Below are 55,800 nucleotides of genomic sequence, written 5' to 3'. Positions count from 1 at the left end.
CTACCAATCGGTTGGAAAAATCTCGTTCTTGTTTCAGCATAGTTTCAATCAGTACACGTTCGGTTATATCTCGGTCTATCCCTCGGTAGCCTGCAAAATCCCCTTTTTTGTCGAAAAATGGGACTCCGTTCGTCTCCAAAATTTTCAGACTGCCGTCCTTGCAGATATTGGTATTTCTAAGGGCAATAATCGGCAAACGATTTTCAATGCATTTTTTGAATTTGCTGCCGACGTGCTGAATCTCTTCCGAGGGAATGAAGTTAAACGGTGATTTACCCACGACTTCCGCAGGAGAGTACCCCAACAGCATTTCGACTTGCGGGCTGACATAGCTATAGTTTCCTTGCGCGTCAACTTCCCATATCCAGTCACTTGTCGATTCAACAAGAAGACGAAATTTTTCTTCGTTCTCACGCAGCTTTGTTTCGATTCGCTGATACTTAGAAAGCTCTATTTCAAGAGTTGCTATCCGCTCTAACGCATTTTTCAAATCCACATCATTCATGAACGTTTCTCCAAGATTTGTTATATGCTGCACCCATCAAAAAGCTAAAATATAAATTGATAGATTATACATATAAATATCGGTAAAAGGGAAAGCCATTAAGAATTTATGTTAAAATTAGGATAAAGACTCTAGTACGCAAGGTTCATTATGCTATTTAATCCTACTCCGTTGGAAAAATTGACTACACTTATTACCGATTTAATTGAAAAACAATCTGCTCTCCAAGCGGAAATCGAAACGCTTCGCTCTGAGAGTGCTTCGATTCGCGGTAATGAGCAAAACAAAGATGCTGAGATTCAACGTCTGCAGGGGGCACTTGCTTCGAAAGATGAAGAGATTAAAATGTACAGTGATGAACTCTCCGCCAAAGATGCCGAGATTGAGACGATTGTTTCCAAAATCGAAAGCTTGCTTGGATGAAAATGAAAGTATCCCTCACTCTCAATGCCAAACGCTACGACATTGATGTAGAGGAAGATTTTGCCCAATTTTTAACCCTGCAGATGAAACAGGACTTTAACTTCGAGGGGAATAACGATATCAAACTTCTCCTTCAAGCCTATGTCCGTAAAAACTTCGCTCTCTACGAACAAGAGAAGCAAACACTCAAACTGATCGAGCAGATTCAAATCCCCTAATCCCCTTTCACGATCACTTCACAATAACTTTTTATACTGCTCTCATAAAAAGGAGTTTAAGATGAAAAAGTTACTTTCAATCTTGTTAATTGCAGCACTCAGTGCTACCGTTGCTTCAGCAGATGCTAAAGCGGGTCAAAAAGTCTATTTGAAAACGCTCAAAGCGAAATTTAATATGAACGGTACCAAATTTGCCGCTGAACATACGGTAGCGGAATGGGAAGAGCTTTTTGCGGATGATGCAAAAGGGTTTGTTAAAGAGTACGGGGAGCGCTTTCCCTCTTCGGTTCCGGTTCTTACGAATCCGAGTATGAAAGAGAAGCTTCAAGATATCGGAGACTTTGCTAAAGAATACGGTTCTGATAGCGGCAATGTGCCAAGTTGCGGATAATTTCCGCTCGAATACGATAAAAAAATAAAAAGGATTTACTATGAAAACGTTAATTGCGATTCTTGGACTTACAGCAATGCTCGGTGCCGCTGATGGAGCGGCTCTGTATCAAAAATGTGCGGCGTGTCACGGTCTTAAAGGTGAAAAAGCGGCACTCGGAAAATCGGAAGTAATTGCAGGATGGAATTCGGCTAAAACACTTGAAGCACTAAAAGGGTATAAAGCGGGAACCCGTAATACCAAAGGGATGGGTGCTTTGATGAAAGGGCAAACCGCCGCGTTAAGCGACACCGATATGAAAGTTATTGCAGATCATATCGCTGGACTTAAGTAAAAGATAGCGGGGATTATTCCCACGCTACACAAATCTTCGTCCCCACTTTTTCTTCCGACTCTATCGTGATTTTCAGATGATACTCGCGTGCGATCATAGCGACAATATTCAGACCGATTCCAAACCCTCCCACACTCTTATCGGCACGGGTATAACGCTCAAATACCCGATCGATCATACCATCGGGTATCCCGATGCCGTTATCTTCGATACATAACGTCCCATCTGTAAGGGTAATGGTAATCTCCCCCTCCATTTTATTGTATTTGATGGCATTGGAGAGGAGATTGTCGATGAGACGGGTCGCTTTGGTGTGATCGATCGTGAGTGTAATGTTAGGTTTGATTGTAAGGGAGAGGGTAATCTTTTTTTGCTCAATGCGGTGGCGGAAATACTCAAGCCGTTCATGTAAAAGATTACTCAGATTAAGCTCTTTATTCTCTACTGCCAAATCGTGGTTGAGAATGAGGTAGGTGAGATCATCATAGAGTGTCGAGATGGTACGGGAAGCGATTTCAATCCGTCGAAGTTTTTTTTCAACCAAAGGGGGGAGGGGTATCTCCTGTAACGCTTCAATATTGGTGAGGATCGCGCTAACGGGGGTATTGAGTTCATGGGTAGTGTCTTTGATAAAATCATCGAGTAGAGCAATCGCTTCGTTCATCGGACGTAAAAACATTCGTGAGAGGCTAAACCCGATGAGTCCGAGGATGAAGAAGAGGGCAGACCCGAAGATCAGAGAGTTGATGAGGGCTTGGTGGCGCCATAGCTCATCGTCTTGGGTTTCGAAAACCAGATAGTATTCCCCTAAACCGTAAGGTGAGAGGGGGACAATAAGGTGGATATAGCCATTATGAAGGGCGATATTTTCGCTGAAATTATGATGTTTTTGTTCCAGATTGCCGACGAGAAGATCTTTGTCGTATCCGTAAAGGGCTGTTTTATAGGCGAGATCGGTGGGAAACGTAGCAAGGTTATGACCGCTTTCCAGCCATGTTTTTAGACGGGGGACATAGTTCTCGCTTTGCAACTGCATAGCAAGACGATGAGAGGAGAGCATTTGGGCTTTCAGGGATTCATAATAGAGGGTTGCCATAAGTGCCAAGATGAGGATGCTCATTACGGCATAGAGGGCTAAAAAACCTCTAAGAGTACGATATTTAGCGAAACTGATACCCGAGGCGCTTGTGGCTGACAATGGAATCCTTTCCGAGAAGTTTACGGAGTGTTTTGATATAGGTACGCAAACTTCCATCGCTTGGTGTTTCATCATAATCCCACAGATGCTCCAAAATCATTTCATGGGAGAGGAGCTCATGGCGGTGTTGGATAAAGAGTTTGAGGAGCTTATGTTCTTTAAGTTGGAGATTTTGAGTTGCTCCGTTTATGAGGAGCACCTGATTATCACTATCATAGGTAATCCCCTCTGCGAGCTTCAAAACATCGGTAGGATTGTGATAAAAATTTCGTTTTAGAATGGTTTGAATCCGCAGAAGCAGTTCTTTGAGTGCGAAGGGTTTACGGATATAATCATCCCCGCCGCTCTCAAACCCCTCTTCGACATCCTTCATCGAATTGCGTGAGGTAATAAAAATAGCGGGGGTGACATTTCCCTCTTTTCGGCTTGCTTTGAGGAGGGAGAACCCGTCTCCTCCTGGGACATTGACATCCAGAAGCAGTAGATCAAATTTCCGCTCGTAGAGGGTATCTTCAGCCGCTGAGACATCATAGACACAGGTAACGCTGTAGCCGCAGTTTTCAAGGTATTCGCTGACACTTTCTGAGAGATTCGGATCGTCTTCGAGGAGGAGAAGGGAAGCTTTTGTCATGTTAGGACGATTCCAAAAATAATGAAGAGTATAAAGGCGAAGCCTGCAGAGATCAGGGCATAAGGGAGTTGGGTTTTGGTATGTTCTTGGACACTGCATCCGCTTGCCATAGCAGAGATGATCGTCGTATCGGAGATGGGTGAACAGTGATCTCCGAAGACCCCGCCTGATATCGCCGCTCCCATAGCGAGAGCTATCGGAGCATCAAGACCGACGGCGAGAGGAATGGCGATGGGGAGCATAATACTAAATGTACCCCAGCTCGTCCCTGTCGCAAAGGCGATAATCGCCGCCAGAACAAAAATAGCACCTGCTAGATACTCTGATGGAAGGTAATCTCCGATAAACGAAGCTAAGTATTGTCCCACTTGCATATCTGAACTCACCCCGCCGATTGCAAAAGCAAAAAGGAGAATAAGGGCAATGGGCGTCATAGAACGTGCACCACTCCATGCCGCATCAAAAAAATCAGAGATGGTGAGGACATTTTTGAGTCGATAATATACCAACATCAAACCTAAGGTAATGAGAAGGGTATAAAAAATAGAGGTGGAACCGGAGCCTTTAAAGATATTGCCATTTCCGGTAATAACCATAAACGCGATAACTCCCCCGATCATCCATACCATCGGCCATAAAAAGAGCCCAATACCCCCTTTGGCATCTTCGCATTCGATGTCGGGAGGTGTAATGGCAGCATGGCGCATAGGACCTATATCAATCTCATACCATATTGCGATAAAGGTGACGAGCAGGGCCATAAATGCGTAAAAGTTAAATGCGATTGATTGAAGTAGCCACGTCGCACTCTCACCCGCAATCAATCCTGCCGTGATTTGTCCACCGATAAGCCCCAGTAACAGCGCTCCCCAACCGTTCAGCGGAATAAGGGAGCAGACGGGAGCGGAAGTGGAATCGCATACAAAGGCAAGTTTGGCACGACTGATACCGTATCGATCACAAAAAGGGCGTCCGATAGCTCCTGCAACGAGTGATGTGATGGACGATTCGATAAAGACAATAATTCCCGCGATAAAGCTGGGCATCAGGGCGCCCCGTTTGCTTTTAACGAGAGAGCGTTTGACGCTCAGTTCGTGTACCAGACCGTTTACTCCTCCACTTCGTTCGATGAGGGTCATAACCGAACCGACCATAATGGCAAACGCGAGGGTTTTGAGTACCCATCCTTCACTTAAGAGGGAAATAAAACGTTCTATCATGAGCATTAGTGCACTAAGGGGGCTGAAATCGGCAATAATAAATTCACCGACAACGACGGCCATGGCTAACGCAATAAAGACGGAACGGCTAAAAAAAGCGAGAAGAATAGCAATGAGGGGCGGGAGTAACCCTAATAGACCGTATTCGATAGCAGATCCTTATAAAATCATTTGAAGGCGCATAATTCCGGAACGATCGAATTGTTCTTTGTAATATTCGCTCCGTTTTTCGTCAATTACTTCAAATCCTAGTTTTTTGTATATGAGCTCATTCTCTACTGAACCTATTTCGACGGGCGTTTGGACTTTACGATACCCTTTAAGACGTGCAGTGAGCATACTTTTTCCGATCAGCTCTTTGTAGACATCGATACTTTTAAACTCCGGCTTGACCAACATAAAATCCAAAACAAATGTTTTATTGTCAACATCACCCTCACACAGCAGATATGCGGCGATCCGTTCGTGGTAGGTTTCATCAAATCCGATCTCTTCGAGTGCTTTGGAAAAAATTTCATGGGTTGCTATACGGGGTTCATAGCCGCAGATCGTTCCGAGTGTTGTTCCATTCTCGACGGCAACAAAGAAATTGGAAAAATGGCAATAGCTCTTGGTGCTTGTGAGGGCTAAACGTTTGAGGAGAGAGAGTAACACCTCATTTTCGGAGGTATTGAACACAAGATCAAACAATCCTATTCTTTTACCTCCTCTCGAACTCTCCAGCAATGCTTGGGCAATGATGTCAATATCTCCCTCGGATGCTTTACGAACCGCTATTGCCATTATTGCCTCACTTGCCAAATTTTCTATATGCTATACTACCTAACTTTAAAATAAACTAAGAAAAATGAGATGTTGAAAATAACTTTAGCCCTTTCTCTTTCCTGTCTCCTTTCCTCGGCCCTTGCAGCACAGCAACTTATAGTAGTGATTTCTCCGGAGCTAAACGCGACCAAAGTGTCGATGCAGCGGTATGAACAACACGATCAATGGGTAAAAATAGGGGATAAAATCCCCGTTACCTTGGGTCGTAACGGCTTGGGATATGCCGCGTTTAAAGAGCCTCTGAAAAATGAGGGTGACGGACGTTCACCATCAGGACTTTTTCCGATAACGTCAACTTTCGGTTACGATAACAACCTAACATTCAAACTTCCTTATTGGCATGCGGATGAAAATTTGTACTGTATTGATGATAGGAATGATTCGCGCTATAACAAAATTCTTCGCATATATGAAAAAAGTTCTCTCCCCTCAAGTTATGAAGTGATGCGACGCCCTGATGGAGTCTATCGCTACGGAGCGGTAATAGGGTACAATGATTCGGGAGTAAAAGGACGCGGTTCATGTATCTTTATCCATCTCAATCAGAGTGACAAGCGTCCTACGTCGGGATGTACCGCAATGGATGAAGCCCCGTTAATCGAACTTCTAAAATGGTTTGACCCCGTGAAAAAGCCGCAGATACTACAGATAATGAAAAGTGAGTGTGGAAAATACCGAGAAGAGTTTCCCGGTATTGTATGTGAGTAGGTTTTTAGTTATTAACAACATCTACTTTAGGTGTTTTAGCGGTAGAAGCCGGCAACATCGGATAGATAACCGTCGGTTTTTTACCTTCTAACGCTTTTAGGAACGTTTCAATCTCTTCCGTCTCTTTGTCATTCAAATCAACACCGAGTTGAATACGACCCATCTCTTTAATCGCTTCGCTCAGCGTTGCGATTTGGCCGTTGTGGAAATACGGAGCGGTTTCGGTGACGTTACGCAATGTCGGTACGCGTACCATTCCGTTTTTGTCCCCTTTAAAATCACCCACATTCATATATTTATACGGAGCAACCGCACCGAATGCCTGCATCGTTCCACCGAGTGCGATATCGTTATGACACGTTGCACACCCTTTGTCGATAAAGGTTTTAAGCCCTTTTTGCTCTGCGGAGGTAAGCGCTTTTTTATTCCCGTTCAAGAATGCATCGTAGCGTGATGGGGTAACGAGAGTACGCTCGAATACGGCAATGGTATCGGCAACTTTCTCAAAAGTTACTTTGACGTCTTTGCCGTATGCTTTTTTGAAGGCGTTGACGTAAGTGGGGATAGAGTTGACAACATCTGTCACGAACTCTTTAGGAGCTGCCATTTCAGGTCCCGCTTGGATAGGCCCTTGGGCTTGGTCTTCGAGGTGAGGAGAGCGTCCGTCCCAAAACTGTTGGCTATAGAATACGGCGTTGTAAACGCTCGGAGAGCTCAAATGGTGAGGATTGGCCGTCCATTTGTGTCCGATAGCGGCAGACATACCATCCGTTCCCCCGAGTGAGAGGTTGTGACAGGTATTACAACTGATTAAACCGCTTTTTGAGAGGCGTGGCTCAAAGTAAAGCATTTTTCCGAGTTCTACTTTAGCCGCAGTAGTCGGATTTTTAGGGTTGGAGGTAAGCTTTTCGAGTGCTTTTGCGTTAGATGGAATCGGTTTTAAACCGGCTATTTTCGCTTCATCTGCAAGTGAAGCCCCCATAACGCTTGAAGCGAGAAGTGCGGAGATCATTAGTGTTTTCATTGTGAATCCTTGTTGTTTATGGATTAGAAGTGAAATTGTAGCACAAGTTAACTAAAGGAAAATTTTTATCATTTAGTTAACTCAAGCTCTTGCATAACGGTGAAACGTCTGGAGTGTTCCAATCGCCTGCACGCCGACTCAAATGCCCCCGGTTCTCCTACTACGATACAATGTTTTTTTGCCCGTGTGAGAGCCGTATAGAGGAGTTTGGTATTGAGCATTATATGGTGTGAAAAACTCATGATCATTACAACCCGCTCATACTCCATCCCTTGAACTTTATGAACGCTCAGTGCATAAGAGAGGCTGAGATAATCGCTAATTTGATCATATTTATAGTGGACAATGAGCTCTTCATTCGGGTAATAGACATAACAGAGTTCCTCCTCTTCATCAAGGCGAAAAATGAGTCCGCACATCCCGTTGAAAATTCGCCGTTCACTCGGCTCACACGATTCTTTAAACTCTTCGGGGGTGGTAGAGGGGAGGTTTTCATTTTTAGTGTGAACCACTTTATCCATCAGACGAAACTCCCCCTTAAACGTTTTAAGTGTTTTTTTCGGGTTGGGATTGAAATAGCTTTGCAAGAGAATATTGAGATTATCGACACCCAAAGCATTGGCGCGCATCGGGGAGATGACCTGAAAGGCACTGAGATATTCTCGGATTTGCTTGGAATGAAGCTTTTCACGAGATTCGGGGAGATATTCCAGTGTGACGGAAGCAACGGCGGCGAGGGTATTGTGGGCATGGGTTTTAAGTACCTCTTCGAACTCACTCGCACTAAGGGAGTTTTTCAGAGCGTGTCGATTGAGAATCTCCACCGCATGAAAAGTGAAATCTTCATAGCTTTCTTGATACTGAGGGATGATTCCTCGGCGAATATCGTTAGCGATCAAGGCGATAGCCTGATCGGGACTTTGACGATAAATCTGGGTTAGCATAATCGTCGGAGCAAGGTTTAGGGCAATCGCATCACTCAGAGGGCTTCCCGCACCGATAGGGGGGAGCTGGGCGTCATCTCCGACGATAATAACCGTGGCATCGCGCTCGATTTTTGCCATCAATCTGGCAAAGAGGAGAGAGTTGATCATAGAGGCTTCATCGATCAAGATCACCTTATAGGGCATAGTGTCATGTGATTCGAACCGCACCAGCAAGCTTTGGATCGTGGCACTTTGATAGCCGCTGCGCTCGCGTATCCGTTGAGACGCAATCCCGCTCAGAGCACAGGTCATAATAAGGCTTGGCTCATGTCGGGATGATAGAAGATCGAGGAGTGCTTTGGCTGTAGTACTTTTCCCTGTACCGGCATACCCCACGAGAAGAATAAGGCCGCATCCTTTGTTGATCAGCTCCAGCGCAGAATATTGCTGTTCTCCCAATTTCAGCGAATGGGTCTCACAAAAAGCTTCCAGATTATCGGTGAGAGGTTCATGGGACCTTTTTCCCCGACGTTTGAATTCGTTAATCAGCAGTGTTTCGGCTTCATAAATACGGGTCGGTGAGAGTTTGGTACTGGGGAGAAGGGTAATACTCCCTTCCCTTAGACGATCTTCAAGTGCTTCATCATATCGATCGTGTGCTCCCAGAGCCAAGAGTTGATCAAGTTTATCAAACAAAGCATTTCGGTCGATACAGCTGTTCCCCTCGGAATCGCAATATTCGCTCAAGGTGTACTCCATCGCCGCTTGGATACGACGGTCATCGTCACGTCGGATTCCCATATTCAGAGCGATTTCATCGGCCTTTTTAAATCCGATTCCGTTAATCCGCATCAAGCCGTAGGGATTATGTTTGATTGTTTCAATGGGATCTTTGACCTCCCTCAAAGCCCCTGCAATGAGGCGTAACAAAGCGGGGGTAACCCCTAACGGAGCTAAAAACTCCCCTAAAAGACGCATCGAACGAAACTGTTTCCACCCATTTGAGAGTTTGAGGAGACGTTTTTCATTCATCCCTTTGATTTCCATCAGACGTTCGATATCGTTATCCAAAATATCGATGAGACCGTCGGTGCCGTATTTCTCGATCAGATCTGCGGTGAGTTTTTTGGTAAACCCTTTAACGACACGGTTGAGAAAAAAGAAAAGTTCGTTTTGATTGACGATGAGAGCGTGGGCTTTAAAGGTTCGCCCGTGTTGGCGGTGTTCTTCCCATGAGCCTTTGAGTGTGATTGCTGCGTCTTTGAGATGATCAACGTCGCTTTCGTAATAGTGGGCGCTTATTTTATCACCGCTTTTCAAAGCGGCGATAAAGAAACCGTTGTTTTGGTAGATAATCCGATCGATTTGACCGATAAGGGTTTGCATTAGGCTTTTACGCGGAGGTTTCTTTCCTCTTCTTGTGATTTATACAATTCCGCGCACCCTTTGGCTAATTCGCGGATTTTGAGGATGTAGTTTGCCCGTTCGGTAACGGAGATCGCTTTACGCGCATCGAGGGTATTAAATGTATGAGACGCCATCATACACAGATCATACGCAGGGAGGGGAAGCTCTGCATCAAGACACCGTTTGCACTCGGTAGCTTTGGCTTCGAATTCGGCGAAGAGCATTGCCGTATCGGCGATTTCAAAGTTGTATTTGCTAAATTCAATTTCACCCTCTTTGTGGATGTCACGGTAGAGAGTCTTGCCGAATTTATTCTCACTCCACACGATATCAAATACTGTATCGACCCCTTGCAAATACATCGCAAGACGCTCTGTTCCATAGGTGATTTCAACAGCGACGGGATCACAGCTCACGCCGCCCACTTGCTGAAAATAGGTGAATTGGGTCACTTCCATACCATTAAGCCATACTTCCCAACCTAAACCCCACGCACCGAGTGTCGGTGATTCCCAGTTGTCCTCAACGAAACGGATATCGTGATCTTTGAGGTTAAGCCCGAGGTACTCCAAACTTTTAAGATAGAGTTCTTGGATATTTTCAGGAGAAGGTTTTATAAGGACTTGAAACTGGTAGTAGCTTCCCAAACGGTTCGGGTTTTCACCGTATCGTCCGTCTGTCGGTCGGCGGCTTGGGGCGACATAGGCTACCGACCACGGCTGTGAGTCGAGTGAGCGTAAAAAGGTGGCAGGATGAAATGTCCCGGCACCTGCGGCAATGTCATAGGGCTGAACAATCGCACACCCTTGCTCATTCCAAAATTGTTGAAGTTTTAAAAGCATATCCCCGAACGTAATCATAACAATCCCATTAAATAAATTGCGTCATTATACCAAAAACCCATCCTCAAAGGGTTTTTTAAAGGAATTCACCCTATTATGAGAACAAGAAATAGAGGGATATAATGAAACAGTATTTATTTTTGTTTTTTTTCTGCTTTGCATCCCTTTATGCACAGCCGCCTAGTGAAAAAGTTTCCGTTCAGTTGCAGTGGGCGGATCAGTTTCAATTTGCGGGATATTATGTGGCAAAAGAAAGAGGATTTTACCGTGATGCCGGATTGGAGGTAACTCTCCAAAAATTTGATCCGAAAAAACTCTCGGTCGACGAAGTGATGGCAGGGCGTAGCACGTACGGAATCGGGAGATCCTCCTTGCTGAATGATCGAATGGCGGGGAAAAATGTTGTTGCTTTGTCCGCAATTTTTCAAAGTTCCCCTTTTGTTCTCCTATCCCAAAAATCGGCAGATATCAAAACACCGCGGGATTTGAAGGGGAAGCGGGTGATGATGACCTCAGATTTCCAAGATACGATTTCGGTTCGTGCAATGCTGAATTCGCAAGATATTCGACTGGATCAACTGAAAATCATAGAGCACAGCTTTAATCCGATCGATATTATTAACGGAAAAACTGATGTTATGGCATGCTATATCTCCAATGAGCCGTTTGTTCTCAAAGAAAAAGGGATTGAGACCAATGCTATCAGTCCTGAAGCGTACGGTTTTGATTTTTACAGTGATATTCTTTTTACGTCTGAAGCTGAAGTGCGAAATCACCCTAAGAGGGTACGCGCTTTTGTCGATGCTACCCTTAAGGGGTGGGAGTATGCATTTGAGCATATTCCTGAAACGGCACAGCTTATACGAGAGCGTTACAACACTCAAAATAAGTCGTTAGAATCTCTTATCTATGAAGGAGAGGTTCTCAAGACACTGGCGTACCGAAGAAATCAGCCGTTGGGATCAATAACGGTCGATAAATTTCGTCGTATTTCGGATATTTACAAAGTAATGGGGATTGAGCAAAATGAAAAACGGTTAGAAGGGTTTGTTTATGATGATACCCATCAGACCGTCTTGATGAATGTGGATGAACGCTCTTTTTTACACATGAATACCATTCGCTATACCTCGACATTGACTTGGCCCCCTTTTAATTTTCTCTCAGAGAGTAGCCCTCCGCAGCTTCAGGGGATTGCGGTTGATTTTTGGAAACTGATTAGTGAACGAACCGGAATGAAGAGCTCTTTTATCCCCTCATCCACGTTGTCCGGTGTATTGGACGCCATTAAAACAAAAACGGCTGATATTACCTTGGGAACCTCTATCTCTAAAGAGAAAGAACCCTATGCCCTGTTTTCGAAACCGTATGCGTCGTTTCCGAATGTCATTGTTACGGGAAAAACGATAGATTTTATCCCGGGACTTAAAGCACTGGAGGGGAAACGGATTGCGATAACGGAAGGGTATAGCGTCGCGGAAGCGATCGGTGCAAAATATTCAAATATTACGATTGTAGGGGTTGAAGATACCCGCGAGGGGCTAAAACTCCTCAGTTCGGGACGCGTTGATGCCGTGGTCGATATTCTCCCTGTCGTTGCCTATCTTATCAATGCCGATCACCAGGTTAATCTTAAAATTTCGGGAACCACCGAATTTGATTTTGACGTTCGGATGATGATACGCAATGATTATCCTGAACTTAAAACAATTGTTGATAAAGCGATCGATTCGATTACGATTGCGGAGCGACAAAGAATTTTGAATCGCTATATTGCGATAACGTATGAGGATAGAGTTGATTATACATGGGCATATGTTGTTGTTATGGGCGCTTTTATCATTATTTCGATTTTTATTTATCGTCAATTTGAAATGGGAAAATACCATAAACGGCTTTTGAAAATGGCGACAACCGATCCTTTGACTGGATTGGCAAATCGCATCCGTTTGGATGAAAGGTTACTTGAATGTCATCAATTCTATGAACGTACCGGACGCGTGTTTAGCGTCATTATGATTGATTTGGATTATTTTAAACGGGTCAATGACACGTATGGCCATTTGATCGGAGATAAAACATTGGTTGCACTGACGCAACTATTGAGTGACAATATTCGTCATATTGATACGCTCGGACGATGGGGAGGCGAAGAGTTTATGATAATTTGCCCCGAAACTGAAATTGAAGGGGGAAAACAGTTGGCAGAGAAAATGCAATCGGTCATTGAGAAGTACGATTTCCCCCATATCCATACAATGACGTGCAGTTTTGGAATCAGTGAAAGCCGGAAGGGTGATCGGATTGAAAATGTGGTAGGGCGTGCCGATAGTGCTTTGTATCAGGCTAAAGCAGAGGGGAGAAACCGAATCTGTATCGCTTAAGAGAGTTTGCAGATAATATCACCTATCTCTTGATGGAGCGACATCGCCACGACGGAACATTTGACTTTGAGTAAAAAACAGATATCGTGCCGTTGCTGAGGCGTCATACATTCATAGTTCCCCATCCCTTTAGCGATAATCAGATCAGCATTGTCAAAAAGTTCTTGAGCTTCAGCGGATGCGAGATTGTAGACAAATCCGGGAGTAGGGACACCGCTATTCATCACAGAGCATATCTTCTCTATCCCCGCTTCATGCGCTTCTCTCAAAGTGACATCATTGATGATGGGATTTCCCCGTACCATATAGGTAATCGATAGTTGAGGATAGAGTTTTTGGAGGAAGCGGATCGCTAACGCATCAAAGATATGTTCTCCCGCATTGTCCCCGATATAAAGGAGTGTTTTGGCATGTGTGAGAGAAGCGCGTAATAGTTGAGTATCATCGTGAGCAAATGGGGTATTAAAGACCGACATAATTGCATCGTGCAGATCAAAAGTCACTTCGGCGGCGAGATCGATCACATTGCCGACGACGGCTGTTTTGAGAACGGCTATGAGCGGGTCATCACTGCTTTGGATTGTTTCTTCTAAAAAAGGGATATAGGTTTTAGCCTGCTCTGAGGCGTGTTGTTTTTGCTCTTTGTACAAATCATCGCTCTGAGCGAGAAGTGCCATTTGCTCGTATAGCGGTGCGGCGATGAGGGGTGGTGAGAGGGTAAAATCGGCATCGTGAAGGGCAGCTTCGACGTAGCTGATTATTTTTTCACTAAGCATTTCATCGGCATGAATCGCCTCGCAAACACGTTTACTTTGAGCCGCAATGCAGCTAATACACTCAGGCTGTATGGTCATTGAGAAGCGTGATCGTCGATGACTTTGCCCCACATCAGTTTGTATTTACGACGCATAAATTCAACCTCTTGTTGAGAGAGTTTGAGCTGTTCGGTGAGGGTGGCAATCGTATTGCGATCCTCTTCATAGAGTTCTTGGAGAGAGGAGAGGGCATCTTTGAGAAATTCATTCTCATTTTTGATCGATTCGATCGTCTCTTCTTTGGCAACGAGTACTTTTTCATGAAGATTGATAATGGTACCGATGGTTTTTTCCACAAAACTGGCACCCAAGGTAATATCCGCATGAGAGGCACTAAGTTCCTGCATCGTTGCGGGGACAAGCCCCTCCATCCCTTGGCCCGGGTCGATGATTACCTCTCCGTCTTCGATAAGGGTAGTGAGTTTGCCGCGTACTATTAAGGCTTCAACATCACTACGCTCCATATTTGTCATTTGTGCGTAGTCATCGATACTCATCCACCCTTGCATACTTCACCGCCTTCAAATTTTAAATACTATAGCAAAATGCGTACCTTGTTACAGGATAGTCTCAATCTCCAATGAATCCATTTCCACTTTTTTAGCTTTTGCAATGCGATCCTCTTGAAGTTTCATCCGTAACTCTTCGTTCTCGAGTGCTAAGATTTGCATAGCTAAATAGGCTGAATTGATCGCTCCCGCTTTGCCGATGGCGACCGTTGCTACCGGCATACCTGCCGGCATTTGGACAGTCGAGAGCAAAGCATCAATCCCGCTTAATGCTGAGGCGCTCATCGGTACACCGATGATCGGTTTGATCGTTTTAGAGGCTAAAACACCCGCCAAATGTGCCGCCATACCTGCTGCTGCAATAAAGATCTGTGCCCCTTTGGCTTCCGCTTTGACAATGTAGTCTTTAGTACGTTCAGGACTTCGGTGCGCCGATGAGATGATGAGCTCATACTGTACACCGAACTCTTCGAGGGTTTGTGAACATGATTGCATAACGTCAAAATCGCTTTTGCTTCCCATAATAATAGATACGAATTTCATTGAATTGACTCCTTAGGTTTTAAAATTAACATTTGGTGATGGTCCCCATATCTTCTGTAGCAGGGATACGGAAAAAAGTGAACGGAGGCAATGATGCGGGGAGTTTAAAGCGGTTGAGATTTCCGCTATGAACTTGATCCCATACTTTTCCGTTTTCGGCAAGAAGTTGTTTAAACGAAATATGCCATTCCCCATTTTCTTCCCAAATTTTTCCGATTTCATTATCAACCGCTTCGATAGGACTCCCCTCAGGAAAAACGAGTTCCATCGTATCGTTCGGAAATGTTTTATATTTGCATTCGAAATATTCGCCCGATTCATCCACAATCCCGCTCACCTGATGGGTTCCCATCATCATAGAGAAATCGAGATTTTGGGTATCGTGTTTTTCAAAAGGGCGGTTGATCAGATAGGCATCGGTAAATCCGCGATTTTGCATCGTGTTTAACTCTTTTTGATAACGTTCAGGATCACTTTCCCCCGCGTAATAATCATCGATGGCACGGCGATACACTTTAGCGGTAATAGCGGCATAATAAGGGGCCTTGGTGCGCCCTTCTATTTTGAGAGAGTCGATACATCCGCTATCTATGATCTCCTGAATGTGGGATGCAAGATTGAGATCTTTCGAATTCATGATATAGGTGCCGATTCCCTCATCTTCGACCAACTTGAAAAGAGTACCTGTTTCAGGGTTGGCGGCGTACATCTCATAGGGAAATCGGCAATCGTTGGCACAACTGCCACGGTTCGGAACCCGACCGCTTTGAAGTGTCGAGATTAAACAGCGGCCGCTGTAGGCAAAACACATGGAACCGTGGACAAATACTTCGATCTCCAAATCGGGGAGTTCTTCTTTGATTTGCCCCAGATCTTTCAGTGAAATTTCCCGTGCGGCGATAATACGGCGTGCACCCATATCATAATAGACTTGCGCATCGAGGACGTTCATAACATTGGCTTGCGTCGAGAGATGCAGTGGGATATGGGGGGCAATTTGGTGAGCGAGTTTAAGGACACCCGGTGTTGCCACGATAAAAGCGTCCGGCTCTAAGGATGCCATAGTAGCGATATGCTCTTTGAGAAGTTTTAACTGGGAGTTAAAGGGGAAACCGTTGATGGTAACATAGACTTTACGTCCCCGTGCGTGGGCGTAGTCAATCCCCTCTTTGAAGCTTTCCAAATCGAACTCTTTGCCTGAGCGTATACGGAGCGAAAAATGGCTCACTCCCCCATATACGGCATCAGCACCGAAGTCAATGGCAATTTTTAGTTTTTCTAAATTCCCTGCAGGGGAAAGAAGCTCCACTTTTTTCAATACGACTCTCTTTACAACATAAGTGGGCGAATTGTATCGTTTTCTTTATTTATTTTTTCCCAAATGAAGCTAATAATGCCTCAATATCATCGCTGTTGACAACATCTTCCGTTGTGCTGTCTCCAGGGAGATGGACGGCAGAACTAACCCGTTTGCTATCGTCGATTTTTCCGGCAAATAGATGATTCATATAGGTTGAGAGGGCACGCATAACGTTGATAACCCGCTCGATTTTTTGACGGTGTATATCTTGGTATTGCATAATATCCATTACGTTCATAATGGTGTCACCGCCGTTTTGAAGCATTTCAAGAATCCCTTCGAGATTCTCCATAGCCTTTTCATTTTCACTTAATTGGGTCTTAAAGGTATCTACATGAGGAAATTTTGTACTCAACGTAGTAAAAAGGGTGATATTTCCCCCGATGATCGTTTTAAGCGCTTTGATATCTTTTTCACCTTGGCCTAATTCATTGCTGATACCTTCGATAAGGTCAAATATCTCCGTTGCTTTTTGTTCGCTCTCTTTGGTGACATCGTCCAGCTGATGTACCATTTTATTATCATCCGTCGGTGGAGGCGGCGGCCAGCTGTGCATTGCGGAAACACGGTATTTATCAGGATCCATCTCATTGTAAGGCTCGTCGCTGAGTGTTTCATCCGCAGATACAGGAGCTTCGGCTAAATCTTCTTTTTCCTCTTCTTCGTATCCTACGTCCAAATCTATATCACCATTCATTAGCGCATCTAACTCTTCTTGCGTCATGATCTCTATCCTCAACGATTTAAAATTGCACTATAATAACATTAAAACCATTATTTTTACTTAGGGTGCATTCATGAGAGTCGATCTTCACAACCATACCATTTTATGCAATCATGCTACCGGAACGGTCGCGGAGTATGTGGAAGCCGCCATCGAATGCGGCACACAGTTTTTTGGATTTTCAGACCATGCTCCGATGCATTATGATCCCAAGTATCGAATGGGTTTTGATCAAATGGAACTGTACGAGTCTTGGGTCAAAGAGGCTGCGGAGCGTTACGCGGATAAAATCACCGTTTTATTGGGGTATGAGATCGATTATCTTCCCGGTTATATGGATGAAAACGTGTTGTCACGTCCGTGCGATTATCTCATAGGAAGTGTCCATTTTATTGATGACTGGGGATTTGATAATCCTGAATTTATCGGCCGTTATGCAGGGGTGGATATTGATAATGTCTATCGACGCTATTTCGGGCTGATTGAAGCGATGGCACTAAGCGGAGCGTTTGATATTGTCGGTCATCTGGATTTGCTCAAAGTGTTTAAATATCTTCCGACAGGGGATATTCGTCTCTTGGCGAATAATGCATTAAAAGCGATTAAACAGGCAAATATGACTATTGAGATCAATGCTTCAGGGTATCGAAAACCTATCGGCGAAGCGTATCCTTCCCCCCTTTTGATAGAGCAAATAGCTGAACTTGATATACCGATTACGTTCGGGTCAGATGCTCATTGTGTTGAACAAATCGGATTATTTGGTGAGGATGCTGAAACCCTTGCACGTTCATTTGGGTATGATAAATGTGCACTTTATCGGGGGAGAGATCGGGAAATGATTAAATTTTAATCATTCTAAACGTTTCAGTTTTTGGCAACTTTTGCTATACTGCGATACTTTAATTATTTTCAGGAGATTCGCATGGGTAAATTCGTAAACAGTGTCGACGAGTTTTTCAGTTTTTGTAAAGAGAATGACGTTCAGTTCGTTGACTTTCGCTTCACCGATATGAAAGGGACATGGCATCATGTTAGCTACCGTATGAGTGCAGTTAACGCTGGTCAATTTACAGGCGGTCTTCCGTTTGACGGTTCGTCTATCGATGCTTGGCAACCGATTAACCGTTCAGATATGCTCCTTAAACCGGATGCTGAATCGGCATTTATGGACCCATTTACTGCGGATCCTACCATCATTGTATTCTGTGATGTGTATGATATTTACAAAGGCCAAATGTACGAAAAATGCCCGCGTGCAATTGCAAAAAAAGCGCTTGAGCATCTTGCAAACGCAGGTGTCGGTGATGTTGCTTATTTCGGTCCTGAAAATGAATTTTTCGTATTTGATGATGTCAAAATTCGCGATGAAGCAAACTGTTCATATTATGAAGTAGACACCGAAGAGGGTGAATGGAATGATTCGAAATCATTTAAAGACGGTTTCAATACGGGTCACCGCCCACGTACTAAAGGCGGTTACTTTCCGGTAGCTCCGATTGATACAATGGTTGATCTTCGTGCAGAGATGATGTTGGCACTAGAGCAAGTAGGTCTTGAAGTTGTTCTCGGTCACCACGAAGTTGCACAAGGTCAAGGGGAAATCGGTATCGTTTTCGGCACCCTTGTTGAAGCAGCGGACAATGTACAAAAACTTAAATACGTTATCAAAATGGTAGCACACCTAAACGGTAAAACGGTTACCTTTATGCCTAAACCACTCTACGGAGACAACGGTAACGGTATGCACGTTCACCAATCAATCTGGAAAGACGGTAAAAACACATTTTATAAAGAGGGCGGCTACGGCAACCTGAGCGAAGATGCGCTCCACTACGTCGGTGGAATTTTTCACCATGCACGTGCGGTTGCAGCGTTCACGAATCCATCGACCAACTCATACAAACGTCTTATTCCTGGATTTGAAGCACCGTCTATCTTGACGTACTCAAGCCAAAACCGCTCTGCATCTTGCCGTGTTCCTTACGGTGCGGGTGAAAAAGCGACACGTATTGAAATGCGTTTCCCGGATTCAACTTCATGCCCATACCTTGCGTTTACGGCTATGTTGCTCGCAGGACTTGACGGTATCAAAAACAAAATGGTTCCGGTTGGCCCGATGGATGAAGATTTGTTCGAACTCAGCCTTGATGAAATTCGTGAAAAAGGTATTCCACAAATGCCACACACACTACGCGGTGCTTTAGAAGCATTAGTGCGTGACAATGAGTTTTTACAACCGGTTATGACTCCGTTGTTCATTGATACATACCAACACTACAAATTCGAAACTCAAGTATGGCCGTATGAAGCGCGTCCTACAGCGTTCGAATTTAAAACAACGTACTCTTGCTAAATTCTTTTTGACACAAGCATTTTTGCTTGCGTCAACTCTTCTCTAAAATCTCCCTATTTTCCCTATAAATATTTCATTCAAACTATAGATTTGTTTTGTTATCAAATGATTGCAGAATTATGTAGAGGAGTCTCTTCCCAAGAGAGATGTTGGGAAGAAAAAAAAGTTATGCGGTTGGAAGGTGCGGTCCGGCAGCAGAGTAGTCAAACTCACTTTGTCCGTCGGTATATTTTTGGAAATTTTTGATAAACAACGCAGCCAAGTTATCGCGCTGAACGAGATATGCATCACGATCCGCCCATGCATTACGAGGATTGAGGATTACAGGATCGATGGAACCGAGTGTTTTCGGGATATGGAAACCAAATGTGTTGGTGGTATCAAACTCACTTTCGTTGATACTGCCATCTAAAATAGCATTGATGCAAGCACGGGTATCTTTGATACTCATCCGTTTTCCGACGCCGTATCCGCCGCCGGTCCATCCGGTATTGACAAGATAAACATTAACAGCGTGTTCATCGATTTTTTCCCCTAAAAGCTTGGCGTATACCGTAGGGTGAAGAGGAAGAAACGCTTCTCCGAAACATGAACTAAACGTTGCAACCGGTTCAGTAATACCGCGTTCCGTGCCGGCAACTTTTGCCGTGTAGCCGCTGAGGAAGTAGTACATCGCTTGCTCTTTGGTGAGTTTACTTACCGGAGGGAGGACTCCGAACGCATCGGCAGATAGAAAAATAATATTTTTTGGATGTGAAGCCATAAGTGAAGGCTGGTGATTCTCAATATGTTCGATCGGATAAGAGACACGGGTGTTTTCTGTTTTAGAACCGTCGGTATAATCGACGATTCCGTCTTCGTCATAAACGACATTCTCTAGCAGTGCGTTAGGACGGATAGCATTATGAATCTCTGGCTCGCTTGAGGGATCGAGATTGATAACTTTTGCATAGCATCCCCCTTCAAAATTGAAAACACCTTCGTCATCCCATCCGTGTTCATCATCTCCGATGAGCGCACGTTTCGGATCGGTGGAGAGGGTAGTTTTACCGGTACCGCTAAGGCCGAAAAATAAGCAGGTATCACCTGCAGCTCCGACATTGGCTGAACAGTGCATGGAGAGTTTCCCCTCGAGCGGCAACCAGTAGTTCATCATGGAGAAAATCCCTTTTTTCATCTCTCCGCCATACCATGTCCCTCCGATAATACAGAGATTCTCTTCGACGCTAAAGAGGACAAAAACTTCAGAGTTTAATCCATGGTTTGCCCATTTTTCATTGACCGCTTTACATGCATTGAGTACGGTAAAAGAGGGTTTGAACGTTTCGAGTTCCGTTTCGCTAGGACGAATAAACATATTTTTTACAAAATGAGCCTGCCATGCGATTTCAGAGACAAAACGGACAGAGCGTTTGCTTGAAGCACTTGATCCGCAGAATACGTCGGTAATGTAGAGATCTTTTCCGGAGAGTTGCTCTCGGGCAACAACGAGGAGTTCATCAAAAATCGCTTTATCGATTTTTTTATTGACATCTCCCCATGCGATATATTTATTTGAAGGCTCTTGATTGACAAAATACTTATCTTTTGGGCTTCGACCGGTAAAAATACCTGTATCGACCATTGTCGCACCGTTGCTGGCGAGTTTACATTCACCGTTATCCAATTCGTGCCGGATCAACTCGTCGTAACTGAGGTTATGGAATAGTTTTCCACTGTTTTTTATGCCTAGCGTCTCAATCTCTGCGGAAATCATGGTTTGTTTTACCTTTTAGGGTTCATCGCTGTACTGTACAACGGTGAAGATTTAAAGCCTATGCTTCATTAACGGTGCGAATTATACGCCTTCAATTTATAAACGAGAATTAAACTAGATATTTATTTGAATTGTGAGGCTAATTCCGTCAAAATTTTGGGCGCAAGTACTTCACTTCCATTGTATTTTTGGAGTTTTACACCGACGTTACTCATACTTTTAGCGGTATTTTTACACGCCATTTTCACAACGAGATAATCACAGTCTTCGATTGCGTCTGCCATCGTGTCATGTGCTTTGATATGTTCAATATCACCCGCATCATGATCACAGGTGTGATGCTCGTCGTGATCGTGATGATCATCTCCGGCAGCTTTAGGATTGAGGCGAAGCCCTTCTAATGTAAAGCTTTTAAACATTCCGCCTGTGAGGTTAAATACAGCGAAATAAGGGGTGTGTCCGGCATTTCCGGCCATTTTCAGACTTTCATCCATTACAGGTACGGCAATCTTCATTTGTTCTCCTTGAATTTGTCAAAATTATGCCATACTCTCCTTGAAACGGCCGTACGAAATTATAGTTTATGAGTTTAATCAGATTATAAGACAAACCCATTCATAATGACAGTAGGGTTACAAGAGTAATCACTATTAAAAACTTCAAGGAGTAAACCATGAAACGTTCAGGTTTTACTATGATCGAATTAATTTTCGTTATCGTTATTTTGGGTATTTTGGCAGCAGTTGCGATTCCAAAACTTGCAGCAACACGTGATGATGCGAAAGCAACCGTAAAAGGACAAGAAATTACCGGTCTTATTACAGAATTGGGTACTTATTATACGGCGCACGGTACGCTCGCTGCTCAAATTAGTGAAATTACTAATGTTAAAACGAAAGAAGCTGGAACGGTTACTTTGGCTAATAATGGTACTTTGACTATTCAAGATACTTCTTCAACTCCGCAAGATTGTGTCACTATTACTACGACGAACGTTGATGATGGGAATATTACCATTACTGGTGGTGGAACGAGTGGCGAGTGTAGTGGAATGAGAAGAATCGTAGCTTCTTCACTTAAAATGAAAGATCTTAATGCAACTCCTGTAAAAGTAAATTTCGGCGGTGATTCAAATTTAACCTACTAAGTTAAGTATTCATCTTTCTTGTTCTCACTCTCCTGAGTGGGAATGCAAAATTGATTTGATTTTTGAGATTGTAGGACAATCGTAAAAATCAGGACAATTAGGATTATAATTATGAAACGTTTTGCTTTTACCATGATTGAACTTGTATTTGTTATCGTGGTATTGGGTATACTTGCGGCTATAGCCATACCGAAATTCGCTGCTACTCGTGATGATGCACAGTTAGTAAGAGGTCGTAGTGATGTAGCCGCCATACGTGCAGCGATTGTGAGTGAACGGCAAACCCGTTTATTGCAAGGAAGTACTCGATATATCAATCAACTTCATAGCGGTGTTGCCGGTGATAAATCTATCCTATTCGATAACAATGGAACAGCAAAAAATGCTCTTTTACAATATGGTATCGCAACACAGAATAGTTCTGAAGGTCATTGGGATAATACGGTAGCGAAAGTAAATGGGAATTGGCGTTATATTTTTCATGTGATGGGCACTGATATCAACTTTGATTACAATAGTACGAGTGGTAGATTCGGATGTGACAATGTCGGTAATACTAAGTCAGAAAGTCTTTGTAGAAAGTTGATTGACTAATAATAGCAGTGTTTTTTTATCAAATTGCTCTTCTAGGCTCCCCTCTAGATTCCCTTACCTATCATTCACAAACTCCCCTTGTTATAGGGAGTGAAGTTGAAGTAACCCTCTCTAACCGTAGTATGCGTGGAGTTATTATCGCGCAATGCGAAGAACCCGCTTTTACGACACAGCCGATAGGTGAAATAAGCGATCTGTTTTATTCCGATACCCAAATTCAGAATGCGCAGTTTATGGCGGAGTATTATGGGTGTTCATTGGGAGAAGCACTAAACTTATTTGTTCCCTATCAATGTCATTGCGGACTCGATCCGCAATCTGAGATCCCGAATCTAGTTCGGGATGACAAAATTTCTCTCAATATCACCCTCTCATCTGCACAAGCTCAAGCCCTCGACTTTATCCGCGCTCATAACGTATCACTGTTATTCGGGGATACGGGGGCGGGGAAGAGCGAAATCTATATGTCCCGTATGGATGAAATACTCAGTGAGGGGAAGCGGTGTTTATTGCTTCTTCCTGAAATCTCGCTAACCCCTCAAATGGAGACGCGATTTAAAAATCATTTCGGTGAATCAGTAGTGCTATGGCATTCGAAAATGACTCCGAAACAAAAAAAAGTGACGTTGGAAAAAATCTATAACGGTTCGGCTCATATTATTGTAGGCCCCCGTTCGGCACTCTTTTTACCGATTCGGGATTTGGGACTGATTGTTGTGGATGAAGAGCATGATGAGAGTTATAAATCCTCTTCCCGTCCCCGCTACAATGCACGGGATATGGCAGTCTATGTCGGCACGCTACTGAAAATCCCCGTTGTGCTAGGGAGTGCTACCCCCTCGCTGACGAGCTATGCAAAATATCCGTTTTTTCGACTTCGCGGGGGATATTTTGAATCCAAACGGACGTTTGTGTTTGAACCCTCATTGGAAGCGTTAACCCCTTCAATCGATGGTGCGGTGATGGAAAATTTTGCTTCTGCACATCAGGGGATCGTATTTATACCGACCCGAGCTAATTTCAAATACACGGTGTGCGAGTCATGCGGGTACCATGTGGAGTGTCCGTTTTGCAGTGTCGGAATGAGCCAACATAAAAACTCACGCGCCCTGAAATGTCACTACTGCAACTACACTGAAGTAGTGCCGAAAGTGTGTCCGAAATGTCAAAGCGGCGCACTTCGTACCGCAAGGCTCGGAACGGCTGAGGCGGTAGAGCATTTCGGAAAACTGAGTGAGAATCTGCGTGTACAGCAGTTTGACCGTGACATCATTACGACGCAAAATAAGCTGATTAAAGTACTCGAAGCGTTTAATAAACACGAGATCGATTTACTGGTGGGGACGCAGATGCTCTCTAAGGGGCATGATTATCACGATATCACCCTCGCAGTCGTGATGGGGATCGATAATCTCCTCTCCCAAAGCGATTACCGTGCACGGGAGAAGGCATTATCGCTTCTGGTGCAGATTGCGGGGCGAAGCGGACGAAAGCAAGATGCTCTCGTTTTAGTACAGAGTTTTAATGAGTCATTTTTTCGCGATTATCTTGATGATTATGAGAAATTTTTGATCGATGAGATGCGAATACGATCGGGGCGCTATCCCCCGAGTAAAAAGCTCTCACGGCTTCTTTATGCCCATAAAAACGGCATGAAAGCAAAAGGTGAAATGGAGAGGGCACTGCAGCAAATCGAGCAGATGGCTAATGTACAAATTGTCGGATACGGGGCTTCTCCTATTGAGAAGATCGCCGATAAATATAGGTTCCAAATTTTATTGCGAAGCGATAAAAGTACCGATCTTATCCGTGCGATAAAGCATGTTAAATCACCGCTTTGCGAGATCGATATGGATCCTATCGAGTTCACGTAATTGTGGTATAATCGCCCAATGATAACACGCTATCCAACCAAACAGATTTTTGTCGGAAATGTCGCCATCGGCGGAGATGCACCCATCTCAGTGCAGTCGATGACCTATTCGCGCACAGCAGACGTAAACGCTACGGTTGAACAGATCAATCGTCTCCATTTCGCCGGATGCGATATCGTCCGTGTTGCCGTTCCTGATGAGGAAGACGCACGTGCCCTTAAAGCGATCAAAGAGCAGATTTCCCTTCCCCTCGTTGCCGATATCCATTTTAACTATAAGCTCGCGCTCATTGCGGCGGAAGTGGCGGATTGTATCCGATTTAATCCCGGAAATATCGGGGAGAAATCACGGATTCGCGAAATCGTAAAAGCGTGCCAAGAGCGTAATATTCCGATACGGATCGGGGTTAATGCGGGGAGTTTGGAAAAAGAGTTTGAACAGCGTTACGGTGCAACTGCTGAGGGGATGGTGGCCTCTGCCGAGTACAACATCAAATACCTCGAAGATCTGGGATTTACCGATATTAAAGTCTCTCTCAAAGCAAGTGACGTTCAGCGCACCGTCGAAGCGTATCGCCTTCTCCGTCCAAAAAATAACTATCCGTTTCATTTGGGTGTGACCGAGGCGGGAACGATTTTTCATGCGACGATCAAAAGTGCTATCGGATTGGGAACGTTGTTACTGGAGGGTATCGGCGATACGATGCGGGTCTCTATCACGGGGGAACTCGAAGAGGAGATCAAAGTAGGTCGTGCCATCCTCAAAGACAGCGGTGTTGCCAAAGAGGGCCCGAATATTATCTCCTGCCCGACGTGTGGACGGATAGAGGCTGATTTGGTCTCTGCGGTAGCGGTGATCGAAGAGCGGACAAAACATATCAAAAAGCCACTTGACCTCTCGGTGATGGGATGTGTCGTTAATGCTATCGGAGAAGCGAAGCATGCGGATGTAGCTATCGCCTACGGTAAAGGCTCGGGATTGGTAATGGTGCGCGGCGAAGTCGTTGCACGCCTTGATGAAGATAAACTCGTCGATCGTTTTGTCGAAGAGGTGGAAAAAATGGCTAAGGAAGAGGACTAAATGGAAGAATCGTTATACAATTTAGCATTTGAGCGCTCCGTCCTCAGCTCCATCATTTTTGATCCGGCTCAGTTTGATGAATTTGATGCGGTTTTAACTCCTGAGGATTTTTACCTTTCGGCACATCAGGAGATATACCGCTCTATGATGAGCTTAGCCCATCGGGATCTCCCAATCGATGAAGAGTTTCTTCGTAAAGAACTGACCTCAAAAGCTAAATTCGATGAGCGGGTGATGGTCGATATTCTTACCGCCAATCCGATCGCCAATACTAAAGCGTACGTTCAAGAGATCAAAGACAAAGCGATAAAGCGTCATCTCATCACCCTTACAACTGAGATCAAGCGGGTAGCTCTCGAAGAAGAACTCAGTGGAAGCGATGTTGTCGATTTGGTTGAACAAAAGCTTTATGAAATTACTCAGAACTCTCAAGCAACCGATTTCAAAGATGCCCCCTCCATCGCCGATGAGACGTTAGCGTATATTGAAGAGATGAAAGCACGGGGCGATTCCGTCCTCGTCGGTGTTGATACGGGATATGCCGAACTGAACAAAATGACGACCGGATTCGGTAAAGGGGATTTGGTCATTATCGCCGCCCGTCCTGCAATGGGGAAAACCTCGTTTGCCCTCAATATGGTTCAAAATCTTCTTGATAAAGGGAAGGGGGTTGCTTTTTTCTCACTGGAGATGCCGGCAGAGCAACTCATGTTGCGTCTTTTGAGTGTCCAAACCTCGATCCAGCTACAGCGTCTTCGTGTCGGGGATATGAATCCTCAGGAGTACAAACAGCTAAACGATGCGGTCGATAAGATGCGCCGATCCAAGCTCTTCGTGGACGATCACGGCTCCATCAATATCCATCAGCTCCGTTCCAAACTCCGTAAACTCAAAAGCCGTCATCCTGAGATCGAAGTCGCCGTTATCGACTACCTCCAAATCATGAATGGGACGGGGGGAAAAGATCGTCACCTTGAAGTGAGTGAGATTTCGCGTGGGCTTAAAATGTTGGCGCGTGAACTCGGAATCCCTATCGTCGCCCTCTCTCAGCTCAACCGTGGTCTCGAATCACGCTCCGATAAGCGTCCGATGCTCAGCGATATCCGTGAATCAGGGTCGATTGAGCAGGATGCCGATATCATCCTCTTCGTCTACCGTAATGACGTTTACCTCTACAAAGAGGAAAAAGAGCGGGAGAAAGAGGCGATAAGCGCGGGAAAAGAGTTTATCTCCAAATATGTCGAGAAAGAGGAAGAGGAAGCCGAGATCATTATCGGTAAACAGCGTAACGGTCCTACGGGGCATGTCAAACTGATGTTCCAGAAAAAATTCACCCGCTTTGTCGATAAACCGACATTCGGTGCCGCGCAGATCGTTTATGAGAGTATCGATATGAAAAGTGCGACGATGAACGTTAATGATGAAACGGTATCGATGCCGATTATCTGATGAATAAACTGGAGCGTGTCGATCTTTTTGATTACAAAAGCGGCTCGCTCTTTTTTCTCTTTCTCCTTTTTATCGCCTCCTTTTCCCTTTCGTATGAATACTATCAATTTACTGAACTCAAAACCTTTGATGATCCGCTTATACGAGCCGAAGTGATCGATCAAGAGGTGCGGCTGATCGGTGATGTGCCTAAGACCTCTATGAAACTTCGGCTCGAAAACGGCGCTAGTGTTCGAGCCGCGATGAGCCCTTATCTGCGCGATCTGAGGGGACGGGATGTTCAAGTGGAACTTCAGGTAGCGAAAGTGACCTTTTTAGATTTTTTAAAAGGGATGCACACGCGCGGCACTATCATCGAAGTGTATCCCTCCTTGAGTCTTAAAGAGCAATGGTATCGTCGTATCGCATCCGTCCATGAAGATCAATGGATGAGGGAGCTTTATGGAGCATTGTTTGTGGCCACCCCGATGTCGCAGGAATTTCAGGCATTAGTCGGTGCAATGGGGCTTAGTCATATCCTCTCCATTAGCGGCTATCACTACGGAATTATTTCATTAATCGCCTATTTTATCCTCCGCCGCCCTTATGGGTGGTTACAAAACCGTTATTTCCCTTACCGCCACGGCAATCGTGATCTTTTCTTTATGGTTTTGGGACTACTCTTCTTATATCTATGGGCATTGGAATTTATTCCCCCCATGGTACGGGCGTTCGGGATGATTGCGGTGGGGTATTGGCTTTATGATCGGGGGATAAAGATTGTTTCACTGCAAACACTCTCGATTACCGTCGGTGTGCTGCTTGCTTTTTTCCCCACACTGTTTTTCTCTTTAGGGTTTTGGTTCTCCTCCTTCGGAGTCCTTTCGATCTTTATTTTTATCCGTTATTATGAGCATTGGAAGCCTTGGCAGATATTTTTGGCACTCCATATCTGGTGCTATTTGGTATTACTACCTATATCGCTTTCTATTTTTGGGACATTTGGATGGTGGCATATCGGCTCGATTCCTCTTGCATTGCTTTTTAATCTTTATTATCCGGCTGTATTAGTACTCCATGTTACGCCGTGGGGAGATTGGTTTGATCCCTATCTGCTCAAAATGTTTGAATCAGGAGATATGAATAAGGTCGTAATCCCTATGTGGATGGGAATATTTAGCGTTGTATTGGCTTTAGGGGCGATGTGGCGAAAAGAGGCTTTTTGGGTTTTAGGTGTTTTGGGAATGTTCACGCTGGGCAGCGCGGTTTATCAGATAGCATAGTTTCATTCCGTAGATGACGATAATCCATGATACATAGATCCATAAAAAGAAAAAGATAAGTGCGGAGAAAGAGCCGTACATCGTCGCGTAGGTTTTGTTGTAAAAGACATATTGGATGAAGCTGTTTTTTGCTAATCCCCAGACAACGGCAACAACAAAGGAACTGATTCCTGCTGCTTTCGTGGAAACTTCTGCGTTTACAGCAATTTTGTAAATCAGGAAAAAGATTCCCCAAAGGAGCAAAAAGGGGAAGATCGAAAAGGCTTTGAGTGCAAATCCGCTGACATGAGATTCCAAATAGGCTTTTAAACTCATTGAAGCAATAAGGACAATGGGGGTAAGACTGATGAGGGTCCAATAGGTGGTAATAGCATCCCAAATTCCCCGGTTTGAAACTTTAAAAATTTTACCGACAATATGTTCAAAGTTTTGAAAAAATAGAAGTGAAGAGATAATCATTGTGGTAAAACCGATTATTCCCAGTTGTACGGAATTTTGAAAAAAAGATTCAAGATACCCTGCAATAGCCGCCGTTTGTACCGGCATGATATTATCAAAAATAAAGATTTGGATTTTGGCGTATTGTTCTTCAAATACCGGAACGTTTGCGATGAGGCTAAGGGAGATAATCAAAAGAGGTACAACGGTAAATATGGTGTAAAAGCTCAGGCTCGAAGCATATACCGTAATTTCCTGATCAAACAGCATCAGGAAAAAAAGACGGATATGCCGAAGCGTTGCTTTAAGATTTAGCACTTATTCAAGCCCCATTTTTGAAGGGTTGAGGATATTATTCGGATCAAATGCCCGCTTTATAGATTGAAACAGTGCCATCTCTTCAGGGGTAAATGCCATCGACATATAAGGGGCTTTTGCCAACCCGATACCGTGTTCACCGCTCAACGTTCCGCCGAGATCAATAGTGGCTTGGAACACTTCACGAATCGCTTCGTAGCCGATTTTGACCTGCTCAGGATCTTTTCCATCCACCATGACATTGGTGTGGACATTTCCATCACCGGTGTGACCGAAGCATGGGATATTAATGTTGTATTTTTTGGCAATAGCATCAAATTTTTCAAGCAGTTCAGGAAGAGCGGAGCGAGGTACCGTGACATCTTCATTGATCTTTTTACTTCCATACACGGAGAGCGATTGGCTAGCATTGCGGCGTGCAAACCAAAGATCGCTTGCTTCTTGTTTATTCTGGGCGATTTTAAATTCGCTACAGCCGTTTTCTTGAAAGACTTTTTGGATTATTGAGAGTTGAAAATCGAGATCTTCTTCGAGATTACCGTCCACATCGGTAACCAATATAGCACCCGCTTCGGTCGGAAGCCCTTTATGATAGACCTGTTCTACGGAGCGGATAGTGAGGTTATCGAGAAATTCCATAGCTACGGGAGTGACGCCGCTGGCCATTGTTTTATAGACTGCTTCCATCGCTGTATGAACGGTTGGGAAAATACCCATTGCCGTTTTGGTCATTTTTGGTTTAGAGAGGAGTTTGAGGGTTACTTCGGTCGTAACGGCCAATGTCCCCTCAGACGCGATCAAAATCCCCGTGATGTTATAGCCCGCAACGTCTTTAATCGTCCGTTTGCCTGCTTTGATAATATCGCCGTTTGGGAGTACCGCCCGCATTGCCATAACGTAGTCTTTGGTAATACCGTACTTGGCCGCGCGCATACCGCCGGCATTTTCGTTAACGTTTCCACCGATAGTGGAGTACTCTTGGCTTGCCGGATCGGGCGGATAGAAAAGCCCCACCTCTTCAACGGCACGTTGGAGTTCCATATTGACGACACCCGGCTGGACGATAGCCACCATGTTTTGCATATCGATTTCGAGGATTTTATTCATATGTTTTTCGAACGCCAAGACGATCCCGCCGGATGAGGGGAGGGCTCCGCCGGTAAATCCGCTTCCCGCACCGCGAGGGACGATAACGATTCGGTGCTCGTTACAATATTTTAAGATATCGCTGACATCTTGTTCGTGACGTGGAAAAAGAACCGCTTCCGGCTCAAAACGCTCTCGTGTCGCATCGTAGCTGTAGGCAATGAGATGCGCTTTGTCGCTGTAGACGTTTTCTTGGCCGAGTAAGTTGGTAAAAAAGTCGATGGCACCGGATGCGAGCATCGTTATTCCTTCAGATCAAAATTGTGTAATAGTGCGCTTTTATCGCTAAATTTTGCTTTGTAGAGCTCATATAGTTCTTTGTTTTTTGAATTGTTTAAAGCGATCTCTTCAAGATAGTAAGGTTCATAGCTGTCCAAGCTGGAACTTCCCTCTCCCCACCATGCTCCTCGGATCGTTGGAATACGGGTGTAAAAAGGAGTTTGTTCTTTCTCTGATACCTTGGCAAATGAGGCAGTTTGGAGCACCGTAAAACTTTTGCAATCGAGGGTAAAAAGATGATTCGCACTTTGGATATAGAGCAACCCAACTGAATTGGCGGTGCAATAGCGTTTGAAATCATCGACTAGAGGGGTTTGATGCCCTTCATAGGAGAGAAATGTTGCATAGTTGTCGGGGTGAATCCATTCAACACCGGAGATACTTTTAGTAATAGCATCATAGGTATCATCATTCGGGGCGATTAAAAGAGCACGCTCATAATCATACGCTAATATGGCAATATCGGATGGTTTTGGTGTCCAGTTACCGTTGGGAAGAGCGTTTTGGCGTAGTCCGCTGTATTCGCTGAGCTGCAGTATGGCACGGTTGTTGGCAGGATTTGTCTTTTCGACTCGTGCATTGGCAATAATGGTACTGTGAGTGGCATCAAATTTTCGAACGATAAAACCGCTCATCCCCTCACGTAAATTCTCAGCTACTATCGTTGCGCGAGATTCTTTGATATCGAGTAAAGGAGCAGTGATGGAGGAAGCGTTTAAGACGCTACAAGCGATAAGAGTAATAATCCAGATGCGCATCATGGTAACCTTTTGGTAAAGTATATAGGAATGATTATAGCCAAACACCTCTTTGTAAATGGAATTTTTGCTATCATTTAAATCTTTTTCACTTTCGTAATGTGTATTTTGGTCAAGGATAGGAATGGGTCGTTTTTTTGCATTACTCTTATTGCCCCTTCTCCTTTTTGGCGGCACCGTTAAACATTTTAAATGGAAAGACGGTGAAAGTTTTCTTACCTTTTTAGAGCGCAAAAAACTCCCCTTAAGAGTCTATTACAACCTCGATAAAGAGGATCAAAAACTTACCGAAGATATCCCCTACAGCGCAAATTGCCAAATGGTCGTTGATAATAAAAATTTTATTCATCAAATTTTGATTCCGGTCAATGATGAACTGCAGCTTCAGATTTATCTTACTCCGAAACGACGGTATGAAACGAAAGTCATTCCGATCGTGAGTGAAGAGTATACGGAAACCCTTTATGTCCCTATTCAAACAATCCCTTATGATGATATTTTGAAAACAACCGGATCGAAAAATTTAGCCTCTATTTTTGTCAAAATGTTTAAAGGGAAGGTCGATTTTCGTAAAGGGCTCAAAAAAGGTGATCCTATCATTATGGTATACACACAAAAATATCGTTTGGGAAAACCGTTTTCAATGCCGGAAGTGCATGGGGCAATGGTTGAAATTAATGGAAAGCGTGTCCGCGTTTATCGCCACAGTGACGGTCGTTTTTACGATGAGAAAGGGGGACAGTATGAGAAGTTTTTGTTTAAACTTCCGATGCGTAATCCTCGTATAACCTCTCGATTTACAAAGAGCCGTTATCATCCGGTACTTCACCGTTATCGTGCCCATTTGGGGGTTGATTTCGGAGCGCGACCCGGAACCCCTATCCTCTCTACCGGAGAGGGACGTGTGAGCTTCGCCGGCTATTCAACCGGTTATGGAAAAACGATAAAAATACGTCATGACAATGGTCTTGTCAGTCTTTATGCTCATCAAAAAGCGTTTAAAAAAGGGATACATTCAGGGATGAAAGTAAAACAAGGTGAAATGATCGGATATGTCGGTAATACGGGACTCTCTTCCGGCCCGCATCTTCATTTTGGAATGTATCGTGGAAGTACGGCTATTGATCCGTTAGGTGTTATGAAGAAAAAAACCGAAGGCTTTAGCGGAAAAGAGCGTAGAACGTTTATTGCTATTCGGGATAAAATGGACAGAAAGTTTAGAAAAGCGCTTCAAGAGAAACCGTTACGTAAACCGTATTTTGATTTTCATGAAACCTATTATGTTGACTCTCAGACGTTTAAACCGAAACCTTTTTAAAGAGTAATGATGATTACCGATGTCACGATCGTACCGTGTGAAAACTCTGATTTTGTGAAACCGAAACGGATAAAATATTCCCAAACCGGTATTTCCAAAGTATGGGATATGGTGGACGTGCATGACAGTGTAGCAATCCTTTTGTACCATGAAGAGCATGAAGCGCTTGTTGTCGTTCGGCAGTTCCGTCCCCCTGTGTATCTTAAAAACAATGACGGTTATACCTATGAGTTGTGTGCCGGTATCATCGATAAAGATAAATCATTAGTTGAGATTGCTCACGAAGAGATACTTGAAGAGTGCGGATATCATGTTCCGCTGGAGAAGATAGAGCGAATAACCTCTTTTTATACGGCAGTAGGATTTGCAGGATCGGTACAGACCCTTTATTATGCTAGTGTGAATGAAATGATGCGTGTAAATGAGGGTGGCGGTGTAGGTGTCGAATCGATTGAAGTGATTGAGCTACCTGTGTGTGAAGCGAAAGCATTTTCAATGGATGAGACCAAAGCCAAAACACCGGGGTTAATGTTCGGCTTCGGATGGTTCTTAGAGAATAAATTGTAGTTCCCGCACTAATGCGGGAAATGACGAAACAGTTTGAGATTAGAATTTGTAACTAAGGGTAGTGTAGAAGTTGCGTCCCGGTTCGTTAAGAACAAGAGGTTGCGCTCCTTCCATAATTGTGGTTAGCCCGATATAGCTGTTGCTCACAGCATAGGTGCGATCAAAGAAGTTATTGATTCCTGCAGTTAGAGAGAAACCGTTACCCAGTTCAGTGCCGTATTTGAGATTGAGGATACCGTATCCGCCAATCGCCTGTTCACCATTGTTTACGTCATACGTTTGGTGTCTGGCGGCAATTAACTCGGCTTCAGCGTAGTTTTTTGAGTCATCAAACACAAGTGCTACACGTCCTTTAAGCGGCGGGATATCCGCGAGGTCTTTATCTGTTTGCGCTAGGGTTGCTAGAGAATCGAGTTGAGCAACATCTTTTTTGGTCCCTTTTTGGTAGGCAACACCCGATTCGATAGTCCACTCTTTATTAAGGGCGTAATCGGCCGTAATATCTCCACCGACAATACGGGCGTCAATGTTTGCAAATGAGGTAGTAGACCCAACTACTTTGTAGGCATAAATATAATCTTTTAAATCACTGTAGAACAGTGTCCCTTTGAGGTGTAAATTCCCAAGTGTATGTTCTATTCCCATATCAATTTCGCGGTTAATCGTCTCATTGAGGTTTGTATTGCCGGCTCCGGCAAAATAGAGTTCTCGTGCATCAGGGACACGAGAGGATTGTCCCGCACCGACGAAAAAGTTACCATTTGCGCTGTAGTGGTATCGTCCCAATACGTTGGCGCTGACATTCGTGTAATCGCGGTCTTTAGTCGTTGACATTCCGGTTAATGATTGATCCGCATCAATGGTAGTATCGTCATAGCGAAGACCTCCGCTTAGATCAAGCGAACCAAGTGTTTTGAGTGCTTTTGCATAGACACCGATATTCTCGGTATCGGCATCGGGGAGTTGGATTATCGTGTAAGGGTTAGCACGGGTCCCTTTGGTTCCGTTCCAATTACGCTTAGAGAGATCAAGACCGAATGTGATCTCCGTTTCGGCAATAGAGGCAGTGTTTTCGGCACGTACCCCTTTGATGGTTGCATCAACCAAAGAAACACTGGAGGCCATAAAGGCTCTAAAATCGTTCCCCATGTCATGCTCGACTTTCGAATGATAGGCTTCGATGCTCAGTTCATCCGAGTATTCTCCCAAAGCAAAGAGCTGATATTTGGCTTTGAACATGTCGGTATCATCTTTGAGGGCATCCATTCCGTAACGAGGATAGAGGACGTTATCAGCACGGTCACCGAAGTAGCTGAGGGTCAGCTTTTGATTATCACTGATATTTCCGACAATTTTTGCCCAGAAGTTTTCGCGTTCGTAGGCATCATCGTTTTTATGTGCCGTTGAATAACGCTGTACGGCCATTGACGCATTGTCTGCTTGTTGTGTTAAGGTTTTGCCGTCGCCGTCTTTATACTGGCCGCTGGTTTCACGGCTATATCCGATCAAAGCTTGAACAACATCATTACCCCCCTCTACCGTGGTAGAAATTTTACGATAATCATAGCTTCCAAGGGTTGCGGAAACTTCTGTGTGCAGACCTTTGGACGGGTCTTTCGTGACGACGTTAATCGCCCCTCCGAGGCTTCCGAACTGAGTAACGTCAAACGGACCTTCTTGCACTTCTACCTCTGCGATTTGGCTGGAAGAGACGTGCATCGCAGGAGGGTCCATACGATTTGGACATGCACCGCAGATTTTTGCATCGTCGATAGTCACATTAATATTATCTTTTTTGAAACCGCGTAATACAATATCGTTACCGATGGCACTGGTACGAACGTGGGTGATTTCCGGGAGCGAACCTGAGAGCATTTCTCCCAGATCGGATTGGCGAGAGAATTTGACCATCTCATCGGCAACGATGTTTTTACCATCAGCTTTAGGGGCAGAGGCTTCAACGGTGATTTTTTGGATAGTAACAGGTTCAGTGGCAAGTGCAGCAACAGCAGCCAACGAGAGGAGGCTAAATTTCTTCATACTTTTAATCCTTAAGTAAATATGAAGAATTGTAAGAAAGAAGTGTTACATTAGTGTTAAGTCGTTATACTTTTGTCCATGAAATTAAATATCAAACAAATAGTTTTAACCCTTATTTTACTAGCTGCATCGGGCTATTTCCTCTACTCGGGCTTTTCCCTTTTATTCCATCCGTAAGGATATATCTTCGGGAAACTGCATCGTTACGCAGTGGAGGGAACCGTGTTGACGGATAAGGACGGAGCAGTCGATAGGAATGACATCCCGACCATAAAATGCTTTTTTACAAATTTCTATGGCTTCGTTGTCATGCGGATCGTTGTAAATCGGTAACAAAACGGCATCATTGATGATTAAAAAGTTGGCATAGGTAGCAGGAAGACGCTCGTCCTCATAAAACGCTGGGGAACACATCGGTAGTGCGATGAGGTTAAACGGCTCATCATCGATGTCACGTAATGCTCTCAACTCTTCTTCCATTTTTTTAAGGGCATCGTAATGCTCATCCGTTTTATCGTCGCATTTGACATACATAATAGTGTCCGTATCAATAAAACGGGCGAGGGTATCGATATGGCTGTCGGTGTCATCACCCGCAAGATAGCCATGGTTTAGCCATAAAATCTGTTCTACACCGAAGTGTTTTTTGAGCTCTTTTTCCATCCCTTTTTTATCTAAATGAGGATTACGATTCGGATTAAGAAGGCACTCGGCTGTGGTAAGCAATGAGCCGTTTGCATTGGTTTCGACGCCGCCCCCCTCCAAGATAAGATTGACTTTTTCCATGGGTGCACCGTAGACGTTAGAGAGTGCCGAACTCATCGCATTATCACGCGTGGCATCAAACTTTCCGCCCCATCCGGTAAAAGTAAAGTCGAGCAGTAAAGGCTCATCTTCATCCTCGTCGATAACACTTAGCGCACTGCAATCACGCGCCCATGTGTCATCGCTTTGATAGGCTACGAAAATCAGATTCTCGTGAGAGTTAAAATAGCTTTTGACGAGATTCACATCGTCACACACAATGAGGCAGGGCTGATAGCGGGCAACAGAAGAGGCGATGTTGACAAAACATGCTCGCGCCTCTTCGAGATAGGGTGCCCAATCGCTTTGGGGATGGGGAAAAATGAGTTGTACAAAACTTTGAGGTTCAAATTCGGCGGGGAAATAACGCATTAACAATCCTTGCAATATAATACCACTATGGGAACAATAAAATTAAGCCATAAGGCATTGATTCATAATCTTGACATTATCGCACACCAAGTCGGTGGAAAAGATAAAATAGCGGTCGTTTTAAAAGATAACGCCTACGGCCACGGTGCTGAGATGATTGCCGAAGCGGCATCTCAGTATGGAGTTACTCAAGCGGTGGTACGCTTAGAACGTGAAGCCGAGGAGATTGTTAAGTACTTCGATAACGTTCTGGTATTGGGCCAAAAACCGACCCATATCCATCCGAAATTCAGCTATGCCATCAACTCTCTTGAAGAGATATCCGCCTATCCGAGCGGAGCGCGAGTCGAGCTGAAAATTGATACGGGGATGCACCGTAACGGAATTTCCCCCGAACAACTCGAAGCAGCGTTTGAAAAAATGGCAAAACGGGGACTCATCTGTATCGGGGTCATGAGCCATTTGCGTGCTGCCGATACCCTCAGTTCAGAATGGTTTTGGCAGCGTCAGAGCTTTGAGGGGATCAAAAAGAGAGCGGATGTTTTGGCTCAAAAGTACGGATGGCAGTTACGTTTTCATATCTCCAATTCAGCGGGAACGTTTCGCTCCACAGAGTGCCGTGATGATATGGTACGAGTCGGTATCGCATTGTACGGATGTTTACAAATGGATACAAGCTTGCCGCAACCGCTTCTAAAAAGTGTCCTTTCTTTGTGGGGAGATAGAATGGCGACAAGGGTATTAAAAGCCGGAGAGCGGGTAGGGTATAACGGTCTTTATGAAGCTTTAGCAGATGAGGTTGTTAGCACCTATGATTTGGGATATGCAAACGGACTGGATCGGCTTGCTTCCAACCGTTATACGACGCCGGAGGGGATAGCACTTCGCGGTCGTATCTCTATGGATAGTGCCAGTTTTTCAAGCGATGCGGAGCAACTGAAAATTTTTGATAATGCCAATGATTATGCTAACGCCGTCGGGACGATCGGATATGAGATTTTGGCGTGTTTGGATAAAGATATTAAACGAGAGTGGATTGATTAGGAGTTAATCTTAATCATCGCATCTGAAAATATCGCTCCATCAAGTCGCATTTCGATCAAATTGTCTAAATCTTTTACCGCATCGATATATCCCAACACTTTGGCGTCAAAAAGATAGTGTTCTGCTACTTTTTGAATTTCTACTCCATGTTTTGGGAGAACAATCAGATACGAAGCTCCTAAGTTTTCGGCGATAACGGCATCGGTAGCGGTTTCGACATGAAGTGCGAAACGGACGCTGTTTAGGCGTAGATGTTCAATAATATCGAGATTTTCAGGGGTAAAAAAAAGGGCAACGACGGAATTTGAGGGGGTGTGACGCAACGCCTCAATCGAGTCGATATGGTAAAACGGCTCAGATGGGACATAGGGATGACCGAATAGCAGCATTGTTAGCCTTCCAAACATTCGCGAGAGCAATAGTATTTGCCATCACGCATAAATGCTTCTTTTACCTGTACATAGGTACCGCACTCCGCACACGGAAGCATCGCCTCTTCTTGAGAATTATCCGAAGAGGGGGGAGTAAGAGCCTTTTTTTTGAAGAAAAGGTAATAAACGCCGACTAGAACGCCGATCAATAATAGTAGTTTTAGCATGGTCTTATCTCTTTATGAGCAGATAATGGCGATTTTCCGCCTCAATGATTTTGTAATCGAGTGTTTCATCGATTTCATCATACACTTTTTCCCCTTTGTAAAAGAGCAAAAGGCTCCCTTCGGTGCAAAACGGTTTTGAGAGTTTTAAAAGCATTTCGGTATCGGTAACGGCGCGTGACGTAATAAGATCATACGGCTCGCTTGAGAGTTGTTCTACTCTGAGTGCTTTGACATCCACGTTGCTCAAACCCAAATCCGCTTTTACAAACTGTAAAAAGCTTGCACGTTTAGAGAGGGGTTCAACGAGGGTAAAATGGGTTTGTGGCAGGGCGATTGCCAAAATCATCCCCGGAAATCCGGCTCCTGTGCCGATATCCATCGCTTTTTTCACGCTAGGAAGAAAAGTGATCGGGATAAGCGCATCGAGGATAAACTGATCGATTTGCTGGAGGGTTTTGGCTCCCGTTAGATTATGAATTTTATTCCATTTTTCCAGAAGAGCTTTGTATTGACCGATCTTTTCCAAAAAATCTTCGGGAACGTTCACATTGTGCTGTGCTAACAGCTGCTTCAATTGGCTCATAAATCGTGTCCCATCTGCTCTTTTTTGACTTTTAAATATCCTTCATTATGAGGATTCGGGTCGATAATCACCGGAACACGTTCCGTAATCTCGACATTTAGCCCCTCTACGACGGTGACTTTTGCAGGATTGTTGGTAAGGAGACGGATTTTATGAAGACCGAAATCTTTGAAAATCTCACCGACGACATCGTAGGTGCGCTGATCGGGGGCAAATCCAAGTTCGACATTGGCCTCGATCGTATTACGTCCCTGATCTTGGAGGCAGTAGGCATTTATTTTATTGAGAAGGCCGATATTACGTCCCTCTTGGCGGTGGTAAATGATCAGTCCACCCTCTTCGGCGATTAATTTTAGCCCTTTATGTAACTGATTGTTACAGTCACATTTTATACTGCCGAAGGTGTCACCGGTGAGACACTCTGAATGTATCCGAACCAACGGCGATTCTTGGCGCTCAAAGTTTTCGGTGAATATAGCTAAGTGCTCTTGAATCCCCTCTTTGTAGACACGGATTTTAAAAGGACCGTATTTGCTAGGGAGATTGGCAATGGATGATTTTTCAAAAAGTGGTGTTATTGTTTTCATTAGTGCCATTATAATAGGTGTTTCTAAAAAATGGATTATTAAACGAAGAGGCGATACAATCTACTTACTATTTTTTTAATTGGAGTCACATTTATGGAGCGTTTTCGCCGTACCCGTCTAAATCCTCAACTACGCTCATTGGTTCGTGAAACTCATGTAGGGGTCAATGACTTTATATATCCATTATTTGTTCGCCCCGGTGAGGGGATAAAAACGGAAGTTTCGTCAATGCCGGGTGTTTATCAAATGTCTTTGGATGAGATTTTGAAAGAGTGTGAATTGCTTCAATCCCTTGGAATCTATTCGATCATCCTTTTCGGTATCCCTGCCGTGAAAGATTCGGTCGGAAGCGATGCGTTGTGTGATCACGGGATTATTGCGACAGCCGTTCGCGCCATCAAGCGTGCATTTCCTAAAATGTTTGTCGTCACCGATTTGTGTTTTTGCGAATACACCGATCATGGACACTGCGGTATTCTCGATCATGTCCATGAGACGGTTGATAACGATCTGACTCTCGGGATTTCGGCGCAGCAGGCATTGGTTCACGCACGTGCAGGTGCCGATATGATTGCACCCTCAGGGATGATGGACGGGATTATTACGACGTTGCGTGATGCCCTCGATGGGGGAGGATATGCCAATCTCCCGATTATGAGCTATTCGACCAAATTTGCCAGCGGCTATTACGGACCGTTTCGTGATGTTGCCGAATCGGTTCCGAGTTTCGGTGACCGCTCTACCTATCAGATGGATCCGGCAAACCGTCGTGAGGCGATACGAGAGAGTTTGGCAGATGAAGCTCAAGGTGCCGATATCTTGATGGTCAAGCCCGCATTGGCGTATCTCGATATTATCCGTGATATCCGTGAAGCATCCTCCCTTCCCCTTGCGGTGTATAACGTCAGCGGTGAATATGCGATGCTCAAATTCGCCGGTAATGCAGGATTGATCGATTACAATCGTGTAATGATGGAGACGATGGTAGGGTTTAAACGCGCTGGTGCTGATATCATCATCAGTTACCATGCTAAAGAAGTAGCAGCACTTTTAAATTAACGAAATAATTTTATGATATGATTGTTTTTTGTATCGAAGGAACACCGTGAGACACTTTTTAACGTTAAAAGATTACACCAAAGAAGAGATCTTAGAGATTTTAGAGATTGGTTTAGAGATAAAAAAAGAGGTCAAAGCCAAAGTACTCAAACCCCGTCTTGCGGGACAGACGTTGGCGATGATCTTTGAAAAAAGCTCTACCCGTACCCGTGTCAGTTTTGAGGTAGGGATGTATCAGCTCGGCGGTCATGCTCTGTTTCTCTCGAACCGCGATATCCATCTCGGACGCGGTGAACCGGTTAAAGATACGGCGCGCGTTATCTCTTCGATGTGCGATATGGTGATGATCCGTACCTATGAGCAGTCGATGCTCGAAGAGTTTGCTCTTCATTCTAAAGTTCCCGTAATCAATGGACTTAGTGATAGTTATCATCCGGTACAGCTATTGGCCGATTTCATGAGTATGATGGAGTGCGGTAAAGATAAAAATCCTATCGTGGCCTATGTGGGGGATGGCAATAATATGACCCATTCATGGCTTATGCTTGCCGGTAAACTCGGTTTTGAGCTCCGTATCGCAACCCCAAAGGGGTATGAGTGTGATCCGGCTATTATCGCCGATGCACTCGCATTTGCTGAACACAGCGGTGCGAAAATAACGATCACCAATGACCCTAAAGAGGCGGTTAAAGGTGCTACTGTCGTAACCACAGATACATGGATTTCTATGGGGCAGGAAGAGGAAAAGGCACAGCGTATTCGTGCTTTTGAGGGATATATTGTAGATGAAGCGTTGATGGCACTTGCACGTGAAGACGCTATCTTTTTACATTGCCTTCCGGCATATCGTGGAGTTGAAGTGAGTGAAGCGGTATTGGAAGGGAAGCAGAGTTTAATTTTTGAAGAGGCGGAGAACCGTCTTCATGCGCAAAAAGGGTTAATGGTTTGGTTAGATAAACATCGTTAAGGGGTACAAATGCGTTCACTATGGCTATTGAGTATTATCAGTGTGAGTCTTTATGCTGCAATCGCGGTTCAAGTCGGAGATAAGTTTAAAGATTCCGGCAAATGTAAAGCCTGTCATAGCCATATTGTGAAGCAGTGGGAAGAGTCTTGGCATGCAAAATCCCATTACGATAACGATGAGTATTTTCAAAAAACAATCGATTATGTCGCCCGTAAAAATAATCGAAAATCGCTGAATACGATTAAAATAGAGTGTGCGGCCTGCCACAATCCTCGTATCTCTGTTACGTCTACAACGGCTGAATATGAAGCCATAGCCTCGTTAAAACTGGATAAAGATTCCGCCGCAACCAAAGCCCTTAAAAGCGATCAAATCTCTGAGGGGATTAACTGTGTCGTTTGTCACAACATTGATCAAATTCATGATGAGCTTCCCGATAGTAAACGAGGAATCCATCGGGTTAGCTGGATGAAATCAGGCATTATGAGCGGTCCTTATGCCGATGCCAAGTCCCCCTATCATAAGGTTGAACAGCGTCCTTTTATGGATACTAACCCCAATCAGCTCTGTTTTGTCTGTCATGCGAATGACACTTCGGAAGAGGGACACCGCTTTACCTCAATGCAAACAGAGTTTAATAGTGCTACTAAGCAATGTGTCGATTGTCATATGGGGCCGCGTAAAGTTGGAGTGGCCGCTACGTTGCGTGATGCCAACGGCAAAGTACATAATCGGCTTATTCGTGATCATAGCTTCAAAGGGGCGCATACCGAGTCGATGTGGCAAGGCGCGCTCAATGTAGAGGCAAAAAAAATCGCTAATGCAATCGCAGTGACGATCAGTAATCCTCAGCCCCATTCCCTTCCAAGCGGGTTTGGATCACGGGAAATTGTGATCGATGCACACTATATGAGCGGTAAGAAAATTATTAAAACAGAGACATTTTCACTCACATCCCATTATGTCAATAAACGGGGGAAAGCTACTGTTCCTCATTTGGCGGCAAAAACAATCAGCAGTGTCTCAATTCCAGCTCTTGGGTCAAAAACCTTTACGTTACCTACGGCTGTGGGTGCGGATAGTGTTAGTGTGATTGTTTCGTATCGATTGGTGAATGATGAAGTGCGGGAAATGTTAGAGTTGAAAGATCCGATTTGGTCGAAGAAAATGGTGATTAAGAAGTTAAATTTAGCGCTCTAAGGGAAAAAGTTTCCCCTTAGTTCATCTCTACTTTGATGATGAGATCATTGCCCTCTTCAACGATAGTAAAATTGTGTTTTTGACAAAAAGTTTCGTTCATCTCTTCCGCCCACTGCGCAGCTTCTATCATGGCATCATCTTTGTTTTCGTAAGTTTTAACACTTTCCATACCGCTTCGTTTAAAGCAGCCGCACTCTTTTTCCATTTTTACATTGAACATTATTAACTCCTATTTAAGTATACATTTTTGGAAGTATAGTTTTAAAAGATTAAAAAAATCAATTAAAATAGGGACGATTTGAAACTAAAGGTTATCTTTATCTTTTGCTAACCTATAACTATCAGTGTACTTTATAAATTATTCAGCTATAATTCCATTTGAATTTTGGGTACCTTCTAAAGAGATTGACGAATCTTTTTCTAAGGTGCCCTCGCGGATGAGAATCCAAACTTATCCAAAATTTCTCTCCCCCATGAGTGGGCAAGCGTAACTGGCCGGAAATAGGTTTTCTGGTGGCGTATATACAAAGGGTTATTATGAACGTAATAGAAGAAGCAATCACAGACGAAAATTTGGTCACATTTGAATCTTTCGGTCTCAGAAAAGAGATTATGCAAAGTATCAATTATGCCGGTTTCAAAACTCCAAGTCCGATCCAACAAATGGTTATCCCAGTTATTATGGAAGGGCGTGACGTTGTCGGACAAGCCCATACCGGTACGGGTAAAACAGCGGCATTCGGTCTTCCAGCATTGAATAAAATGCATTTAAAAGGGGGAATTGAAGCCCTCATCATCACACCGACACGTGAACTTGCGAATCAAGTAGGTGATGAAATTTTCAAATACGGTAAACACTTAGGTGTCCGTACCGTAACCATTTACGGCGGATCATCGTACAACCGTCAAATGGATCTAATTGAGCGCGGTGCGCAAGTTATCATCGCTACTCCGGGACGATTACTTGATATGTTGAGCCGTAATATGTTGAAAGGGTTTACCCCATCAACCGTTATTTTGGACGAAGCGGACGAAATGCTTGATATGGGCTTTTTGGACGATATCAATGAGATTTTCACCTATTTGCCGACAGAACGTCAAACACTTCTTTTCTCAGCAACCATGCCGGCTCCGATTAAACAGCTTGCTGAGCGTATTTTGGTCAATCCGTTTTTTGCCTCTATTACCAAATCAGAGACAACGAATACGGATATCACACAACAATACTACGTTATCGAAGAATCAGAGCGTGATGATGCGATTATCCGTCTTATGGATTCCGAAGATGCGAAAAAAACAGTTGTATTTTGTCGTACGAAAAAAGAGGTTGACCGTCTCTCTAATGTTCTCTCGGCTGCCGGTTATATGGCAAAAGGTTTACACGGTGATATGGAGCAACGTCAACGTGAAAGCGTTATTAAAGGGCTTAAAACCGATGCGGTTGACGTATTGATCGCAACCGACGTTGCGGCGCGCGGATTGCACATTGATGATGTTACCCACGTTTTCAACTACCATATTCCGTTTGACCCTGAGAGCTATGTTCACCGTATCGGACGTACAGGACGTGCGGGTAAAAAAGGGGTAGCAATCACTTTGGTTACTCCACTCGAGTTCAAAGAACTTCAACGTATCCGCTCAAAAGTCGGTACCACGATGGAACACGCTTATATTCCAAGTAAATTGGATGTTAAAGAAGCACAAGTAAGCCGCTTGGTTCGTGAAATTGAAAAACAACACGTCTATGACGAGGCGCATAAAGTGCTTGATTTGTTGAAACAAGATTATGATCAAGAGCAAATCGCCTATAAATTGATCTCTGTATTGATGGAGCGCAATACCGTTGCTGGACCGAATAACATCGGTATTGCGGCTGAGCGTTTGGAAAAAATTCTAAGCAATTTGGCAAGTCGTGGTGATCGCGGCGGACAACGCAGCGGCGGATTTAACCGTAACCGTAGCGGTGGAAACCGCAGTGGCGGAGGCGGATACCGTGGTAACAACGATCGTAATGCTTCAGGCAGTGGCGAACGTAGTGGCGGCGGAGAGCGTAGTAGTTCTGGCGGTGAACGCGGTGGAAATGATCGTAGTGATCGTTCACGCAGTTTTAGCGGACAAAAACCAAAACCTCGTTATTAATTCAAGCGGGAGTCTAACTCTCGTCTTACCTTCTCCAAAAAAGGCTCCATTGGAGCCTCTAATTCAAACTCCTCTCTTTGTTTCATCCCCCACATCGGTTCCGGAAAGTAGCTGTCATTTTTAAAGCGTGCCATGATATGCCAATGAACCCTCGGTAACATATTTCCAAAGGATGCGATATTGATTTTGTGAGGTTTGAAATACTCCAGCATCTCTTTTTCGATAATATCGAGTGCGTCCCAAATCATTTTTTTCTCTTCACTTGAGCATTCGGAGAACTCTTTATGAGGAGTTTGTGTAAAGATTTTTAGCCAAGGGATTTCGGATTCGTGGATTTCGATAGTGATAAGAGGGTTGGAATACATCATAAAAGACCTTATTGAAAAGTCTTTTATTGTATCAAAAGTGTTTAGTTATATACCTTTTCCTGCAAACGGAACGAGTGCGCTTCCCCATGTTAAACCGCCGCCGAAAGCATCAAGGAGCATTAAATCTCCCTCTTGTAATCGACCCGATTCGTAGATATCGTTGATCGCCATTGGGATAGAAGCACCGGAGGTATTTCCGTACTTCTCTACCGTGAGAACAACTTGTTCTTCTTTGAGTTCCAATGCATCCCCGACCGCTTTAATGATACGATAATTGGCTTGATGAGGGACGAAGTGTTTAATGGCAGATGAGGCAATATTATTTTGTTCTAATATCTCTATAACATCACTGGTAAGGGTACGAACAGCCACTTTAAAGGTTTCGTTCCCTTTCATACGCATAAAGCATCCAGCTGCTTCACGATCGAGTTCATCATGCGCAGATCCGCTTCCGCCGTTTGGTGTCATAAGTAAATCGGCAAATGAACCGTCAGATCCTGTGTGGATATCGATGATAGCTTCTGATTTATCGGCTGTTGCGCTGATTACCGCTGCGCCCGCACCGTCACCGAAGAGGATGCAGGTTCCGCGATCGGTATAATCGGTAATGGTACTGAGACGTTCAGCCCCGACGATGAGGACATTTTTTTTCATTCCCGATTCGATAAATGCTTTTGCAACACTGAGGGCATAGACAAATCCAGTACATGCAGCGGATACGTCAAAAGCGGTAACTTTTTCCAGCCCCAGTTTGGTGGCGATGATGGTTGCTGTTGAGGGCATACAGAAATAATCGGGGGAGATCGTAGCGCAAATGAGCATATCGATTTGGCTTTTGTCGATTCCGCTTCGCTTAATCGCTTTTTCAGCCGCTTTCACGCCCATATCACTGGTTGTTTCGTTTTCCGCAGCAATATGGCGCTCTTTGATTCCGGTACGTTTTGTAATCCACTCATCCGTGGTATCGACCATCACTTCAAGCTCAGCATTGGTAAGGATTTTAGAGGGAACATAAGCTCCGATAGAACGAAACGCAGCGTACATAATTAGCCTTTATAAGGGATCGAAGTTTATTTTTTAAGCTCTTCGAGACGATTCTCAATATGCTCATTTACGCCGGTATTAACATAGCGAATGGCTTGAAAAATTGCATTTTTAATCGCTTTAGGGTTGCTTTTTCCGTGACTTACGATAGCACACCCTTTGATACCGACTAACGGTGCTCCGCCGATTTCAGCATAATCAATCTGCTTCTTAAGAAGTTTAAAGACCTTACGCATCAAGAGCGCGCCGGTAATCGCCACCGGTGATTTCCGGATGTACTCTTTGATAAAATAGCCTATGGTTGATGCTACACCCTCAGAAGCCTTGAGAACAAGATTTCCGATAAACCCGTCACAGACGATAACATCACAACTTCCGTCAAAGATATTATTCCCTTCGACGTTACCGATAAACCCTTTTTGCCCTTCGAGCAATTTAAAAGTCTCTTTGGTAACTTCGTTCCCTTTTGAATCTTCTTCACCGTTAGCCAGTAAGCCGACGCGCGGATTCTCCAGTTTGAACATATCTTGAGCGTAGTAGTATCCCATAATTCCGAATTGGAAAAGGTGTTCTGCTTTGCAGTCGACATTGGCACCGGCATCCATCAAGATACTGCGTTTACCGCTTTTTGTCGGCATTGAGGTTACCAATGCGGGACGCAAAACATTTTTGAGTCGTCCGAGGCGCAGTGTCGCCAATGTCATGGTCGCACCGCTATGGCCTGCACTGACAACGCCGTCGGCTTCGCCGTTACGAACCAGTTCGATCGCTTTATAGATGGAACTCTCTTGACGCTTAAGTGCATCGGTAGCCGCATCACCCATATCGATAACGTCAGATGCTTCGACAATTAAAATCTTATCTTTATAGCCCTTGGGTAATAAAGATAAGATCTCATCTTTTTTACCAACTAGAATTGGTTGAAACTTTACTTCTTTTAGAGCTTCAAGTGTCCCTTTAACAATCGGTTCGGGACCGAAGTCCCCGCCCATTGCATCAATTGCAATTCTAATCATCGATTATTTATACTCACCGGTTGTCGGGTTGACATAGTGAGACAATTTGTACGTGCCGTCTTTATCTTTTACGGGACGAGCAAGAGAAATTTTATAGTGAGTTCTGCGTTTTGCGGCGCGAGAATGACTCACTCTTCTTTTAGGTACTGCCATCTTTTATAGTCCTTTCTATTTGGTTTTAGAACTCTCGATCTAACGAGGTTCCTTCGCAGTTTTCGCAACAAAAATAGTCGCTTTTGATCAGCTCGATTTCTGATTTGAGAAGTTCTTCTAAATCAATCATCGATTTGTCGATTTCGACGACATCCAACTCTTCGTCGTTGCCCTCGTATAATCCATCGCTAAGGTAAAAAGTAATCTCTTCGTTCAAAGAGTTTTCTACCTCTTCGGCACACAGATCACAAGGGATCGAAATACTCCCTGTAATTGTACCGTTTAATTGGGCAAGATTGCTTTTTTTCATGAGTAAATCACCTGAAAAAAGAGCATTGTCACTATTTACCTCAAAATGAAGCGGCAGTGATCCCAATTTTTTAAATGCTATTTTCATGGTGATTACGAAATCTCGCGTCCTGAAAAGAAAAATGCGATTTCAATTGCCGCATTTTCAGCAGAGTCACTTCCGTGAACCGCATTAGCATCGATGTTTTCAGCGAAATCTGCACGGATTGTTCCGGCAGCCGCTTCTTTAGGATTCGTTGCACCCATCAAATCGCGGTTTTTAAGAACAGCGTTTTCGCCCTCAAGAACGGTGATAACAACCGGGCCGCTTACCATGAAATCAACGAGGTCGTTGAAGAAAGGGCGGGCAGCGTGTACTGCGTAAAACGCTTCAGCGTCTTGACGTGAGAGTTGAACTTTTTTCATAGCCGCGATTTTAAGGCCGTTACTTTCGAAACGATCCAAAATTTTACCGATGACACCTTTTGCTACGGCGTCTGGCTTGATGATTGACAATGTTTGTTCCATCAATGCTCCTGTTTTGTGTGTAAAAAATAGAACGGGATTATAGCGAAACAATAATTTAAGTAAGATTAAAGATGGTGAAAGAAAGAAAACAAAGAAGAATTAGCGTAACCAAAGGGGTAAATCCCCTTTGGAGAGTGTCGTATAAATAGAGAATTAGTTAACGACGTTTGCTTTTGAAGAACGCATTTCTGCTGTGATATCATCACGGTGAGCTGGGCTTGCACCGATCTCATCCCATGTGATACAACCCTCAGTCGGACATGCTGTTGCACAAGCCGGTTCGTCGTGGTGACCGACACATTCGACACATTTGTCGCCGTGAACGTAATAGATCTCTTCACCCGTTGGGTTATCGTCCTCGTCTACGATCGCTTCTACTGGGCACTCGTCGATACAAGCGCCGCAGTTAATACAGGTATCATTAATGATTACTGCCATAGGGTTCTCCTTGGTTGATAAATATGGGGTAACTATAACAGAAGAATTTTAAACCCACCTAAAAAATAGGTGAGGATAATGTAGATTATTGTGGGAGTGTTACGGAAGTGTAAGTTAGAGTCCTAAATAGGCTTTGATTGCATCAACTTTATCGGTTTTTTCCCATGTAAACTCAGGTAGTTCACGTCCAAAATGGCCGTATGCCGCTGTTTTACGATAAATCGGGCGAAGTAAGTCAAGCGATTCGATAATCCCTTTTGGTGTAAGGTTAAAGAGCTCTTTAACACAGCTTTCCAATTTTTCCTCAGGGACAACAGCGGTTCCGTGTGCATTGACCATAATGGAGATCGGTTTAACAACGCCGATCGCATACGATACTTGGATTGTTGCACGCTCACACGCACCGGATGCCACGAGATTTTTAGCGACATAGCGGGCGGCATAGGCGGCTGAGCGATCCACTTTGGTCGGGTCTTTTCCGCTGAAAGCTCCCCCGCCGTGGGGACACGCTCCGCCGTAGGTATCGACAATAATTTTACGCCCTGTCAATCCCGCATCTCCTTGAGGACCGCCGATAACAAATTTACCTGTCGGGTTAATGTGGTAGACGATATTCGGGCTCATGAGCTCTGATGGGATGACATATTTGATCACTTCGTTAATAACATCAAGGTGGAGTCTCTCCTGAGAAATTTCAGGGGCATGCTGGGTGGAGACAACGACGGTTTCGACAGAGACCGGTTTGTCATCGACGTAACGGATACTCACTTGGGTTTTTCCATCAGGACGGAGGTAGGGGATAATCCCCTCTTTGCGCACCTGTGCGAGTCTTTCGGCAAGACGGTGAGAAAGGTAGATCGGCAACGGCATTAATACGTCGGTTTCGCGGCATGCATAACCGAACATTAATCCTTGGTCTCCCGCTCCGATTTCTCCGTCTTCTTGGTCAACCCCTTGGTTAATATCGGGAGACTGTTCGCCGATACCGTTGAGAACGGCACACGAGCGATAATCAAAACCGTATGTCGCATCGGTGTATCCGATTTCGCGAACAACCTGACGGGCGATCTCTTGCATCGGAGCATAGGCAGTGGTTTTAAGCTCACCGGCGATGACGCAAAAGCCGTTGGATACGAGCGTTTCACAAGCGACACGAGCTTTTGGATCATGCTCGATGATGTAGTCTAAAATGGCGTCACTGATTTGATCGGCCATTTTATCGGGATGCCCCTCTGTGACAGATTCGGATGTAAAAATGTATTCTTTAGGCATAAATATCCTTAGCGGAAATATAATTTTTTTGTGGTTGAGCGGATTATATCGAATCGCTTTTTAAAAAATCTCTTTCCCAAAAAAAGTCGATCCACTCCGTAGCTTCGTGTAAGAAAAAGTCAGGTTGAACAAGAGCCGTGTGTTTGGTAAAGAGGGTTGCGACTCTAAATTCGCAATGGGGGTGGCTTGAACGTAAAAGGGGCAAAAGTGCGAACAGTGTCTGACCGCTGTCGACGATATCATCGACGACAAGAACCCGTTTTGAGGATGAAAGATCGCATTGGCCTAAAATGCTCACCTCATTACGTTGGACATCCGCGTCGTAGCTCTCTACGCGGATGCTTTGCAGATTGCGGATATCCAGACGCATTGCGAGGGCGTGTCCCAGTGTCATACCCCCGCGCGCAATAGCGATCACGGTATCCGCTTGGAAAGATTCGCAGGGTTGACTCAAACGTTGGATGTCGGTACAAAATTGTTTATAATCATAGTATATCATTTTGAAATCATATCATAAGGGCATCTGCGCTATAATAAAATATCAATTATAGCGCAGCACTAAAACGCAACATAAGCGCAGCCAATCGAGATTAGCGTCTCGCAAAGGCATAAATACTAGGAAGTCTATGAAAAAATTAGCGATTATCGGTCGTCCGAACGTCGGAAAAAGTTCCCTCTTTAACCGTTTGCTGAAACAGCGTGATGCGATTACCTCTGAACAAGCAGGTACTACACGCGATGTCAAAAAACGGGTTGCCGTAGTGGTGGACAAAGAGGTCGAAATTCTCGATACGGGTGGATTGGATGAGGGGTGTGAACTCTTCGATCGGATCAAAGAAAAATCTCTCAAAGCGGCACATGAAGCGGACATTATTCTCTTTATGGTGGATGGTAAGAGTCTCCCCGAAGAGGACGATAAAAAGCTTTTTTATGAGCTTGAGTCGATGGGAAAAGCGATTGCATTGGTCGTTAATAAAATCGACAATGACAAGATGCAAGAGAAGCTTTGGGAATATTATGAGTTCGGGACAGAGCGTATTTTCGGTATTTCCGTTTCCCATAACCGTTCGGTTCTTCCGCTTCTAAACTGGATTGCGTCTGAACTCCCTGAATCTGCTATCGTTAAACCTGAAGCCGAAATGGCAGAAGAAGATGAGATGGACGGATTTGATGCGGCATTGAAAGCCTCTTCGGATGATGAAGAGTTTGATGAAGATGAGGACGATGGGTTCTTTATTCCTGAAGAGGATGGTGAAGAAGAGGAGACGTCGATCGAAGCACTCGAAGAGGCGTATCGCGGAATCGTCAAAGAGTACGAAGCGGGTGACGTTAATCAGATGAAAGTAGCGATCATCGGTCGTGTCAATGTTGGGAAAAGCTCATTGCTTAACGCTTTGCTCGGAGAAGATCGCTCGGTAGTCAGTTCCGTTGCAGGGACAACCATCGACCCAATCGATGAGATGGTGGAGTATGGGGATAAAAAAATTACCTTCATCGATACCGCAGGGATTCGTAAACGGGGAAAAATTCTTGGAATCGAAAAATACGCCCTTATGCGTACCGAAGAGATGCTCGAAACTGCCGATATCGCCCTTCTTGTTCTCGATGCGTCACAACCGTTTATGGATTTGGATGAAAAAATCGCGGGGTTTGTCGATAAAAATCGTCTTGCATGTTTGATCGTTCTTAACAAATGGGATCTGGCACCGAAAGAAGATTACGACAAAATTATGACAGAAGTACGAGACCGTTTTAAATTTTTGAGCTATGCACCAATCATCACAATTTCAGCGCAGAGCAAACAGCGTGTACACAAAATCTTTGATATGCTCCTCAAAATCAATGAGAACTATTCACAGCGTATTTCGACGGGTAAACTCAACGAGGTTATCCAAGCAGCAATGCGCAAACATATCTTGCCGAGTATCAACGGTATGAATATCCGTCTTTACTTTGCAACGCAGTATGATATCCGTCCTCCGCGTATCGCACTGATTATGAACAAACCGCAGGGTCTCCATTTCAGCTATCGCCGATACTTGACGAATCAGTTACGAGAGCAGTTCGATTTTGAGGGGACTCCGGTACTCTTTAAAGCGAAAGCGAAAAATACGAATCGAAAACCGAAACCGCATAAAACTCGCTCGATGTGGTAAGCAAAAGCCTGCGGGCTTTCTGCTTTTAAAACGGTTTAACGATTACGAGCGCAACAATACCGATGAGTAATAGCGTCGGTACTTCATTATAAATACGAAAAAACTTCCCACTTTTATAAGCGGTGTTCTCTTTGAGCTTGAGGCGGTAATGTCCGAGTGTGAAAAAGTAACCGATCAAAATGGCGACTAGGGTCATTTTGGCATGCATCCATCCCCCCATCTGAAATACATTGACTCCGTTATACTGCTGTGTCGACATAACGATCAAGGCTATTCCTGAGAGCAATGTTGCCCAAAATGCGGGAACTCCGATGTATTTATAAATCTTCATCTCCATCACTTCGACGACATCGATAAATCCCTGATTGGTACCGTTTTCAACGTGATAGACAAAAAGACGGGGGAGGTAGAAGAGTACCGCAAACCACGACACCATTGAAATAATATGAAACCAAAGCATCCAGCTGTACATGTGTTCTGTCCTGTTGTGTAAAATTAAACGGTAGGGTATCTAAAAAAGATTAATCGCTATAGGTGCTTTTTAACAAAAGCGATAATTTGGGGTGTCGGTAAAGCCCCGCTGAACTGATCGACGATGCGGTTGTTTCTAAAGGCGATAACGGTGGGGATGGATCGGATACCGAAACGTCCACCCAAATGCTGCTGTTCTTCGGTGTTGATTTTGATAAACTGAGCTTTGAGAGGAAATTGACGTGCTGATTCTTCGAACGAGGGTGCCATGCTTCGACACGGTCCGCACCACGGTGCCCAAAAATCGGCGATAATGAGTCGTTCATCATTGAGCATCAAGCGATCAAAAGAGGAGGCATCTACGGAGATGGGCTTGGTGTCGAGAAGGGAGCCTTTGCAGTGACCGCAGGCGGCTTTTGCATAAGACTCTTTTAGAGGAATCGCATTCACCCCCCCGCAATGGGGGCAGACGACATTAATTTTACCCATGGAAATTATTCTACAACTTCTTCAATGACTTCAATATCACGGATAGAAGAGGTGTTATGATCTTTTACTTTATCATGGAGACGGCGAAGGGCTTTGTTGGCACGTTCAATCGCAAGATCGATGGCGGTATCGAGATCTTCATCGACATCCGAGATAACGACGGGTTGCGCATGAGCGATATGGATGTCAAATTCAACTCCGACCCCTTTTTTCTCTTTGGAAATCATAACATTGACGGTAGTAATATCAAGATGATAACGTTTAAAATTTTCGATAGCAAGTGCAATATGATCATTGAGATGTTGGGTAAGTTTGATATCTTTGGAGCGAATTTGAGTATTCATGATGAATCCTTTTTAGTTGAACTGTGAAAAAATATAGCATATCTTTTCTTAAGAGGAAGCTTAAGAGACTCTGCGGTAAAATAGTCACTATTCAAGGAGATAGTTTTGAGAGTATTAACAGGTATCCAGACATCTGGCGATTTACATATTGGAAATTATTTTGGTTCGATCAAACCGATGATCGAATCGCAGCAAGATCATGAAGTGTTTGCATTTTTGGCAAATTATCATGCGATGACGACGATTAGTGAGGGTGAGCGGTTGGCTCATCTGACGATGCAGGCGGCAACCGACTTTTTAGCCCTCGGGATGGATCCGCATAAAAGCACTTTTTGGGTGCAGTCGGATGTAAAAGAGGTCTTGGAACTCTACTGGGTGCTCTCAGGCTTTACGCCGATGGGATTGTTGGAGCGGGCACACAGCTATAAAGACAAAGTGGCGAAAGGGATTGCAAGCAATCACAGCCTTTTCTCTTATCCTGTTTTGATGGCGGCCGATATTTTGCTGTTCGGCTCTGAGGTGGTTCCTGTCGGGAAAGATCAGATTCAACACGTTGAGATCGCCCGCGATATCGCGATCAAGTTCAACAACCAATACGGCGATATTTTCACCATTCCAGAATTTCGCGTCGATGAGAACGTAGCGACCGTTCCGGGAATCGACGGACAGAAGATGTCGAAGAGCTACGGAAATACGATCCCGATTTTCAGCGAAGAGAAAATGCAGTCCAAAATCATTAAAAAGATTGTGACCGAAGCGGTACCGATGGAAGATCCAAAAGAATTCGAGGGGTGCAATGTCTATAACATCGCCAAACTCTTTTTGGATTATGAAGAGCGTTCGGCACTTCAGGAACGGTATAAAAAAGGGGGAGAAGGGCACGGTCATTTCAAACTCTATACCCACGACGTGATTTGGGATTATTTCAAACCGTATCGTGAACGACGTGAATATTATGAAGCGCATCAAGACGAAGTACGTGATATTCTCAAAGTCGGTGCTGCAAAAGCGAGTGCGGTTGCGCAACCGATTATTGAAAAAGTTCGTTCCGCTACCGGAATTAAGTACTAAAGGAAAACACGATGAAAAACTACATTATCAAACAAATTGCAGATTCAGCGGCGACCAAACAAACTATTTTAGAGAATGAGCCGCTTTTGGACATGATCGTCACCGTTGCGCAAGCGTGTGTTGAAGTCTATCGACACGGGAAAAAGACGATGTTAGCGGGTAACGGCGGTTCAGCGGCCGATGCACAGCATATCGCGGCGGAATTGGTCGGACGTTACGGATTTGATCGCCCCTCAATCCCTTCGTTGGCACTAACCACCGATACCTCTAACCTCACGGCTATCGGAAACGATTACGGATACGATAAAGTCTTTTCCCGTCAGTTAGAGGGGATGGCGCAAGAGGGGGATCTCTTTATCGGTATCTCAACCTCGGGTAATTCGCAAAATATCATTAATGCTTTTGAATCGGCGAAAGATCGCGGGGTAACCACGGTGGCTCTCGTCGGACGAGATGGCGGGAAAATGGCAGAAATGGCCGATTTCGCGATCATAATCCCCTCAAACGCAACCCCGCGTATCCAAGAGTCCCATATTTTGATCGGGCATATCCTCTGTGATATCATCGAAAAAGAGCTTTTCGGCGGCGGAGTAGCGTAAGGTGAATAAAGCCCTGTTTTTGGATCGTGACGGTGTTGTGAATGTTGAGAAAAATTATCTTCACAAGATCGAAGATTTTGAACTCATGGAGGGAATCGTCGATGTGTGCCGTACTTATGCGGAACAAGGATATCTCATCATTATCGTCACCAATCAATCGGGGATTTCGCGGGGGTATTACACCGAAGAGGATTTTGCCCATCTCAGCCGATGGATGGTGGAACATTTCAAAGCGTTGGGAGTTACGATTACCCATATTTATCACTGTCCGCATCATGAGAGTATTGATGGTGCATGTGAGTGCCGTAAACCCTCCCCGGGGATGTTTTTAGAGGCTCGAAAAGAGTATGACTTGGATATGGAGCATTCGGTAATGATCGGGGATAATGAGAGGGATATCGAAGCCTCTCTTAAAGCCGGTGTCGGGAAAAATATTCTTCTCACCTCAGAAACACTCACGTCAAAAGCCGATCAGATTATCCATTCGTTGCGGGAGTTGCTCTGATGCTCATTATTAATACGGGTGGTACGTTTAATAAACGGTATGATCCGATAAAAGGTGAACTGTTTGTTCCTCAGGATAACTCTGCGATAGAAGCGATACTCACATCAATGGTGATCGATATTTCTCTTCAAGGAATACTTTATAAAGACTCTTTGGAGATGGATGATCATGATCGCTTTGTATTAGGGAAAACGATTACAGAGTCGGAAGCGAAAACGATTATCGTTGTTCACGGAACCGATACGATGGATGTGAGTGCCGAATACGTAGCGAGTCTGGGATTGGATAAAGTGATTGTTTTTACGGGGGCGATGATCCCTTTTACTATTGATCCGC

The 55,800-nt window shown here is 44.4% G+C and carries 63 protein-coding genes (2 of these 63 running past the window's edge); 26 read left to right on the top strand and 37 right to left on the bottom strand.

From position 1 onward, the window contains the following. Window positions 1-505, bottom strand: partial view of a PAS domain S-box protein gene (locus tag Q8O20_RS07950; protein ID WP_305530734.1) — the 5' end (the start) only. It extends 1,832 nt beyond the left edge of the window; 505 of the gene's 2,337 nt are visible here — the first part of the coding sequence; the start codon lies at window positions 503-505; its stop codon lies beyond the left edge, outside the window. Between the two features lie 150 nt (window positions 506-655). On the opposite strand from Q8O20_RS07950, the gene Q8O20_RS07945 reads away from it, so the two are divergent. The 4 genes from Q8O20_RS07945 (at window position 656) to Q8O20_RS07930 (ending at window position 1,871) form a co-directional block, all read left to right on the top strand. Beyond that, window positions 656-928: a hypothetical protein gene (locus Q8O20_RS07945; protein ID WP_294893767.1), complete on the top strand. Its 273-nt coding sequence runs from the start codon at window positions 656-658 to the stop codon at window positions 926-928. Next, window positions 925-1,146 carry a hypothetical protein gene (locus tag Q8O20_RS07940; protein WP_305530733.1) on the top strand — a complete coding sequence of 74 codons (222 nt, stop codon included), beginning with the start codon at window positions 925-927 and terminating at the stop codon, window positions 1,144-1,146. The genes Q8O20_RS07945 and Q8O20_RS07940 overlap by 4 nt, the downstream gene beginning before the upstream one ends. A 61-nt stretch (window positions 1,147-1,207) precedes the next feature. Continuing rightward, window positions 1,208-1,537, top strand: a complete 330-nt coding sequence (locus Q8O20_RS07935) for a hypothetical protein (protein ID WP_305530732.1) — start codon at window positions 1,208-1,210, stop codon at window positions 1,535-1,537. 40 nt (window positions 1,538-1,577) lie between these two features. After that, window positions 1,578-1,871 (top strand): c-type cytochrome, encoded by a 294-nt coding sequence (locus tag Q8O20_RS07930; protein WP_305530731.1) that lies wholly within the window; start codon window positions 1,578-1,580, stop codon window positions 1,869-1,871. 13 nt (window positions 1,872-1,884) lie between these two features. On the opposite strand, the gene Q8O20_RS07925 is transcribed toward Q8O20_RS07930, so the two are convergent. From Q8O20_RS07925 to Q8O20_RS07910, 4 genes are all read right to left on the bottom strand, one after another. Beyond that, window positions 1,885-3,069 carry a HAMP domain-containing sensor histidine kinase gene (locus Q8O20_RS07925; RefSeq protein WP_305530730.1) on the bottom strand — a complete coding sequence of 395 codons (1,185 nt, stop codon included), beginning with the start codon at window positions 3,067-3,069 and terminating at the stop codon, window positions 1,885-1,887. Further along, the gene (locus Q8O20_RS07920) at window positions 3,032-3,700 is read right to left on the bottom strand and encodes a response regulator transcription factor (protein ID WP_305530729.1); all 669 of its coding nucleotides are present in this window, start codon (window positions 3,698-3,700) and stop codon (window positions 3,032-3,034) included. The genes Q8O20_RS07925 and Q8O20_RS07920 overlap by 38 nt, the downstream gene beginning before the upstream one ends. Continuing rightward, window positions 3,697-4,983, bottom strand: a complete 1,287-nt coding sequence (locus tag Q8O20_RS07915; RefSeq protein WP_305530728.1) for a Na+/H+ antiporter NhaC family protein — start codon at window positions 4,981-4,983, stop codon at window positions 3,697-3,699. Before Q8O20_RS07915 ends, Q8O20_RS07920 begins: the two co-directional genes overlap by 4 nt. Before the next feature lie 96 nt (window positions 4,984-5,079). Then, window positions 5,080-5,703 carry an acyl-CoA acyltransferase gene (locus tag Q8O20_RS07910; protein WP_305530727.1) on the bottom strand — a complete coding sequence of 208 codons (624 nt, stop codon included), beginning with the start codon at window positions 5,701-5,703 and terminating at the stop codon, window positions 5,080-5,082. 69 nt (window positions 5,704-5,772) lie between these two features. Between Q8O20_RS07910 and Q8O20_RS07905 the strand changes: the two genes are divergently transcribed. After that, window positions 5,773-6,453, top strand: a complete 681-nt coding sequence (locus Q8O20_RS07905; protein WP_305530726.1) for a L,D-transpeptidase — start codon at window positions 5,773-5,775, stop codon at window positions 6,451-6,453. Between the two features lie 4 nt (window positions 6,454-6,457). Here Q8O20_RS07905 and Q8O20_RS07900 read toward each other — a convergent pair whose 3' ends face one another. From Q8O20_RS07900 to glyQ, 3 genes are all read right to left on the bottom strand, one after another. Beyond that, on the bottom strand, window positions 6,458-7,477 hold the full coding sequence (locus Q8O20_RS07900) for a cytochrome-c peroxidase (RefSeq protein WP_305530725.1): 1,020 nt from the start codon (window positions 7,475-7,477) through the stop codon (window positions 6,458-6,460). A gap of 68 nt (window positions 7,478-7,545) precedes the next feature. Beyond that, complete coding sequence (locus Q8O20_RS07895; protein WP_305530724.1) at window positions 7,546-9,789, bottom strand: AAA family ATPase; 2,244 nt, start codon at window positions 9,787-9,789, stop codon at window positions 7,546-7,548. After that, on the bottom strand, window positions 9,789-10,670 hold the full coding sequence (glyQ, locus tag Q8O20_RS07890) for a glycine--tRNA ligase subunit alpha (protein WP_304741485.1): 882 nt from the start codon (window positions 10,668-10,670) through the stop codon (window positions 9,789-9,791). The genes Q8O20_RS07895 and glyQ overlap by 1 nt, the downstream gene beginning before the upstream one ends. 104 nt (window positions 10,671-10,774) lie before the next feature. Here glyQ and Q8O20_RS07885 point away from each other — a divergent pair, with 104 nt between their 5' ends. Continuing rightward, window positions 10,775-13,036 (top strand): ABC transporter substrate-binding protein, encoded by a 2,262-nt coding sequence (locus Q8O20_RS07885; protein WP_305530723.1) that lies wholly within the window; start codon window positions 10,775-10,777, stop codon window positions 13,034-13,036. Here Q8O20_RS07885 and Q8O20_RS07880 read toward each other — a convergent pair. Genes Q8O20_RS07880 through Q8O20_RS07860 form a run of 5 tightly spaced genes read right to left on the bottom strand, consistent with a single transcriptional unit; the run spans window position 13,033 to window position 16,987 of the window. Beyond that, a complete protein-coding gene (locus tag Q8O20_RS07880; protein WP_305530722.1) occupies window positions 13,033-13,890 on the bottom strand; it encodes a DUF89 domain-containing protein in 858 nt (285 codons plus the stop codon). The two genes, Q8O20_RS07885 and Q8O20_RS07880, sit on opposite strands and share 4 nt — an antisense overlap. Next, a complete protein-coding gene (locus Q8O20_RS07875; RefSeq protein ID WP_304741491.1) occupies window positions 13,887-14,360 on the bottom strand; it encodes a DUF3972 domain-containing protein in 474 nt (157 codons plus the stop codon). Before Q8O20_RS07875 ends, Q8O20_RS07880 begins: the two co-directional genes overlap by 4 nt. 48 nt (window positions 14,361-14,408) lie before the next feature. Next, window positions 14,409-14,903: a 5-(carboxyamino)imidazole ribonucleotide mutase gene (gene purE, locus Q8O20_RS07870; RefSeq protein ID WP_304741493.1), complete on the bottom strand. Its 495-nt coding sequence runs from the start codon at window positions 14,901-14,903 to the stop codon at window positions 14,409-14,411. A gap of 25 nt (window positions 14,904-14,928) precedes the next feature. Beyond that, entirely contained in the window at window positions 14,929-16,221 is a 1,293-nt protein-coding gene (locus Q8O20_RS07865; protein WP_305530721.1) for a U32 family peptidase, read from the bottom strand. 49 nt (window positions 16,222-16,270) lie between these two features. Next, window positions 16,271-16,987 (bottom strand): chemotaxis protein, encoded by a 717-nt coding sequence (locus tag Q8O20_RS07860; RefSeq protein ID WP_305530720.1) that lies wholly within the window; start codon window positions 16,985-16,987, stop codon window positions 16,271-16,273. Between the two features lie 73 nt (window positions 16,988-17,060). On the opposite strand from Q8O20_RS07860, the gene Q8O20_RS07855 reads away from it, so the two are divergent. Both Q8O20_RS07855 and glnA read left to right on the top strand, forming a co-directional pair. Continuing rightward, a complete protein-coding gene (locus Q8O20_RS07855; protein ID WP_305530719.1) occupies window positions 17,061-17,840 on the top strand; it encodes a histidinol-phosphatase in 780 nt (259 codons plus the stop codon). Between the two features lie 72 nt (window positions 17,841-17,912). Continuing rightward, the gene (glnA, locus tag Q8O20_RS07850) at window positions 17,913-19,343 is read left to right on the top strand and encodes a type I glutamate--ammonia ligase (RefSeq protein WP_305530718.1); all 1,431 of its coding nucleotides are present in this window, start codon (window positions 17,913-17,915) and stop codon (window positions 19,341-19,343) included. Between the two features lie 166 nt (window positions 19,344-19,509). Here glnA and pckA read toward each other — a convergent pair whose 3' ends face one another. Both pckA and Q8O20_RS07840 read right to left on the bottom strand, forming a co-directional pair. After that, complete coding sequence (pckA, locus tag Q8O20_RS07845; RefSeq protein WP_305530717.1) at window positions 19,510-21,099, bottom strand: phosphoenolpyruvate carboxykinase (ATP); 1,590 nt, start codon at window positions 21,097-21,099, stop codon at window positions 19,510-19,512. 122 nt (window positions 21,100-21,221) lie between these two features. Beyond that, the gene (locus Q8O20_RS07840) at window positions 21,222-21,614 is read right to left on the bottom strand and encodes a hypothetical protein (RefSeq protein WP_305530716.1); all 393 of its coding nucleotides are present in this window, start codon (window positions 21,612-21,614) and stop codon (window positions 21,222-21,224) included. Window positions 21,615-21,772: 158 nt separating this feature from the next. Here Q8O20_RS07840 and Q8O20_RS07835 point away from each other — a divergent pair, with 158 nt between their 5' ends. From Q8O20_RS07835 to Q8O20_RS07810, 6 genes are all read left to right on the top strand, one after another. After that, window positions 21,773-22,246, top strand: coding sequence for a type IV pilin protein (locus tag Q8O20_RS07835; RefSeq protein ID WP_305530715.1), 474 nt, complete (start codon window positions 21,773-21,775; stop codon window positions 22,244-22,246). A 111-nt stretch (window positions 22,247-22,357) separates the two neighbouring features. Continuing rightward, window positions 22,358-22,840, top strand: a complete 483-nt coding sequence (locus tag Q8O20_RS07830; RefSeq protein ID WP_305530714.1) for a type II secretion system protein — start codon at window positions 22,358-22,360, stop codon at window positions 22,838-22,840. Between the two features lie 8 nt (window positions 22,841-22,848). Further along, entirely contained in the window at window positions 22,849-24,714 is a 1,866-nt protein-coding gene (locus Q8O20_RS07825; RefSeq protein ID WP_305530713.1) for a primosomal protein N', read from the top strand. Window positions 24,715-24,732: 18 nt separating this feature from the next. After that, complete coding sequence (gene ispG / locus Q8O20_RS07820) at window positions 24,733-25,794, top strand: flavodoxin-dependent (E)-4-hydroxy-3-methylbut-2-enyl-diphosphate synthase (RefSeq protein ID WP_305530712.1); 1,062 nt, start codon at window positions 24,733-24,735, stop codon at window positions 25,792-25,794. After that, a complete protein-coding gene (locus Q8O20_RS07815; RefSeq protein WP_304739823.1) occupies window positions 25,795-27,243 on the top strand; it encodes a replicative DNA helicase in 1,449 nt (482 codons plus the stop codon). It abuts the gene before it with no gap. Beyond that, window positions 27,243-28,505, top strand: a complete 1,263-nt coding sequence (locus Q8O20_RS07810; RefSeq protein WP_305530711.1) for a ComEC/Rec2 family competence protein — start codon at window positions 27,243-27,245, stop codon at window positions 28,503-28,505. Before Q8O20_RS07815 ends, Q8O20_RS07810 begins: the two co-directional genes overlap by 1 nt. On the opposite strand, the gene Q8O20_RS07805 is transcribed toward Q8O20_RS07810, so the two are convergent. The 3 genes from Q8O20_RS07805 to Q8O20_RS07795 are packed head-to-tail and all read right to left on the bottom strand — an operon-like array spanning window position 28,452 to window position 31,447. Next, a complete protein-coding gene (locus Q8O20_RS07805) occupies window positions 28,452-29,261 on the bottom strand; it encodes a YihY/virulence factor BrkB family protein (protein WP_305530710.1) in 810 nt (269 codons plus the stop codon). The two genes, Q8O20_RS07810 and Q8O20_RS07805, sit on opposite strands and share 54 nt — an antisense overlap. Then, complete coding sequence (locus tag Q8O20_RS07800) at window positions 29,262-30,647, bottom strand: FAD-linked oxidase C-terminal domain-containing protein (RefSeq protein WP_305530709.1); 1,386 nt, start codon at window positions 30,645-30,647, stop codon at window positions 29,262-29,264. 2 nt (window positions 30,648-30,649) lie between these two features. Beyond that, window positions 30,650-31,447 (bottom strand): plasminogen-binding N-terminal domain-containing protein, encoded by a 798-nt coding sequence (locus Q8O20_RS07795; protein ID WP_305530708.1) that lies wholly within the window; start codon window positions 31,445-31,447, stop codon window positions 30,650-30,652. Between the two features lie 121 nt (window positions 31,448-31,568). Here Q8O20_RS07795 and Q8O20_RS07790 point away from each other — a divergent pair, with 121 nt between their 5' ends. Continuing rightward, complete coding sequence (locus Q8O20_RS07790) at window positions 31,569-32,762, top strand: peptidoglycan DD-metalloendopeptidase family protein (protein WP_305530707.1); 1,194 nt, start codon at window positions 31,569-31,571, stop codon at window positions 32,760-32,762. Window positions 32,763-32,771: 9 nt separating this feature from the next. Further along, on the top strand, window positions 32,772-33,329 hold the full coding sequence (locus tag Q8O20_RS07785; protein ID WP_305530823.1) for an NUDIX hydrolase: 558 nt from the start codon (window positions 32,772-32,774) through the stop codon (window positions 33,327-33,329). Window positions 33,330-33,368: 39 nt separating this feature from the next. On the opposite strand, the gene Q8O20_RS07780 is transcribed toward Q8O20_RS07785, so the two are convergent. After that, entirely contained in the window at window positions 33,369-35,369 is a 2,001-nt protein-coding gene (locus tag Q8O20_RS07780) for a TonB-dependent receptor (RefSeq protein WP_305530706.1), read from the bottom strand. Between the two features lie 162 nt (window positions 35,370-35,531). Continuing rightward, window positions 35,532-36,545 (bottom strand): agmatine/peptidylarginine deiminase, encoded by a 1,014-nt coding sequence (locus Q8O20_RS07775; RefSeq protein WP_305530705.1) that lies wholly within the window; start codon window positions 36,543-36,545, stop codon window positions 35,532-35,534. Between the two features lie 27 nt (window positions 36,546-36,572). Between Q8O20_RS07775 and Q8O20_RS07770 the strand changes: the two genes are divergently transcribed. Beyond that, entirely contained in the window at window positions 36,573-37,589 is a 1,017-nt protein-coding gene (locus tag Q8O20_RS07770; RefSeq protein ID WP_305530704.1) for an alanine racemase, read from the top strand. On the opposite strand, the gene Q8O20_RS07765 is transcribed toward Q8O20_RS07770, so the two are convergent. Genes Q8O20_RS07765 through ribA form a run of 4 tightly spaced genes read right to left on the bottom strand, consistent with a single transcriptional unit; the run spans window position 37,586 to window position 39,366 of the window. Continuing rightward, window positions 37,586-37,978, bottom strand: coding sequence for a hypothetical protein (locus Q8O20_RS07765; protein WP_305530703.1), 393 nt, complete (start codon window positions 37,976-37,978; stop codon window positions 37,586-37,588). The two genes, Q8O20_RS07770 and Q8O20_RS07765, sit on opposite strands and share 4 nt — an antisense overlap. A gap of 2 nt (window positions 37,979-37,980) precedes the next feature. Beyond that, on the bottom strand, window positions 37,981-38,187 hold the full coding sequence (locus Q8O20_RS07760) for a PP0621 family protein (protein ID WP_304739845.1): 207 nt from the start codon (window positions 38,185-38,187) through the stop codon (window positions 37,981-37,983). A 4-nt stretch (window positions 38,188-38,191) separates the two neighbouring features. Further along, a complete protein-coding gene (gene rsmG, locus Q8O20_RS07755; RefSeq protein WP_305530702.1) occupies window positions 38,192-38,770 on the bottom strand; it encodes a 16S rRNA (guanine(527)-N(7))-methyltransferase RsmG in 579 nt (192 codons plus the stop codon). After that, window positions 38,767-39,366 (bottom strand): GTP cyclohydrolase II, encoded by a 600-nt coding sequence (ribA, locus tag Q8O20_RS07750; RefSeq protein WP_371131551.1) that lies wholly within the window; start codon window positions 39,364-39,366, stop codon window positions 38,767-38,769. Before ribA ends, rsmG begins: the two co-directional genes overlap by 4 nt. Window positions 39,367-39,450: 84 nt before the next feature. On the opposite strand from ribA, the gene hemB reads away from it, so the two are divergent. The 3 genes from hemB to Q8O20_RS07735 are packed head-to-tail and all read left to right on the top strand — an operon-like array spanning window position 39,451 to window position 42,583. Continuing rightward, entirely contained in the window at window positions 39,451-40,416 is a 966-nt protein-coding gene (gene hemB / locus Q8O20_RS07745) for a porphobilinogen synthase (RefSeq protein ID WP_305530700.1), read from the top strand. A 46-nt stretch (window positions 40,417-40,462) separates the two neighbouring features. Beyond that, window positions 40,463-41,383, top strand: coding sequence for an ornithine carbamoyltransferase (gene argF / locus Q8O20_RS07740; RefSeq protein ID WP_305530699.1), 921 nt, complete (start codon window positions 40,463-40,465; stop codon window positions 41,381-41,383). Between the two features lie 9 nt (window positions 41,384-41,392). Continuing rightward, complete coding sequence (locus Q8O20_RS07735) at window positions 41,393-42,583, top strand: multiheme c-type cytochrome (protein WP_305530698.1); 1,191 nt, start codon at window positions 41,393-41,395, stop codon at window positions 42,581-42,583. Between the two features lie 16 nt (window positions 42,584-42,599). On the opposite strand, the gene Q8O20_RS07730 is transcribed toward Q8O20_RS07735, so the two are convergent. After that, complete coding sequence (locus tag Q8O20_RS07730) at window positions 42,600-42,803, bottom strand: hypothetical protein (protein WP_304739858.1); 204 nt, start codon at window positions 42,801-42,803, stop codon at window positions 42,600-42,602. 317 nt (window positions 42,804-43,120) lie between these two features. Here Q8O20_RS07730 and Q8O20_RS07725 point away from each other — a divergent pair, with 317 nt between their 5' ends. Then, window positions 43,121-44,722: a DEAD/DEAH box helicase gene (locus Q8O20_RS07725; RefSeq protein ID WP_304739860.1), complete on the top strand. Its 1,602-nt coding sequence runs from the start codon at window positions 43,121-43,123 to the stop codon at window positions 44,720-44,722. On the opposite strand, the gene Q8O20_RS07720 is transcribed toward Q8O20_RS07725, so the two are convergent. The 9 genes from Q8O20_RS07720 to Q8O20_RS07680 all read right to left on the bottom strand — a co-directional run bounded on the left by Q8O20_RS07720 (window position 44,719) and on the right by Q8O20_RS07680 (window position 50,328). Continuing rightward, window positions 44,719-45,090 (bottom strand): HIT family protein, encoded by a 372-nt coding sequence (locus tag Q8O20_RS07720; RefSeq protein ID WP_305530697.1) that lies wholly within the window; start codon window positions 45,088-45,090, stop codon window positions 44,719-44,721. The two genes, Q8O20_RS07725 and Q8O20_RS07720, sit on opposite strands and share 4 nt — an antisense overlap. A gap of 45 nt (window positions 45,091-45,135) precedes the next feature. Then, complete coding sequence (locus Q8O20_RS07715) at window positions 45,136-46,134, bottom strand: beta-ketoacyl-ACP synthase III (RefSeq protein WP_305530696.1); 999 nt, start codon at window positions 46,132-46,134, stop codon at window positions 45,136-45,138. 26 nt (window positions 46,135-46,160) lie between these two features. Further along, entirely contained in the window at window positions 46,161-47,150 is a 990-nt protein-coding gene (plsX, locus tag Q8O20_RS07710; protein WP_304739864.1) for a phosphate acyltransferase PlsX, read from the bottom strand. Window positions 47,151-47,153: 3 nt separating this feature from the next. Then, a complete protein-coding gene (rpmF, locus tag Q8O20_RS07705; protein WP_013461018.1) occupies window positions 47,154-47,303 on the bottom strand; it encodes a 50S ribosomal protein L32 in 150 nt (49 codons plus the stop codon). Window positions 47,304-47,328: 25 nt separating this feature from the next. After that, window positions 47,329-47,700, bottom strand: coding sequence for a DUF177 domain-containing protein (locus Q8O20_RS07700; protein WP_305530695.1), 372 nt, complete (start codon window positions 47,698-47,700; stop codon window positions 47,329-47,331). Between the two features lie 5 nt (window positions 47,701-47,705). After that, on the bottom strand, window positions 47,706-48,119 hold the full coding sequence (gene ndk, locus Q8O20_RS07695) for a nucleoside-diphosphate kinase (RefSeq protein WP_294897272.1): 414 nt from the start codon (window positions 48,117-48,119) through the stop codon (window positions 47,706-47,708). A gap of 153 nt (window positions 48,120-48,272) precedes the next feature. Then, on the bottom strand, window positions 48,273-48,557 hold the full coding sequence (locus Q8O20_RS07690; RefSeq protein WP_305530694.1) for a 4Fe-4S dicluster domain-containing protein: 285 nt from the start codon (window positions 48,555-48,557) through the stop codon (window positions 48,273-48,275). A gap of 114 nt (window positions 48,558-48,671) precedes the next feature. Further along, a complete protein-coding gene (gene metK / locus Q8O20_RS07685) occupies window positions 48,672-49,829 on the bottom strand; it encodes a methionine adenosyltransferase (protein ID WP_304739877.1) in 1,158 nt (385 codons plus the stop codon). A gap of 43 nt (window positions 49,830-49,872) precedes the next feature. After that, entirely contained in the window at window positions 49,873-50,328 is a 456-nt protein-coding gene (locus Q8O20_RS07680; protein ID WP_305530693.1) for a phosphoribosyltransferase, read from the bottom strand. Between the two features lie 127 nt (window positions 50,329-50,455). Between Q8O20_RS07680 and der the strand changes: the two genes are divergently transcribed. Beyond that, a complete protein-coding gene (der, locus tag Q8O20_RS07675; protein WP_304741744.1) occupies window positions 50,456-51,985 on the top strand; it encodes a ribosome biogenesis GTPase Der in 1,530 nt (509 codons plus the stop codon). Between the two features lie 25 nt (window positions 51,986-52,010). Here the strand turns inward: der and Q8O20_RS07670 are convergent, their stop codons facing one another. From Q8O20_RS07670 to hpf, 3 genes are read right to left on the bottom strand one after another with little or no spacing between them, the layout of a single operon-like run. Beyond that, window positions 52,011-52,457 carry a CopD family protein gene (locus Q8O20_RS07670; RefSeq protein ID WP_305530692.1) on the bottom strand — a complete coding sequence of 149 codons (447 nt, stop codon included), beginning with the start codon at window positions 52,455-52,457 and terminating at the stop codon, window positions 52,011-52,013. Window positions 52,458-52,513: 56 nt separating this feature from the next. After that, window positions 52,514-52,945, bottom strand: a complete 432-nt coding sequence (gene trxC, locus Q8O20_RS07665; protein WP_305530691.1) for a thioredoxin TrxC — start codon at window positions 52,943-52,945, stop codon at window positions 52,514-52,516. A gap of 5 nt (window positions 52,946-52,950) precedes the next feature. Then, window positions 52,951-53,289, bottom strand: a complete 339-nt coding sequence (gene hpf / locus Q8O20_RS07660; protein ID WP_304739347.1) for a ribosome hibernation-promoting factor, HPF/YfiA family — start codon at window positions 53,287-53,289, stop codon at window positions 52,951-52,953. Between the two features lie 105 nt (window positions 53,290-53,394). Here hpf and trpS point away from each other — a divergent pair, with 105 nt between their 5' ends. The 4 genes in view from trpS to Q8O20_RS07640 are tightly spaced (at most 11 nt apart) and all read left to right on the top strand, a layout consistent with a single transcriptional unit that may run on beyond the window. Next, on the top strand, window positions 53,395-54,360 hold the full coding sequence (gene trpS, locus Q8O20_RS07655) for a tryptophan--tRNA ligase (RefSeq protein WP_305530690.1): 966 nt from the start codon (window positions 53,395-53,397) through the stop codon (window positions 54,358-54,360). An 11-nt stretch (window positions 54,361-54,371) separates the two neighbouring features. After that, complete coding sequence (locus Q8O20_RS07650; RefSeq protein WP_305530689.1) at window positions 54,372-54,959, top strand: SIS domain-containing protein; 588 nt, start codon at window positions 54,372-54,374, stop codon at window positions 54,957-54,959. A gap of 1 nt (window position 54,960) precedes the next feature. Next, entirely contained in the window at window positions 54,961-55,464 is a 504-nt protein-coding gene (gene gmhB, locus Q8O20_RS07645; protein ID WP_305530688.1) for a D-glycero-beta-D-manno-heptose 1,7-bisphosphate 7-phosphatase, read from the top strand. Continuing rightward, window positions 55,464-55,800, top strand: the 5' portion of a protein-coding gene (locus Q8O20_RS07640; protein WP_305530687.1) for an asparaginase domain-containing protein. It continues 143 nt past the right edge of the window; only the first 337 of its 480 coding nucleotides appear in the window; its start codon is at window positions 55,464-55,466; its stop codon lies off the right edge, out of view. Before gmhB ends, Q8O20_RS07640 begins: the two co-directional genes overlap by 1 nt.

It is taken from the genome of Sulfuricurvum sp., assembly GCF_030691015.1.
GTDB lineage: Bacteria > Campylobacterota > Campylobacteria > Campylobacterales > Sulfurimonadaceae > Sulfuricurvum.
Note: the sequence above shows the minus strand (reverse complement) of the source record. Positions and strands in the feature narration are given on the sequence as shown.

What these genes read in the sequence shown, in the direction of transcription:
- Q8O20_RS07945 (WP_294893767.1), top strand. Translation starts at nt 656, where the DNA reads ATGCTATTTAATCCTACTCCGTTGGAAAAATTGACTACACTTATTACC.
- Q8O20_RS07940 (WP_305530733.1), top strand. Translation starts at nt 925, where the DNA reads ATGAAAATGAAAGTATCCCTCACTCTCAATGCCAAACGCTACGACATT.
- Q8O20_RS07935 (WP_305530732.1), top strand. Translation starts at nt 1,208, where the DNA reads ATGAAAAAGTTACTTTCAATCTTGTTAATTGCAGCACTCAGTGCTACC.
- Q8O20_RS07930 (WP_305530731.1), top strand. Translation starts at nt 1,578, where the DNA reads ATGAAAACGTTAATTGCGATTCTTGGACTTACAGCAATGCTCGGTGCC.
- Q8O20_RS07920 (WP_305530729.1), bottom strand. Translation starts at nt 3,700, where the DNA reads ATGACAAAAGCTTCCCTTCTCCTCCTCGAAGACGATCCGAATCTCTCA.
- Q8O20_RS07915 (WP_305530728.1), bottom strand. Translation starts at nt 4,983, where the DNA reads ATGGCCGTCGTTGTCGGTGAATTTATTATTGCCGATTTCAGCCCCCTT.
- Q8O20_RS07910 (WP_305530727.1), bottom strand. Translation starts at nt 5,703, where the DNA reads ATGGCAATAGCGGTTCGTAAAGCATCCGAGGGAGATATTGACATCATT.
- Q8O20_RS07905 (WP_305530726.1), top strand. Translation starts at nt 5,773, where the DNA reads ATGTTGAAAATAACTTTAGCCCTTTCTCTTTCCTGTCTCCTTTCCTCG.
- Q8O20_RS07900 (WP_305530725.1), bottom strand. Translation starts at nt 7,477, where the DNA reads ATGAAAACACTAATGATCTCCGCACTTCTCGCTTCAAGCGTTATGGGG.
- Q8O20_RS07895 (WP_305530724.1), bottom strand. Translation starts at nt 9,789, where the DNA reads ATGCAAACCCTTATCGGTCAAATCGATCGGATTATCTACCAAAACAAC.
- glyQ (WP_304741485.1), bottom strand. Translation starts at nt 10,670, where the DNA reads ATGATTACGTTCGGGGATATGCTTTTAAAACTTCAACAATTTTGGAAT.
- Q8O20_RS07885 (WP_305530723.1), top strand. Translation starts at nt 10,775, where the DNA reads ATGAAACAGTATTTATTTTTGTTTTTTTTCTGCTTTGCATCCCTTTAT.
- Q8O20_RS07880 (WP_305530722.1), bottom strand. Translation starts at nt 13,890, where the DNA reads ATGACCATACAGCCTGAGTGTATTAGCTGCATTGCGGCTCAAAGTAAA.
- Q8O20_RS07875 (WP_304741491.1), bottom strand. Translation starts at nt 14,360, where the DNA reads ATGCAAGGGTGGATGAGTATCGATGACTACGCACAAATGACAAATATG.
- purE (WP_304741493.1), bottom strand. Translation starts at nt 14,903, where the DNA reads ATGAAATTCGTATCTATTATTATGGGAAGCAAAAGCGATTTTGACGTT.
- Q8O20_RS07860 (WP_305530720.1), bottom strand. Translation starts at nt 16,987, where the DNA reads ATGACGCAAGAAGAGTTAGATGCGCTAATGAATGGTGATATAGATTTG.
- Q8O20_RS07855 (WP_305530719.1), top strand. Translation starts at nt 17,061, where the DNA reads ATGAGAGTCGATCTTCACAACCATACCATTTTATGCAATCATGCTACC.
- glnA (WP_305530718.1), top strand. Translation starts at nt 17,913, where the DNA reads ATGGGTAAATTCGTAAACAGTGTCGACGAGTTTTTCAGTTTTTGTAAA.
- pckA (WP_305530717.1), bottom strand. Translation starts at nt 21,099, where the DNA reads ATGATTTCCGCAGAGATTGAGACGCTAGGCATAAAAAACAGTGGAAAA.
- Q8O20_RS07840 (WP_305530716.1), bottom strand. Translation starts at nt 21,614, where the DNA reads ATGAAGATTGCCGTACCTGTAATGGATGAAAGTCTGAAAATGGCCGGA.
- Q8O20_RS07835 (WP_305530715.1), top strand. Translation starts at nt 21,773, where the DNA reads ATGAAACGTTCAGGTTTTACTATGATCGAATTAATTTTCGTTATCGTT.
- Q8O20_RS07830 (WP_305530714.1), top strand. Translation starts at nt 22,358, where the DNA reads ATGAAACGTTTTGCTTTTACCATGATTGAACTTGTATTTGTTATCGTG.
- ispG (WP_305530712.1), top strand. Translation starts at nt 24,733, where the DNA reads ATGATAACACGCTATCCAACCAAACAGATTTTTGTCGGAAATGTCGCC.
- Q8O20_RS07815 (WP_304739823.1), top strand. Translation starts at nt 25,795, where the DNA reads ATGGAAGAATCGTTATACAATTTAGCATTTGAGCGCTCCGTCCTCAGC.
- Q8O20_RS07810 (WP_305530711.1), top strand. Translation starts at nt 27,243, where the DNA reads ATGAATAAACTGGAGCGTGTCGATCTTTTTGATTACAAAAGCGGCTCG.
- Q8O20_RS07800 (WP_305530709.1), bottom strand. Translation starts at nt 30,647, where the DNA reads ATGCTCGCATCCGGTGCCATCGACTTTTTTACCAACTTACTCGGCCAA.
- Q8O20_RS07795 (WP_305530708.1), bottom strand. Translation starts at nt 31,447, where the DNA reads ATGATGCGCATCTGGATTATTACTCTTATCGCTTGTAGCGTCTTAAAC.
- Q8O20_RS07790 (WP_305530707.1), top strand. Translation starts at nt 31,569, where the DNA reads ATGGGTCGTTTTTTTGCATTACTCTTATTGCCCCTTCTCCTTTTTGGC.
- Q8O20_RS07785 (WP_305530823.1), top strand. Translation starts at nt 32,772, where the DNA reads ATGATTACCGATGTCACGATCGTACCGTGTGAAAACTCTGATTTTGTG.
- Q8O20_RS07780 (WP_305530706.1), bottom strand. Translation starts at nt 35,369, where the DNA reads ATGAAGAAATTTAGCCTCCTCTCGTTGGCTGCTGTTGCTGCACTTGCC.
- Q8O20_RS07775 (WP_305530705.1), bottom strand. Translation starts at nt 36,545, where the DNA reads ATGCGTTATTTCCCCGCCGAATTTGAACCTCAAAGTTTTGTACAACTC.
- Q8O20_RS07770 (WP_305530704.1), top strand. Translation starts at nt 36,573, where the DNA reads ATGGGAACAATAAAATTAAGCCATAAGGCATTGATTCATAATCTTGAC.
- Q8O20_RS07765 (WP_305530703.1), bottom strand. Translation starts at nt 37,978, where the DNA reads ATGCTGCTATTCGGTCATCCCTATGTCCCATCTGAGCCGTTTTACCAT.
- Q8O20_RS07760 (WP_304739845.1), bottom strand. Translation starts at nt 38,187, where the DNA reads ATGCTAAAACTACTATTATTGATCGGCGTTCTAGTCGGCGTTTATTAC.
- rsmG (WP_305530702.1), bottom strand. Translation starts at nt 38,770, where the DNA reads ATGAGCCAATTGAAGCAGCTGTTAGCACAGCACAATGTGAACGTTCCC.
- ribA (WP_371131551.1), bottom strand. Translation starts at nt 39,366, where the DNA reads ATGGCACTAATGAAAACAATAACACCACTTTTTGAAAAATCATCCATT.
- hemB (WP_305530700.1), top strand. Translation starts at nt 39,451, where the DNA reads ATGGAGCGTTTTCGCCGTACCCGTCTAAATCCTCAACTACGCTCATTG.
- Q8O20_RS07735 (WP_305530698.1), top strand. Translation starts at nt 41,393, where the DNA reads ATGCGTTCACTATGGCTATTGAGTATTATCAGTGTGAGTCTTTATGCT.
- Q8O20_RS07730 (WP_304739858.1), bottom strand. Translation starts at nt 42,803, where the DNA reads ATGTTCAATGTAAAAATGGAAAAAGAGTGCGGCTGCTTTAAACGAAGC.
- Q8O20_RS07725 (WP_304739860.1), top strand. Translation starts at nt 43,121, where the DNA reads ATGAACGTAATAGAAGAAGCAATCACAGACGAAAATTTGGTCACATTT.
- Q8O20_RS07720 (WP_305530697.1), bottom strand. Translation starts at nt 45,090, where the DNA reads ATGATGTATTCCAACCCTCTTATCACTATCGAAATCCACGAATCCGAA.
- Q8O20_RS07715 (WP_305530696.1), bottom strand. Translation starts at nt 46,134, where the DNA reads ATGTACGCTGCGTTTCGTTCTATCGGAGCTTATGTTCCCTCTAAAATC.
- plsX (WP_304739864.1), bottom strand. Translation starts at nt 47,150, where the DNA reads ATGATTAGAATTGCAATTGATGCAATGGGCGGGGACTTCGGTCCCGAA.
- rpmF (WP_013461018.1), bottom strand. Translation starts at nt 47,303, where the DNA reads ATGGCAGTACCTAAAAGAAGAGTGAGTCATTCTCGCGCCGCAAAACGC.
- Q8O20_RS07700 (WP_305530695.1), bottom strand. Translation starts at nt 47,700, where the DNA reads ATGAAAATAGCATTTAAAAAATTGGGATCACTGCCGCTTCATTTTGAG.
- ndk (WP_294897272.1), bottom strand. Translation starts at nt 48,119, where the DNA reads ATGGAACAAACATTGTCAATCATCAAGCCAGACGCCGTAGCAAAAGGT.
- Q8O20_RS07690 (WP_305530694.1), bottom strand. Translation starts at nt 48,557, where the DNA reads ATGGCAGTAATCATTAATGATACCTGTATTAACTGCGGCGCTTGTATC.
- metK (WP_304739877.1), bottom strand. Translation starts at nt 49,829, where the DNA reads ATGCCTAAAGAATACATTTTTACATCCGAATCTGTCACAGAGGGGCAT.
- Q8O20_RS07680 (WP_305530693.1), bottom strand. Translation starts at nt 50,328, where the DNA reads ATGATATACTATGATTATAAACAATTTTGTACCGACATCCAACGTTTG.
- der (WP_304741744.1), top strand. Translation starts at nt 50,456, where the DNA reads ATGAAAAAATTAGCGATTATCGGTCGTCCGAACGTCGGAAAAAGTTCC.
- Q8O20_RS07670 (WP_305530692.1), bottom strand. Translation starts at nt 52,457, where the DNA reads ATGTACAGCTGGATGCTTTGGTTTCATATTATTTCAATGGTGTCGTGG.
- trxC (WP_305530691.1), bottom strand. Translation starts at nt 52,945, where the DNA reads ATGGGTAAAATTAATGTCGTCTGCCCCCATTGCGGGGGGGTGAATGCG.
- hpf (WP_304739347.1), bottom strand. Translation starts at nt 53,289, where the DNA reads ATGAATACTCAAATTCGCTCCAAAGATATCAAACTTACCCAACATCTC.
- Q8O20_RS07650 (WP_305530689.1), top strand. Translation starts at nt 54,372, where the DNA reads ATGAAAAACTACATTATCAAACAAATTGCAGATTCAGCGGCGACCAAA.